Source organism: Xanthomonas cissicola, assembly GCF_008801575.1.
In the GTDB taxonomy this organism is placed as follows: Bacteria; Pseudomonadota; Gammaproteobacteria; order Xanthomonadales; family Xanthomonadaceae; genus Xanthomonas; species Xanthomonas cissicola.
Genome location: NZ_VZPL01000011.1, coordinates 1 through 57,671, shown reverse-complemented (window position 1 = coordinate 57,671; position 57,671 = coordinate 1). Strand labels below are relative to the sequence as shown.

Annotated in this window: 49 protein-coding genes, 2 tRNA genes and 3 pseudogenes (1 of these 54 running past the window's edge); 18 read left to right on the top strand and 36 right to left on the bottom strand. The window is 64.7% G+C overall.

Going from position 1 to position 57,671, the window contains the following annotated elements:
- Both F7R02_RS26865 and fis read left to right on the top strand, forming a co-directional pair.
- On the top strand, positions 1–808 hold the 3' portion of the coding sequence (locus F7R02_RS26865; RefSeq protein ID WP_235857267.1) for a DUF3426 domain-containing protein. Its footprint begins 575 nt before the window's first position; the window shows 808 of its 1,383 coding nt (coding positions 576–1,383); its start codon lies beyond the left edge, outside the window; the stop codon is at positions 806–808.
- Between the two features lie 105 nt (positions 809–913).
- Entirely contained in the window at positions 914–1,186 is a 273-nt protein-coding gene (gene fis, locus F7R02_RS07075) for a DNA-binding transcriptional regulator Fis (RefSeq protein ID WP_002804983.1), read from the top strand.
- Between the two features lie 193 nt (positions 1,187–1,379).
- On the opposite strand, the gene F7R02_RS07070 is transcribed toward fis, so the two are convergent.
- The 8 genes and pseudogenes from F7R02_RS07070 to F7R02_RS07035 all read right to left on the bottom strand — a co-directional run bounded on the left by F7R02_RS07070 (position 1,380) and on the right by F7R02_RS07035 (position 9,359).
- Positions 1,380–2,354 carry a phosphatidate cytidylyltransferase gene (locus F7R02_RS07070; RefSeq protein WP_167520981.1) on the bottom strand — a complete coding sequence of 325 codons (975 nt, stop codon included), beginning with the start codon at positions 2,352–2,354 and terminating at the stop codon, positions 1,380–1,382.
- On the bottom strand, positions 2,351–2,983 hold the full coding sequence (locus F7R02_RS07065; protein WP_003483153.1) for a lysophospholipid acyltransferase family protein: 633 nt from the start codon (positions 2,981–2,983) through the stop codon (positions 2,351–2,353). The genes F7R02_RS07070 and F7R02_RS07065 overlap by 4 nt, the downstream gene beginning before the upstream one ends.
- Positions 2,980–3,618 carry a CDP-alcohol phosphatidyltransferase family protein gene (locus F7R02_RS07060; protein ID WP_078588870.1) on the bottom strand — a complete coding sequence of 213 codons (639 nt, stop codon included), beginning with the start codon at positions 3,616–3,618 and terminating at the stop codon, positions 2,980–2,982. Before F7R02_RS07060 ends, F7R02_RS07065 begins: the two co-directional genes overlap by 4 nt.
- Positions 3,618–5,122, bottom strand: a pseudogene (locus F7R02_RS07055) (TIGR04222 domain-containing membrane protein). Before F7R02_RS07055 ends, F7R02_RS07060 begins: the two are co-directional and overlap by 1 nt.
- On the bottom strand, positions 5,119–5,565 hold the full coding sequence (locus F7R02_RS07050; protein ID WP_011050363.1) for a hypothetical protein: 447 nt from the start codon (positions 5,563–5,565) through the stop codon (positions 5,119–5,121). The pseudogene F7R02_RS07055 and the gene F7R02_RS07050 overlap by 4 nt, the downstream one beginning before the upstream one ends.
- Complete coding sequence (locus F7R02_RS07045; protein ID WP_078588871.1) at positions 5,562–6,899, bottom strand: phosphatase PAP2/dual specificity phosphatase family protein; 1,338 nt, start codon at positions 6,897–6,899, stop codon at positions 5,562–5,564. Before F7R02_RS07045 ends, F7R02_RS07050 begins: the two co-directional genes overlap by 4 nt.
- Positions 6,896–8,656, bottom strand: a complete 1,761-nt coding sequence (locus F7R02_RS07040) for a bifunctional alpha/beta hydrolase/class I SAM-dependent methyltransferase (RefSeq protein ID WP_078588872.1) — start codon at positions 8,654–8,656, stop codon at positions 6,896–6,898. Before F7R02_RS07040 ends, F7R02_RS07045 begins: the two co-directional genes overlap by 4 nt.
- 85 nt (positions 8,657–8,741) lie before the next feature.
- Positions 8,742–9,359: a CDP-alcohol phosphatidyltransferase family protein gene (locus F7R02_RS07035; protein WP_078588873.1), complete on the bottom strand. Its 618-nt coding sequence runs from the start codon at positions 9,357–9,359 to the stop codon at positions 8,742–8,744.
- A gap of 73 nt (positions 9,360–9,432) precedes the next feature.
- Between F7R02_RS07035 and purH the strand changes: the two genes are divergently transcribed.
- From purH to yccS, 5 genes and pseudogenes are all read left to right on the top strand, one after another.
- Positions 9,433–11,016: a bifunctional phosphoribosylaminoimidazolecarboxamide formyltransferase/IMP cyclohydrolase gene (gene purH / locus F7R02_RS07030; protein ID WP_078588874.1), complete on the top strand. Its 1,584-nt coding sequence runs from the start codon at positions 9,433–9,435 to the stop codon at positions 11,014–11,016.
- 24 nt (positions 11,017–11,040) lie between these two features.
- Positions 11,041–11,886 carry a hypothetical protein gene (locus F7R02_RS07025; protein ID WP_078588875.1) on the top strand — a complete coding sequence of 282 codons (846 nt, stop codon included), beginning with the start codon at positions 11,041–11,043 and terminating at the stop codon, positions 11,884–11,886.
- A gap of 33 nt (positions 11,887–11,919) precedes the next feature.
- Positions 11,920–13,215, top strand: coding sequence for a phosphoribosylamine--glycine ligase (gene purD / locus F7R02_RS07020; RefSeq protein WP_078518424.1), 1,296 nt, complete (start codon positions 11,920–11,922; stop codon positions 13,213–13,215).
- A gap of 592 nt (positions 13,216–13,807) precedes the next feature.
- Positions 13,808–14,017, top strand: a pseudogene (locus F7R02_RS07015) (hypothetical protein).
- A gap of 66 nt (positions 14,018–14,083) precedes the next feature.
- Complete coding sequence (yccS, locus tag F7R02_RS07010; protein ID WP_005914173.1) at positions 14,084–16,297, top strand: YccS family putative transporter; 2,214 nt, start codon at positions 14,084–14,086, stop codon at positions 16,295–16,297.
- A gap of 192 nt (positions 16,298–16,489) precedes the next feature.
- Here the strand turns inward: yccS and F7R02_RS07005 are convergent, their stop codons facing one another.
- A complete protein-coding gene (locus F7R02_RS07005) occupies positions 16,490–17,680 on the bottom strand; it encodes an MFS transporter (protein ID WP_005927904.1) in 1,191 nt (396 codons plus the stop codon).
- 96 nt (positions 17,681–17,776) lie between these two features.
- Here F7R02_RS07005 and F7R02_RS07000 point away from each other — a divergent pair, with 96 nt between their 5' ends.
- From F7R02_RS07000 to F7R02_RS06985, 4 genes are all read left to right on the top strand, one after another.
- Positions 17,777–18,679: a LysR family transcriptional regulator gene (locus tag F7R02_RS07000; protein ID WP_005914176.1), complete on the top strand. Its 903-nt coding sequence runs from the start codon at positions 17,777–17,779 to the stop codon at positions 18,677–18,679.
- A gap of 68 nt (positions 18,680–18,747) precedes the next feature.
- A complete protein-coding gene (locus F7R02_RS06995; RefSeq protein WP_078591236.1) occupies positions 18,748–20,670 on the top strand; it encodes an MFS transporter in 1,923 nt (640 codons plus the stop codon).
- Positions 20,671–21,148: 478 nt separating this feature from the next.
- Positions 21,149–21,493, top strand: coding sequence for a CD225/dispanin family protein (locus tag F7R02_RS06990; protein ID WP_005920117.1), 345 nt, complete (start codon positions 21,149–21,151; stop codon positions 21,491–21,493).
- A complete protein-coding gene (locus tag F7R02_RS06985; RefSeq protein WP_078591237.1) occupies positions 21,493–21,903 on the top strand; it encodes a DUF2752 domain-containing protein in 411 nt (136 codons plus the stop codon). The genes F7R02_RS06990 and F7R02_RS06985 overlap by 1 nt, the downstream gene beginning before the upstream one ends.
- A gap of 79 nt (positions 21,904–21,982) precedes the next feature.
- On the opposite strand, the gene F7R02_RS06980 is transcribed toward F7R02_RS06985, so the two are convergent.
- The 6 genes from F7R02_RS06980 to F7R02_RS06950 form a co-directional block, all read right to left on the bottom strand.
- Complete coding sequence (locus tag F7R02_RS06980; RefSeq protein ID WP_078567979.1) at positions 21,983–22,873, bottom strand: cobalamin biosynthesis protein; 891 nt, start codon at positions 22,871–22,873, stop codon at positions 21,983–21,985.
- A 73-nt stretch (positions 22,874–22,946) separates the two neighbouring features.
- Entirely contained in the window at positions 22,947–23,837 is an 891-nt protein-coding gene (gene nudC / locus F7R02_RS06975) for an NAD(+) diphosphatase (protein ID WP_005914180.1), read from the bottom strand.
- 307 nt (positions 23,838–24,144) lie between these two features.
- Positions 24,145–25,407: a lipase family protein gene (locus tag F7R02_RS06970; RefSeq protein WP_078591238.1), complete on the bottom strand. Its 1,263-nt coding sequence runs from the start codon at positions 25,405–25,407 to the stop codon at positions 24,145–24,147.
- Between the two features lie 839 nt (positions 25,408–26,246).
- A complete protein-coding gene (erpA, locus tag F7R02_RS06960; RefSeq protein WP_002808218.1) occupies positions 26,247–26,633 on the bottom strand; it encodes an iron-sulfur cluster insertion protein ErpA in 387 nt (128 codons plus the stop codon).
- An 83-nt stretch (positions 26,634–26,716) separates the two neighbouring features.
- Entirely contained in the window at positions 26,717–27,166 is a 450-nt protein-coding gene (locus tag F7R02_RS06955) for a bactofilin family protein (RefSeq protein WP_016849919.1), read from the bottom strand.
- 3 nt (positions 27,167–27,169) lie between these two features.
- On the bottom strand, positions 27,170–27,907 hold the full coding sequence (locus F7R02_RS06950) for a DUF6776 family protein (protein ID WP_005914188.1): 738 nt from the start codon (positions 27,905–27,907) through the stop codon (positions 27,170–27,172).
- A 140-nt stretch (positions 27,908–28,047) separates the two neighbouring features.
- Here F7R02_RS06950 and F7R02_RS06945 point away from each other — a divergent pair, with 140 nt between their 5' ends.
- From F7R02_RS06945 to F7R02_RS06935, 3 genes are read left to right on the top strand one after another with little or no spacing between them, the layout of a single operon-like run.
- Positions 28,048–28,674 (top strand): DUF4126 domain-containing protein, encoded by a 627-nt coding sequence (locus F7R02_RS06945; RefSeq protein WP_029827935.1) that lies wholly within the window; start codon positions 28,048–28,050, stop codon positions 28,672–28,674.
- A gap of 38 nt (positions 28,675–28,712) precedes the next feature.
- Entirely contained in the window at positions 28,713–30,689 is a 1,977-nt protein-coding gene (locus tag F7R02_RS06940) for an EAL domain-containing protein (RefSeq protein WP_005914191.1), read from the top strand.
- Positions 30,690–30,728: 39 nt separating this feature from the next.
- Complete coding sequence (locus F7R02_RS06935; RefSeq protein WP_139371103.1) at positions 30,729–32,999, top strand: ATP-binding protein; 2,271 nt, start codon at positions 30,729–30,731, stop codon at positions 32,997–32,999.
- Positions 33,000–33,336: 337 nt separating this feature from the next.
- On the opposite strand, the gene bfr is transcribed toward F7R02_RS06935, so the two are convergent.
- The 3 genes from bfr to F7R02_RS06920 form a co-directional block, all read right to left on the bottom strand.
- Positions 33,337–33,807: a bacterioferritin gene (gene bfr / locus F7R02_RS06930; protein WP_003483093.1), complete on the bottom strand. Its 471-nt coding sequence runs from the start codon at positions 33,805–33,807 to the stop codon at positions 33,337–33,339.
- Positions 33,808–34,129: 322 nt separating this feature from the next.
- Positions 34,130–34,339: a (2Fe-2S)-binding protein gene (locus tag F7R02_RS06925; RefSeq protein ID WP_003483089.1), complete on the bottom strand. Its 210-nt coding sequence runs from the start codon at positions 34,337–34,339 to the stop codon at positions 34,130–34,132.
- An 80-nt stretch (positions 34,340–34,419) separates the two neighbouring features.
- The gene (locus tag F7R02_RS06920; RefSeq protein WP_078591240.1) at positions 34,420–35,037 is read right to left on the bottom strand and encodes an RNA pyrophosphohydrolase; all 618 of its coding nucleotides are present in this window, start codon (positions 35,035–35,037) and stop codon (positions 34,420–34,422) included.
- A gap of 118 nt (positions 35,038–35,155) precedes the next feature.
- Here F7R02_RS06920 and F7R02_RS06915 point away from each other — a divergent pair.
- Together F7R02_RS06915 and F7R02_RS06910 are read left to right on the top strand one after the other, a co-directional pair.
- A tRNA-Met gene (locus F7R02_RS06915) sits at positions 35,156–35,232 on the top strand.
- Between the two features lie 52 nt (positions 35,233–35,284).
- Positions 35,285–35,359: transfer RNA gene (locus F7R02_RS06910), tRNA-Gln, on the top strand.
- A 226-nt stretch (positions 35,360–35,585) separates the two neighbouring features.
- On the opposite strand, the gene rpsI is transcribed toward F7R02_RS06910, so the two are convergent.
- Complete coding sequence (gene rpsI / locus F7R02_RS06905) at positions 35,586–35,978, bottom strand: 30S ribosomal protein S9 (protein WP_003483085.1); 393 nt, start codon at positions 35,976–35,978, stop codon at positions 35,586–35,588.
- A gap of 2 nt (positions 35,979–35,980) precedes the next feature.
- On the bottom strand, positions 35,981–36,409 hold the full coding sequence (gene rplM / locus F7R02_RS06900) for a 50S ribosomal protein L13 (RefSeq protein ID WP_003483082.1): 429 nt from the start codon (positions 36,407–36,409) through the stop codon (positions 35,981–35,983).
- Positions 36,410–36,591: 182 nt separating this feature from the next.
- Between rplM and coq7 the strand changes: the two genes are divergently transcribed.
- On the top strand, positions 36,592–37,245 hold the full coding sequence (gene coq7, locus F7R02_RS06895) for a 2-polyprenyl-3-methyl-6-methoxy-1,4-benzoquinone monooxygenase (RefSeq protein ID WP_003483072.1): 654 nt from the start codon (positions 36,592–36,594) through the stop codon (positions 37,243–37,245).
- 317 nt (positions 37,246–37,562) lie between these two features.
- Here the strand turns inward: coq7 and F7R02_RS06890 are convergent.
- A pseudogene (locus tag F7R02_RS06890) lies at positions 37,563–37,876 on the bottom strand (DMT family transporter).
- Between the two features lie 136 nt (positions 37,877–38,012).
- Positions 38,013–38,807, bottom strand: a complete 795-nt coding sequence (gene speD, locus F7R02_RS06885; RefSeq protein WP_007967854.1) for an adenosylmethionine decarboxylase — start codon at positions 38,805–38,807, stop codon at positions 38,013–38,015.
- Between the two features lie 137 nt (positions 38,808–38,944).
- On the opposite strand from speD, the gene crp reads away from it, so the two are divergent.
- Positions 38,945–39,637, top strand: a complete 693-nt coding sequence (gene crp, locus F7R02_RS06880; protein WP_005914205.1) for a cAMP-activated global transcriptional regulator CRP — start codon at positions 38,945–38,947, stop codon at positions 39,635–39,637.
- A gap of 321 nt (positions 39,638–39,958) precedes the next feature.
- Here crp and F7R02_RS06875 read toward each other — a convergent pair whose 3' ends face one another.
- The 14 genes from F7R02_RS06875 to yegS form a co-directional block, all read right to left on the bottom strand.
- A complete protein-coding gene (locus F7R02_RS06875) occupies positions 39,959–40,675 on the bottom strand; it encodes a haloacid dehalogenase-like hydrolase (RefSeq protein ID WP_078586082.1) in 717 nt (238 codons plus the stop codon).
- The gene (gene trpC / locus F7R02_RS06870) at positions 40,668–41,543 is read right to left on the bottom strand and encodes an indole-3-glycerol phosphate synthase TrpC (protein WP_170912781.1); all 876 of its coding nucleotides are present in this window, start codon (positions 41,541–41,543) and stop codon (positions 40,668–40,670) included. The genes F7R02_RS06875 and trpC overlap by 8 nt, the downstream gene beginning before the upstream one ends.
- A gap of 62 nt (positions 41,544–41,605) precedes the next feature.
- Positions 41,606–42,643 carry an anthranilate phosphoribosyltransferase gene (trpD, locus tag F7R02_RS06865; RefSeq protein ID WP_005914206.1) on the bottom strand — a complete coding sequence of 346 codons (1,038 nt, stop codon included), beginning with the start codon at positions 42,641–42,643 and terminating at the stop codon, positions 41,606–41,608.
- A 113-nt stretch (positions 42,644–42,756) separates the two neighbouring features.
- Positions 42,757–43,389 carry a flavin reductase family protein gene (locus tag F7R02_RS06860; protein ID WP_078591241.1) on the bottom strand — a complete coding sequence of 211 codons (633 nt, stop codon included), beginning with the start codon at positions 43,387–43,389 and terminating at the stop codon, positions 42,757–42,759.
- A 151-nt stretch (positions 43,390–43,540) separates the two neighbouring features.
- Entirely contained in the window at positions 43,541–44,119 is a 579-nt protein-coding gene (locus F7R02_RS06855; protein WP_003483050.1) for an anthranilate synthase component II, read from the bottom strand.
- Positions 44,120–44,261: 142 nt separating this feature from the next.
- Positions 44,262–45,878: a type I restriction-modification system subunit M gene (locus tag F7R02_RS06850; RefSeq protein WP_078591242.1), complete on the bottom strand. Its 1,617-nt coding sequence runs from the start codon at positions 45,876–45,878 to the stop codon at positions 44,262–44,264.
- The gene (locus F7R02_RS06845) at positions 45,875–46,885 is read right to left on the bottom strand and encodes a virulence RhuM family protein (RefSeq protein WP_078591243.1); all 1,011 of its coding nucleotides are present in this window, start codon (positions 46,883–46,885) and stop codon (positions 45,875–45,877) included. The genes F7R02_RS06850 and F7R02_RS06845 overlap by 4 nt, the downstream gene beginning before the upstream one ends.
- 3 nt (positions 46,886–46,888) lie before the next feature.
- Positions 46,889–48,049 carry an AAA family ATPase gene (locus tag F7R02_RS06840; protein ID WP_078591244.1) on the bottom strand — a complete coding sequence of 387 codons (1,161 nt, stop codon included), beginning with the start codon at positions 48,047–48,049 and terminating at the stop codon, positions 46,889–46,891.
- A gap of 1 nt (position 48,050) precedes the next feature.
- Positions 48,051–49,310 (bottom strand): restriction endonuclease subunit S, encoded by a 1,260-nt coding sequence (locus F7R02_RS06835; RefSeq protein ID WP_078591245.1) that lies wholly within the window; start codon positions 49,308–49,310, stop codon positions 48,051–48,053.
- 2 nt (positions 49,311–49,312) lie between these two features.
- Positions 49,313–52,297, bottom strand: a complete 2,985-nt coding sequence (locus F7R02_RS06830) for a type I restriction endonuclease subunit R (protein ID WP_078591246.1) — start codon at positions 52,295–52,297, stop codon at positions 49,313–49,315.
- 62 nt (positions 52,298–52,359) lie between these two features.
- Entirely contained in the window at positions 52,360–52,569 is a 210-nt protein-coding gene (locus F7R02_RS06825) for a hypothetical protein (protein ID WP_033483977.1), read from the bottom strand.
- A gap of 13 nt (positions 52,570–52,582) precedes the next feature.
- Complete coding sequence (locus F7R02_RS06820; protein WP_078591247.1) at positions 52,583–53,683, bottom strand: threonine aldolase family protein; 1,101 nt, start codon at positions 53,681–53,683, stop codon at positions 52,583–52,585.
- Positions 53,683–55,158, bottom strand: coding sequence for an anthranilate synthase component I (trpE, locus tag F7R02_RS06815; protein WP_078591248.1), 1,476 nt, complete (start codon positions 55,156–55,158; stop codon positions 53,683–53,685). Before trpE ends, F7R02_RS06820 begins: the two co-directional genes overlap by 1 nt.
- A gap of 544 nt (positions 55,159–55,702) precedes the next feature.
- The gene (yegS, locus tag F7R02_RS06810; RefSeq protein WP_005927961.1) at positions 55,703–56,632 is read right to left on the bottom strand and encodes a lipid kinase YegS; all 930 of its coding nucleotides are present in this window, start codon (positions 56,630–56,632) and stop codon (positions 55,703–55,705) included.
- Positions 56,633–57,671: the final 1,039 nt, after the last annotated feature.

Genomic DNA, 57,671 nt, shown 5'->3' with positions numbered 1-57,671 from the left:
GGAAACGACCGCGCGGCAGGTTCCAACCGCAGCGGCAGCAGCGTCTGCAGTATCTGCAGCACCTGTTGCAACGGCGGCAGCCGCAACGCAGGCCGATACCATCGGCAGCGAGCGGACGGCGAGCACACCCGACGGCCAGTCGCACCCGGGCCGCCCCTCCAGCCATCCGGACCCGGCAACCACCGAGTTCAGCGCAGCCAGCGCATTGGCAGGCGAGGACGCGCAGTGCGATGCCGGCATCGCGCAGTCCCGCCCCTCCCCTGCGCAGTTGCAGCCCCTGCCCGCTCCCGCCTTGCCCGCGCCCGCCTTCGCGCGGCGTGGCGTCACCCGGCCGCAGCTACGCGCCAGCGGGCGCCAGTGGGCGCTGTTGGTCGGGCTGGTCGGCGTGCTCGGGTTGCAGATCGTCATCGCCGACCGCGCGCACCTGGCCACCAGCCCGCGCTGGCGGCCGCTGATCAGCGCGGCCTGCACGCTGGCGCGCTGCAGCGTGCCGGCCTGGCGCGAGCCGGAGGCGCTGACCCTGCTCAACCGCGACGTGCGCCCGCTGCCCGGCGTGGCCGGGGTGCTGCAGATCCAGGCCAGCTTCCGCAACGACGCGCGCTGGGCACAGGCTTGGCCGTGGCTGCAGCTGTCGCTGTCCGATGCCGACGGCCGGGTGATCGGCACCCGCATCTTGTCGCCGCAGGACTATCTGGGACAGTCGCCGGCTGCGCAGGACACGCTAGCGCCGGGTCAGGCGGTGCAGGTCGCGTTTCGGGTGCGCGAACCGGCCGCGAGCACCGCTGCCTTCAGTTTCGACTTCCGGTGAACGGGCGCGACCGCCACGTGGGCGTGGCGAGCGATGAGGTCACGCGCTAGACTCACTCCCCCTCGCCGGCCACGCGTCCCGGCTTCGTGACACTGGGAATCTCCTTTGAACGCAGCCCCCTCTCGTCCTGACACCAGTCGTGGCGCCCCGAAGTCGCCCCTGCGCGAACACGTGGCCCAGTCCGTTCGCCGTTATCTGCGCGACCTGGACGGCAGCGACGCGGACGACGTTTACGAAATCGTGCTGCGCGAGATGGAGATCCCGTTGTTCGTCGAAGTGCTCAACCACTGCGAAGGCAATCAGAGCCGCGCTGCGGCGATGCTGGGCATTCACCGGGCAACCTTGCGCAAGAAGCTCAAAGAGTACGGGCTGACGTAAGCCGGGAATCGGCAATCGTCACGGCGTGGTTCTGCCAGACGTGGCGCGCACGGGCTCCCGATCACAGCGTGGTGTCGTGCGGGTCAGCCTTCCGGTTGGCCAGACGCGGCGGTTGACCGACGCGCGCTGGGGATCCGGTGCTGCAGATCGCCAACGGCACGCGATGCACGTGTTGCGATTTCATGACAAGCGGTCACGCCCAGCCATAGCGAATCAGGTGGAAGAAGACCGGCGCGGCGAAGCACACCGAATCCAGGCGGTCGAGCACACCGCCGTGGCCTTCGATCATATGGCCCCAGTCCTTGATGCCGCGATCGCGCTTGATCGCCGACATCACCAGCCCGCCGAAAAATCCCATCAGGTTGGCCACCAATGCCAGGCCGAAGGCATGCCACGGCGCGAACGGGGTGATCCACCACAGCGCCATCCCGAGCAGGCTGGCCGACACCACGCCGCCGATGAATCCTTCCACCGTTTTGGACGGCGACAATTTCGGCGCGATCAGATGGCGGCCGGCCAGTTTGCCCCACACGTACTGCAGTACGTCCGAGGACTGCACCACGATCACCAGGAAGGCGATCAACAGCAGATTGCGCCCCGCATAGCCGGGAATGTCCAGGTTCAACAGCGCCGGCACATGCGAAATGCAGAACACGCAGATCATCAGGCCCCACTGCACTTTGGCGGTGCGTTCCAGATAACGCGTGGTGTCGCCGCCGATGGTGGCCAGGATCGGCAATACCAGGAGCGCGTAGACCGGAATCAGCAAGGTGTACAGGCCGTACCAGCCGGTCCACACCAGGCCGTATTGCCACGGTAACACGACGTAGAACGCGGCCAGTAACGCGTAGTAATCGCCGCGCCGGGTCGGGGTCAAGGTGATGAACTCGCGCAGCGCAAACAACGACACCAACGCGAACAAGCCGATGACGCCGGCGCGGCCAAACACGAACGCAAGGCCGACCACCGCGGCCATCACCCACCACGCGCGAATGCGGGCGACCAGGTTGTCCAGCACTGCGCTGGGGCGTTCGCGTGCGCGCCAACGCAGGGTTTCGGAAATCAGCGTGGCGATGATGAGCACCAGCGCGATACCGCTGAACAGCCACAGCGTCTGCTGATGCATTGAAGACTGCTGCAGCTGGCCGCTGTACGCAGACAGGCTCATGCGCGCGCCTCCAAGTGATCCGGCGACAACGCCAGCAACGCCGCACGTGCACGCGTCAGAAATACATCCTTGGTTTCGTCCGCGTCCAGGCGCAATGGCGCGCCAAAGGTGGTGGTGCACAGCAGCGGCAACGGCAACCACTTGCCCTTGGGCATCACGCGCTTGAGGTTGTCGATCCACACCGGCACGAACTCCAGTTCCGGGCGTTGCCGTGCCAGGTGATACAGCCCGCTCTTGAACGGCAGCACGCCATCGTCCGGGTTGCGCGTGCCTTCGGGAAACAGGATCAACGAATCGCCGGCGTCCACCGCATCGCACAGGCACTGGATCGGGTCGCGCGTGCGCTGCGCCGGGTCGCGCTCGATCAATACGCCGTTGAAGACCGCATGGATCAGATAGCGCCGCAGGGCGGTGCGCTGCCAGTAGTCGGCCGCCGCCACCGGGCGCACTTCATGCCGCAGGCCGGCCGGCAGCGATGACCAGATCAGCACGAAATCGCCGTGGCTTGCGTGGTTGCCGTAATACACGCGGCGTTCGTTGGAGGGCGCGCAACCGCGCCACAGCGCACGCGCGCCGGTCAAGGTACGAATGGCGCCGCTGCAGCCGCGCGCGATGAAACGGGCAATCATTTCTGCTCCAGGGTGCGCACGATCGTGCGCAGTCGTACCGCCACCGTCAGCAAGGCACCAGCGATCAACACCGCCAGTGCGCCGATCAGCAGCCAGGCCGCAAGACGCGGCTGGCCCATCCATTGCAGCGGCAAGGCCAGCGCGCCTGCCAGCGACAACCACTGCATGCGTTGCACGCGGCTCATCGGCCCCTGTCGCGGCTCTGGCATGCCGCAGGCCAGGCCCAGCATGCGCACATATGCGGTGGCCACGCAGCACAGCGCCGCCGCCCACCCCAGCTGCGCAGCCCACGGCAGGCCGGCCTGCAGTCCATAGCCCAGGCCCACGCAGACCAGCACATCGGACAACCGATCAGGCGCATCGTTGTAGACCTCACCGGCGCGCGAGACCATGCGCGCCTGGCGCGCCAGCACGCCATCCATGCGGTTGCACCACAGCCGCCCCTGCAGCCCGAGCACCGCCAGCAGCAGTGGCATGGCTCCTTCTCGCGCAGGCGCGCTCAATCCGATGTAGAACATCAGCCCGGCCAGCGCCGCAAACGCGATGCTTACCCACGACACGCCATTGGGCGTGGCGCCACGCCCGCGCAGCACGCGCGCCCATTGCAGCTGCCGCTGTTGCTGTCCGTGTTGCATCAGTCGCCTCCTCCACCGCAGCCGCCACAGCCGCCACAGCCACCGCCACCATCGCTGCTATCACCATCGCCGCCGCTGTCGCCGCCGCCCCCGCCGCAGCTGCTGCCACTGCCACCGGCGTGGCCATGCGGCGCACGCAGGCTGTGGTAGTCGGCCCAAGCGGTCCCGATCAGTGCCGCGGTGCCGTACAGCGCCACTGCCTCGCCTGGATCACCGCCGGTGCGCGCCGCATCGCGTCGCCGCGTGTGACGCAGTGTCGCAAGGCGGGCCTCGCCGCCGAGCGTGCGCCGCACGCGCACCAGCGCAAAGCCCAGCACCAGCAATGTGGTCAGCACCATCAGACACAGCAGATAGCCCACCGGATGGTTGCCCTGCACGCCGATGACCAGCTTGCACAGGCCAAGCCCCCATACCAGCGCCACCGGCACGGTACATGCCAGACGCACCGCGCGTGCCTGCGCCTGGCTCAGCCACAGGCCCTTGTCGATCAAGCGCTGCTCCAGCGGTGCGGCCAGCGCGCGCAACGCGCGCAAGGCCCACACCGGGTCTTCGGTGGTGCGCACCGCTTCCAGTGCCGGCTCCAGCGCAGGCGGAACCGCAATCTGCCGGTGGCAGCGCACCCAGTGGCGTGCCGGTTCGGTTGCGTCGCGCTCCAGATACACCGCATTGCGCACCAGTAACTCGGTGAACCACAGGTCGGCCACGCGATCGGCACCGCCGGCCAGATACGCAAGCTCGCTGGCATCCAGTGCTGCTGCGGTGCGACCGCGTCGCAGCACCCGTCGCAACCATGCCGCCATCGACCAGGCCAGACCGATCAGCGCGATGAACAGCGGCAGGAAATAGACACCGCGCCAGTACAGCGGCGACAGCCCCCGCCATTGGCCGCGCGACAGGCCATGCCCACCACCACCACGATGATCGCCCACGCGAAGACGGCATACGGCACACCGCGCTGCGGCCCAGACAACTGCGGCGCTCCACGCAAGGCCTGCAAGGTCTGTTCGGCAGTGTCCTCGTGCAGCGGATCCAGCGTCGATTGCTGCGGTCGCGCCGCAGGCCACCATTGCGCCGGCGGCTCGCCGAACTGCGTGCGGTAACGCTCCAGCGTCTGGCGGTACTGCGCCTGGAACCGCGCCTGTTCGCCGGCATCGCCGCGTCCGGGTTGATGATGCAGGGTGGTCTGCAGCACGTGCGGGCAGAACTGCTGCCAGTACTCGCGGGTGTCGGTCAGATGCGTATGCCAGACTTAGTCGACCAACGGGCTGGGGGTGACCTCGTGGGTGTCGGTGCAGGCAAGAAAACAGAACCGTCGGTACTCCTCCACCAACGCCTGCGCTTGCGCGGTGCTGCACTGTGCCTGCTTGGCCACGCGCCGAACGAAGGCCGCAAACGCCGCGTCGTCCTGGCCAAAGCGGTAGCCCTGCAGCCGCTGCCACAGCGCCCGCTGCGCTGGCGTGGCGTGTTGCGGTTCGCGCTGAGCGGAATCGGGTGCGTTGCTCATCTGAAGATCCCGAGAGCGAGCGCAGCAGCCACCAACAGCAGTTGCACCACCACGCTTGCCAGCTGCCAACGCAGCAGGCGGCGCATGCCGGCGCAGCGCGATGCCCAGTCGCGTGCGGGCGGCAGCTTCGCCACCAGGCCAATGGCATGCATTGCCGCATCGAGTTGGTGCGCGGCCTCTTGCTCGGTGCCGCCGCAGCGTTCGAGATGCGCGATGGAGGCCGCCAGCAGGTCGGCATCCAGGCCCACGCGAAACGCCCAATAGCGCTGCACCACGCCCGCAAGCACGCTGATGGCATAGCCCAACTGCATCAACGGCGGCGCCTCGGCTACGCCGAGCAAGCCAATGGCCGCTGCCAGCAGCAGGAGTGAGAAGCGGTCCAGTGCTGCACCTTGCCGCAGCACTGCGCGCATGGCCGGCAAGGTCAGCGGGGAGGTATTCATTGCGCTCTCCGTTCGGGGATGTCGTCGCCACCGTCATGACCGTCGCATGCCGCCACGATCGCCGCGCGATGCGCGTGCCCAAGCATGATCGACGGCCGCACGGCGCGTAACTGTGCGATGGCCGCATCCACGTCCCGGGCGCGGCCGCTGCGCACCAGCCAGGTGGCCATGCTGGCAGCACTGCGCGAATAGCCCAATGCGCAACACACCAGCACCGGGCCGTGCGCACGCGCCTGCGCGATCGCCTGCGCCGCCTCGCGTAGTTGCGCTGGCGACGGTGCGACCAGATCGAGCATCGGCACCACACGGTCCTGCGCCTGCGCGGCGTACAACGAGAGCTCTGCAGACACGTCCACCACCGCAGCACGCTCGTCGCGCTGGCCGGGCAGCGGAATCCGCCCCAGCCACACGCCATCGCATACCGCGCGCGGCGACGGGGCGCGCCGCGTCCAGAGGCGCGAGTTGCACCATGCTGCCATCAGATACGGCGCATACAACCAGCGCGCGGCAAGACTCAGGCGCCCATCGCTGCGCTTCTGGAATCCGCCCGGCCCGAGCAGCGCGTAATTCAACGCAACCAGCAGCAAAGCCAGGGCGATCCACAGCAACCACAGTCCTGCACCTCCGCTCCATAGCGCCAGCGCAGCGCTGACCAGCGCGCCGGCCAGATACATCACGGCCAAGCGCCAACGACGCAGGTCGCGTGCAAACCGTGCCCGCGCGAACGGTGCAGCGATACGCTCCGGCCACATCCACACGCATAGCCAGCCCACCGCGAGCCCGGTGGGAATATCCAGAAAGTGATGCTGATACGTGGTCAGCACCGACACACCGATCAATGCGAACCAGGCATGCAGCAGCCAGCGCCACACCCCGCAAAGATGCTGCGCATAGCGCACCCACAGCACAACCAACAGCACGATGTGCAGCGATGGCGCCTGATTGAAGGGTTTGTCAAAACCCAGCAGCACCGCGAACAGCCAGCCGAACACGCCCCCGGTCTCGGGCCGCACGAAGCTATAGCGCAGCGGCCACAGCAAAAAACACGCCACGCAGATCAGCTGTGCGCTGAGCAAGCGCAGTGCATGGGTGTCCAGCTCGCGGCGATTGCGGCAGACAAAAAACGAGACCGCGTAGCACGCATCGATCGACCAGTACGGCACGATGGTCCACGGCCAGAACGGCATGCCGTGTTCCCAGCCGAATACCACCGACGGCACCTGCGTCGCCCGCCCGGCCAGCGTGTTGGCCAGGCCGTAACTGAGGAAGAAAAACGGCCCCAGCAACGCCAGCCACATCGCGGCACGACCGACTGGCCGCGCAGCGCGGCTCATGCGTCGACCCGCTGCGCCATCGACACGGTGAAGATGCCAAACGCATCGATGCGTTGCGCCACCTTGCGAAAGCCCGCCGCTTCCACCAGGCCATCCATCTCCTGCTGGCTCCGCCGGCGCATCACCCAGGCCACGCCATCGCGGTGGCTGGTCAGCGCGCGCGCAATGAATTCCAGCTGCGGATGCCAGGGCTGACCGGTGTAAAGCAGATAACCGCCCGGCTGCACCGCCGCGGCCAGGCCGGCCAGCGAGCGCGCGACCTGGTCGTTATCGGCAAACAATTCGTACAGGCCCGAGACCACCGCCAGCGTCGGAGCCGGTTGCACGGACGCCAATGCTGCCGGGTCGAACGCATCGCCTTGTTCGAAACGGGCGATGTCGCCAGCGCCCAGCGCCTGGATCAGCGCAGTGCCCTGGGTCACGTTGGGCGGGCTGAAGTCGCGCAGCACGATTGCATCGGCACGCTGTGCGCCGCTGCCCAGCGCCTGGAGCACATAGCGGCCGTGTCCGGCAGCGATGTCCAGGACGCGTACCGGCTTGCCGGCGCCACGCAAGCGCGCCGCTGCCTCGCGTAGCAATTCGCCCAGATGGCTGCCGCGGATGCGGATGCCGCGCCAACCGATCGCGTTGAGATACGTGCGGTCGATCATGCGGCCCAGCGGCCCGCGACCATGCGCCTGATTGCGGTAGATGTAGTCCAATGTGCTGCCGGAATCGAAACCGGTCTGCAGACCAAGCGCGATGCCCTCGGAGAGCTTGCCACCCAGGCGCAGGCCGGCACGCACGCCCCGCCAGCGCAGGTCCTGCAGGCTGTTGCGCTGCGGTGGCCAGGCCAGCCGTTCGGCCTCTTCGAAACTGGGGCCGGCACGGTGGGCATTGCGCAGCGCGGCGCGCACCGGCGGTTGCGCAAACCGCGCTTGGACGAACTGGCGAATGTGCGCGATGGCAATCGCGCGATCGCGTTCGCCTAGGGTGTCGTGGAAAAACCCCGGTAGCCAGTGGCGCTGCTTGATCGGCGAGCGCAGGTTTTCGTAGAAGCGATCCTGCGGGCCGCGATGCACCACAACATCCGCGCCGGAGACCAGCAACTGGGTCGGCACGGTGATGGCCTGTGCATCGTCCACCACGCGATCGGCGGCCGCGTACAGACCGAGCAATACGCGCACCGAAATCGGGCGGGTGATCAACGGATCGGTGCGATAGCTTTCCACGCGCGCCGGATCATGCGTTAGCCATTGCGGCTTGACGTAGCTGTTGACGAAGAAGTTACCGCGCAGCGCATGCAGCAACGCCAACCCGGCGCGTGCGAACGGCACATGCAACTTCACCTTGAACGCCGGCGATGCCAGCACCAGCGCGCGCAGCGGCGGGGCGTAATTGTGTACCCAGGTGGCAGCCACCACCGCGCCCACACTCTGCGCAATCACCACGATGTCCTGCACGGCGATGCCGTGGGTGGCGCGAAGATGCGCGATGAAGCTGTCCAGATCGCGCACCAGCGCCTCGAAGCCCGGCGCATCGCCACGCACGCCGGGCGAGCGACCGTTGCCGCGTGCATCCCAGGCAAAGAACTGCGCATCGGGCATGTCGAGTTCTTCGGCAAGATGCATCACACGGCCGGAGTGCTCATGGCCACGATGCAGCAGCACCACCGCCCTGGGCGTGCCGGTCGCAACGGCATCGTGCAACGGCCAGTGCCGGTAGAACAGCGGCACACCATCGAAACTGACGAACTCGCGCTCTAGCACTGTGCGCATCGAAGCATCCTGAAAGTCGAAAGGTTGAATCGCAGAGATCACCGCACAGCAGCGCGGCCAGCGGCGTTGCTGCGGCGATGTATCGCTAGGTGCCTGCGGGCGCCTCGGCCAGGCCGGCGCGCACCCGCCGCCACACCGTGGCCATGCAGGCCAGACTCAAGGCGATGGCGACCCAGGTGACGCCGCGCGCACCGAGCAACCCGCAGGCCAGGCCCACGCCCAGCACGCCGATCACCAAGGCGCGGTCGCTCTTGCCCATCGGCCCGTCGTAACGGCGGCTGGCGCCGACCATCAGGCCGAGCACGCCGGCGTATTCGGTCAGCGCGGCCAGCAGCGCGAAGATCCATAGCCAGGGTGCGCTCACACCGGGCACGCCAAGCAGGCTCAAGTACAACGCCGCATCGGCCACCACATCGCACAGTTCGTTGAGGTAGGCGCCCAGCCGCGATTGCTGGCCGAACTCGCGCGCCAGCATGCCGTCCACCGCGTTGAGCGCCATGCGCACCAGCATCCACACCGGCAGCAGCAGATACAGCAGCGGCCGGCTGGGGCCGCCGCGCAACACCACCGCCACCACCATGAGCGACACCGCCGCTGCGATCAGCGTGACCTGATTGGCGGTAATGCCACCGCGATACAGCGCGCCCACCATCGGTCGCAGCAGCGCCTGGAAGCGTCCCTTCAATGCATAGATCGAGGCCATACGGAGTGTTGAGTCCATTCGAGCGCTGGCGCAGCCTACAATATCGGCTGCTCCGCAACGACATCCCCCACCGATGGCCTCTGATTTCCTGCCCGTGCGCCGGGCCCTGCTCTCCGTTTCCGACAAGACCGGCCTGATCGACCTGGCCCGCGCGCTGGTGGCGCGCAACGTCGAGCTGCTGTCCACCGGCGGCACCGCCAAGGCGATCCGCGAAGCCGGCCTGCCGGTGAAGGACGTCGCCGAGCTGACCGGTTTTCCGGAAATGATGGATGGCCGCGTCAAGACGCTGCACCCGCTGGTGCACGGCGGCCTGCTCGGACGCGCCGGTGTCGACGAAGCGGTGATGGCCGAGCACGGCATCGTGCCGATCGACCTGCTGGTGCTGAACCTGTATCCGTTCGAGTCGGTCACCGTGAAAGCCGATTGCACGCTGGCCGATGCGGTGGAAAACATCGACATCGGCGGCCCGGCGATGTTGCGCAGCGCGGCCAAGAATTTCGCGCGCGTGGCCGTGGCCACCGACCCGGCGCAGTACGCCGACCTGCTGGTCGAACTGGAGGCCAACGACGGCCAGCTGTCGGCGGCCAAGCGCTTTGCGCTGTCGGTGGCTGCGTTCAATCGCGTGGCGCAGTACGACGCGGCGATCAGCAACTATCTCTCGGCAGTGGCCGACAGCGCCGAGGCAGTGCCCACGCGCAGCCCGTTCCCGGCGCAGATCAATTCCAACTTCGTCAAGGTGATGGACCTGCGTTACGGCGAGAACCCGCACCAGTCCGGCGCGTTCTACCGCGACCTGTATCCGGTGCCGGGCACGCTGGCCACCTTCCAGCAGTTGCAGGGCAAGGAACTGAGCTACAACAACCTGGCCGATGCCGATGCGGCGTGGGAATGCGTGCGCCAGTTCGACGCGCCGGCCTGTGTGATCGTCAAGCACGCCAACCCCTGCGGCGTGGCGGTGGGCGCGGGCTGCGGCGATGCCTATGAGCTGGCCTATGCCACCGACCCCACCAGCGCGTTCGGCGGCATCCTGGCGTTCAACAAGACCCTTGACGCAGCGACGGCAAAAGCCATCCTCGATCGCCAGTTCGTCGAAGTGCTGATCGCGCCCGACTACGAGGCCGGCGCGCTGGAATACGCCACCAAGAAGGCCAACGTGCGCGTGCTCAAGATTCCGCACGGCAATGGCCTCAACAACTACGACACCAAGCGGATCGGCTCGGGCCTGTTGATGCAATCGGCCGACAACCGCGGCATGTCGCTGGGCGAGTTGAGCGTGGTCACCCAGCGTGCGCCCCACGAGGCGGAACTGGGCGACCTGCTGTTTGCCTGGCGCGTGGCCAAGTACGTCAAATCCAACGCGATCGTCTATGCCAAGGACAACCGCACCATTGGCGTGGGTGCCGGGCAGATGAGCCGCGTGGTCAGCGCCAAGATCGCTGCCCTCAAGGCCGAAGAAGCCAAGCTCACCGTGGCCGGTTCGGTGATGGCATCGGATGCGTTCTTCCCGTTCCGCGACGGCATCGATGCTGCGGCTGCGGCCGGCATCAAGGCAGTGATCCAGCCCGGCGGTTCGATGCGCGACGGCGAGGTGATCGCCGCCGCCGACGAACACGGCATCGCGATGGTGTTCACCGGCGTGCGCCACTTCCGGCATTGATGTCACCGGCACAGGGATAGGTCGATGCAGCGTTTGCGTTGTTTTGCCGCGTGTCTTGCGACCGTCGTGCTGTTGGGCGCGTGCAAGCAAGCGCCTGCGCCCGCTGCGGCGCCGGGTGCCGCGGCACCTGCCGCGCCCAGCGATGGCCCCCGTCTGAGCCGCACCGAGCGGCTGGATGGGTTCTTGCGCACGCGCTACGGCGCCAAGGCCGGCCTGGCCGCGCAGTGGAGCGGCGAAGCCGACGGCTTCAAGGCCGACAGCGAAGTCTGTGCCGAACAGCCGGTGGTGGTGGGCGATCAGGTACAGCAACTGCTGGCGGTCTGCCACAGCCTCAGCGATGCCGGCCACGGCAACCCGGGCCTGATCGATTTCTTCGTGCTGCGCGGCGATGGCGACGGGTTCAAGGTCGTGGTCGAACGGCTCGCCGACGGCTACGGCAGCGGCGGTCAGCCCGGCAGCGTGGACGTCCTGCGCCTGGGCAGCGATTTCTACGGCTTTGCCGTGCACAGTTTCTGGATGGGCCAGGGCCTGATGCTGGAATCGCAGGATCTGGTCGTGCCCGGCCCCAAGGGCTTGGTCAATGCCGGCTCGCTGCGGGCGCATATCGACAACAGCGGCGCACTGGCCTGCGACGACTACGCGCGCGAGCCGGACCAGACCCAGGCGCAATGTCTTGCCGACGCCTTCGACGTGGATTTCGCGCTGGAGGTGGACAACAGCGCGCCGCAGGCGCGCACCTGGCCGCTGCGCATCCACGAGCACGGCAGCGATTGCGGGGTTGCCCTGGACAAGACGCACGTCTTCGCGCTCGACACCAAGACCTGGACCTACCCGTTTCCCAACGCACTGCAGCGCGAAGGCTGCAGATAGCGCCCCCTTTCCCCGTACTAGCGAGCAACTGCCTTGAAAATCCTCGTCATCGGCTCCGGCGGCCGTGAACATGCCCTGGCCTGGAAGATCGCGCAGTCCGCGCGCGTGAGCGAAGTGCTGGTGGCACCGGGCAATGCCGGCACCGCCACCGAAGCCAAATGCCGCAACGTCGCGATCAAGGTCGACGACCTGGATGGCCTGCTCGCCCTGGCGCAGCGCGAAGCCGTCGCGCTCACCGTGGTCGGCCCGGAAGTGCCGCTGGTGCTGGGCGTGGTCGACCGCTTCCATGCCGCCGGCCTGCGCATCTTCGGCCCCACCGCCAAGGCCGCGCAGCTGGAAGGCAGCAAGGCCTTCGCCAAGGATTTCCTCGCCCGCCACGGCATTCCCACCGCGTATTACGCCGTGCACACCGAAGTGGACGCCGCGCTGGCCTACGTGCGCGAGAAAGGCGCGCCCATCGTGGTCAAGGCCGACGGCCTGGCTGCCGGCAAGGGCGTGATCGTGGCACTGACCCTGGCCGAGGCCGAAGATGCGGTGCGCGACATGCTCTCTGGCAATGCGTTCGGCGATGCCGGCGCACGCGTGGTCATCGAGGAATTCCTCGATGGGGAAGAGGCCAGCTTCATCTCGATGGTCGATGGTAAACACGCCTTGCCGATGGCCACCAGCCAGGACCACAAGCGTGTCGGCGACGGCGACACCGGCCCCAATACCGGCGGCATGGGCGCCTACTCACCTGCGCCGGTGGTCACGTCCGAGGTGCATGCGCGGGTCATGCGCGAGGTGGTCGAGCCGACCGTGCAGGGCATGATCGCCGATGGCGTGCCGTTCACCGGTTTTCTGTATGCCGGGCTGATGATCGACGCGCATGGCGCGCCGAAGGTGATCGAATTCAACGTGCGCTTCGGCGACCCGGAAACCCAGCCGGTGATGCTGCGCCTGCAGTCGGATCTGGTCGATCTGCTCGAGGCGGCCATCGACGGCAAGCTCGACGGCGCGCATGCGCAGTGGGATCCGCGCCCGTCTCTTGGCGTGGTCATCGCCGCCAGGCCTTACCCGGACACCCCGGTCACCGGTGAGGTCATCACCGGGCTGGACGCGGTGCCGGCCAGCGCCAAGGTCTTCCATGCCGGTACCGCGTTGAATGCCGCTGGCGAAGTGGTCAGCGCCGGTGGCCGCGTGCTGTGCGTCGCCGCCCTGGGCGACAGCGTGCAGGACGCCCAGCGCACCGCCTATGCCGGCCTCAAGCCGATCCACTGGGGCAGCGCCTTCCAGCGCAGCGACATCGGCTGGCGGGCCATCGCCCGCGAGCGGCAGGCGCAGGGCTGAGCCGCGTCCTTCCCCCGCCGTCGGGGAAGGTGCCCGAAGGGCGGATGGGGGCAAGTTCGGACATCCACTGATATCGGCCGAACAGAGCAACGGCGCGCTGGTACTCGACGACGCAGCGACATCGGCTGGCGGGCCATCGCCCGCGAGCGGCAGGCGCAGGGCTAAGCCGCGTCCTTCCCCGCCGGCGGGGGAAGGTGCCCGAAGGGCGGATGGGGGCAAGTTCGGACATCCACTGTTATCGGCCGAACAGAGCAACGGCGCGCTGGTACTCGACGACGCAGCGACATCGGCTGCCGGGCCATCGCCCGCGAGCGGCAGGCGCAGGGCTGAGCCGCGTCCTTCCCCCGCCGGCGGGGGAAGGTGCCCGAAGGGCGGATGGGGGCAAGTTCGGACATCCACTGTATCGGCCGAACGGAGCAACAGCGCGCTGGTACTCGACGACGCAGCGACATCGGCTGCCGGGCCATCGCCCGCAAGCGGCAGGCGCAGGGCTGAGCCGCGTCCTTCCCCCGCCGGCGGGGGAAGGTGCCCGAAGGGCGGATGGGGGCAAGTTCGGACATCCACCGTATCGGCCGAACAGAGCAACAGCGCGCTGGTACTCGACGACAAGGCGCTGTTCAAGCGCGCAGCCGCAGGTTGGGCGCGATAGACAGCCGTGCAGCTGGGCGGACGCGCAGTTCGCATGGCTGCGCGCAGGCGCGTGCAGCGGGGCTGCGGGCTGCGGGCTGCGGGCTGCGGGCTGCGGCGCAATCGTGCACTCCGCTCCAGTCCGCGCACATGCCGGCTACTGACAAAGAACTAGCCGCCGTCCACCCCGATGGCGCATGGCTGCGGCAATAATGCCCGGGCTCCCTGCCTTGTAGAGACTGTGGCCACTCCCTCCTTCGAAACCCGCCTCAGCCGTTTGTGGGCCCATGAAAAGGCCAGCTATGGCCTGCGTGTGTTCATCGCGCTGGCGGTGGCGATGGGCGTGTGCTGGCACTGGCAACAGCTCACTGCGGTGCCGGCGCTGTTTCTGGGCGCCATTGCCAGCGCCATTGCCGAAACCGACGACAACTGGCTGGGCCGCATCAAATCGGTGCTGCTCTCGCTGCTGTGTTTCGCCGCTGCCGCAGCCGCAGTGGTGGTGCTGTTTCCGTACCCGCTGCCGTTCGTGCTGGGCATGGCGTTGGCCACGTTCTCGTTGACCCTGCTCGGTGCGCTGGGCGAGCGCTATGCCTCGATCGCGCAGGCCACGGTGGCCTTGTCGATCTACGCCATGATCGGCATGGACCAGCATGGCAGCCGCGATCCGCTGATCGCCTGGCACGGCGCGGCGCTGCTGCTGATCGGCGCCACCTGGTACGGCGTGCTGTCGATCCTGTGGACCATCCTGTTCGCCAATCGCCCGGTGCGCGAGCGGCTGTCGCGGCTGTTTTTCGAATTGGGCCGCTACCTCAAGCTCAAGGCCGATCTGTTCGAACCGGTGCGCCAGAGCGACCTGCATGCACGCCGGCTGGCCTTGGCCGAACAGAACGCCAAGGTGGTCGGCGCGCTCAATGCGGCCAAGACCGCCATCATGAGCCGCTTCGGCCGCTCGGGGCGGCCGGGCGTGCAATCGGGCCTGTATTTCCGCCTGTATTACATGGCGCAGGACTTCCATGAGCGCGCCAGTTCCTCGCACTATCCCTACGAGGCGCTCACCGACGCGTTCTTCCACAGCGATGTGCTGTATCGCTGCCAGCGCCTGCTCGCCCTGCAAGGCAAGGCGTGCGCGGCGTTGGGCGAGGCGATTCGCCTGCGCCATCCGTTCGATTACGGCGACAGCAGCCGCCTGGCCACCGAAGACCTGCGCCAATCGCTGGATTATCTGCACGCGCGCGCCGACCCCGCACTGGCCCGCCTGCTCGGCGCGCTGGAACTGCTGGTGACCAACCTGCAGAGCATCGAACGCAGGTTGTCGGAAGCGGCGCAATCCGATTCCACCAGCGACAACCTCGACACCCGGCTGCGCGATTCCTCGCCGCACACCTTGCGCGAAATGGGCGCGCGGCTGGTGCAGCAACTCACGCCCGGCTCGGTGCTGTTCCGCCACGGCCTGCGCATGGCCATCGCGCTGCTGGTGGGCTACGCCATCATGCAATCCATCCATGCCGACAACGGGTACTGGATCCTGCTCACCACCGCATTCGTGTGCCGGCCCAACTACGGCGCCACGCGCCTGCGGCTGGTGCAGCGCATTGCCGGCACCTTGATCGGCCTGGTCGCCACCTGGGCGCTGATGCAGCTGTTCCCCGGCACCGAGGTGCAACTGCTGCTGGCGCTGGCCGGCGCGCTGGTGTTCTTCATCACCCGCACCGATCGCTACATGCTGGCCACCGCCGGCATCACGGTGATGGCGCTGTTCTGCTTCAACCTGCTGGGCGATGGTTTCGTGCTGATCTGGCCGCGCCTGATCGACACCCTGATCGGTTGCGCGATTGCTGCGGCCGCCTCGTTCCTGATCCTGCCGGACTGGCAGGGCCGCCGGCTGAACCAGGTAATGGCCACGGTGCTGGCCAGCTGCGCGCGTTATCTGGCCCAGGTGCTGGAGCAGTACGCCAGCGGCAAGCGCGACGACCTGCCCTACCGCATTGCGCGCCGCGACATGCACAACGCCGATGCCGCGTTGTCGGTGGCGTTATCCAACATGCTGCGCGAACCCGGCCGCTATCGGCGCAATCTGGATGCGGGCTTTCGCTTCCTGGCGCTGTCCAACACCTTGCTCGGCTATCTGTCGGCACTGGGCGCGCACCGCGCCGCGCTGGAGGGCGAACACGATGCCACCATCGCGCAGGCTGGTGAGTATCTGCAGCGCGCACTGAGCGAGATCGCCAGCGCACTTGGCCAACGCCAACCGCTGCCGACGCACGACGAAAGCGAAGAATTGGCCATCGCAGAAGCGCTGGAACACCATCCGGTGCAACTACCGCCCAAGCAACGCCTGGTGCGCGACCAACTGGCATTGACGCTGCGCCTGCTGCCCAAACTGCGCGCTGCAGCACTGGCGGTGACCACGGCGCCGGCAGAGAACGCGCCGCGTCTGGCGACGACCAAGGCCTAGAGCGTGTGATGCACTTTGACAGGACGCTTCGCACTCACCTCAAAGTACACAACACGCTCTAGCCGCCAGTGATCGACAGGCGTGGGCGCCGCGGCCCATGCAGCCTCGATGCGGTAAGCGATGTCGAACACGGCGATGCCGCGCAATCGCCACTTTCATGCGTTCGCTGCGTCCTCGCCCCACCGGCCGCGCTCACTTCCACTGCTTGCGCGCCACGCTCAGCCCCACCCAGCCCAGCGCCGCCGCAGCAAGCACCGCGCCACCGATCACCACACCCATCCAGCCGGCCTGCGCATATGCCGCCGTGCCCAGGGTCGAGCCCACTGCACCGCCGATGAAATAGCAGGTGATGTAGGCCGAGGTGATGCGATTGCGCGCCGCCGGGTTGCGCTGATAGATCACGCTCTGGTTGGCGATATGCACGCCCTGCACCGCGATATCCAGCAGCAGCACGCCGACGATCAGCAGCACGATCGACTGCGGCGCAAACGCCAGCAAGCCCCACGACAGCAGCAACATCGCCAGCCCGCCCCAGCTCACGCGGTCGCCATGGCCGTGATCGGACCAGTGCCCGGAGCGATTGGCGGCCAGTGCACCGGCCGCACCGATCAGGCCGAACAAGCCGATCACCGCCGTGCCGTAGCCATAACTCGGCCCGGACAACAAAAACGCCAGCGTGGTCCAGAACATGCTGAAGCCGGCAAAGATCAGCCCGCCCAGCACCGCGCGCGAACGCAGCACCGCATCGTCGCGCAGCAGCGTCAGCACCGAGCCCACCAACCGCGGGTATGCCAGCTGCGCATTGCCGGGATGGCGCGGCAGCCCGCGCCACAACAGCCCGGCGGTGAGCAGCAACGCGACCGAGGCGATCCAGTACACCGTATGCCAGCCGCCGACACCGGCGAGCACGCCGGCCGCGGTGCGCGCCAGCAAGATTCCCAGCAGCAACCCGCTCATCACCGTGCCGATCACCCGGCCACGCTCGTGGGGCGCAGCCAGCGTGGCGGCGAACGGCACCAGGATCTGCGCCGCCACCGAGCTGGCTCCGGTCACGATGGTGCCGGCCAGCAACATCGCAAAACTGTGCGAACTGGCGCTCACCAGCAGCCCAAGCGCGCTCAGTACGAACAGGCCCACGATCAGGCCGCGCCGCTCCAGCCGGTCGCCCAGCGGCACCAGCAACAGCAACCCCGCCGCGTACGCCAACTGCGCCGCGGTGACCACCGCACCGGCACTGCGCACCTGGATGCCGAATGCCTGCGCCAGCGTTTCCAGTAGCGGCTGGGCGTAGTAATTGCTCGCCACCGCCAACCCGGTGGCGGCGGCCATCAGCAGCACCAGGCGACGGGGCAAGGGCGGGTGGGAGGTGGGCTCGGTCTGCATGGCGGCTGTCTGGTCAGGAATGCGCACAGTGTGGGCAGCCGGCACGCATCTTTCCAATGTATTGTTTTCACCATCGCCATCTTTTTTCGAGATTGCATGCTGACCTTGCGCCAACTGGAATTTGCCGTGGCCGTGGCCGAAGAAGGCGGTTTCACCGCCGCTGCGCGCCGCTGCAACACCGTGCAGTCGGCGCTCAGCCACCAGGTCGCCAAGATCGAAGAGACCTTCGGTGCACGCCTGTTCGAACGCGGCACCCGCCGGGTGCGGCCCACCGCCGCCGGCGAGGTGTTCCTGCACAACGCCCGCCAGACCCTGCGCGCTGCCGAGCGCCTGCACGAGGAAATGGCGCAGGCCCTGGGCACCGTGCGCGGGCGGTTGGCGTTGGGGCAGATTTCCTCGCTCACCACCGTGCAACTACCGGCCTTGCTGCATCAGTTCCGCAGCGCGCATGCGCGGGTGGACGTGCATCTGCGCACTGCCATGAGCGAGGCGTTGCTGCACGATCTGGGCGAAGGCCGGCTGGATGTCGCCCTGGTCGGTGTCGGCCCGCAGCTTGCGGTGCCGGCGCAGCGCCTGCTGCTGCATGAAGAGGCGCTGGCCTTGATCGTGGCCCCCGGCCACCGCCTTGCCGCGCGCAAGCGGGTGGCGCTGGCCGAGCTGGACGACGAACCGATGGCCGGGCTGGTTCCCGGCGCCGGCGTGCGCGGCATCATCGATGCCGCCTTCGCCCAGTCCGGCCTGCGGCAGCGCCAGCAGTACGAAGTCACCCATGCCGATCTGGTGCGCGAACTGGTCGCTGCCAACCTGGGCGTAGGCATCGTCCCGCAGACCATGGCCGGCGCCATGCGCGGCGTGATCACGGTGGCCTTGAAGGAGCGCTACCGCTTTCTGACCTATGCGGTGTGGCGGCCCGACCCCAGCCCGGCCGCACGCGCCTTCGTGGCCTTGCTGCGCGCCCAACTCGCGCAACGCAGGCCACCGGCACAGAGAAGCCGCTGAGCGCAACCGCCATCCACCAGCACGCCATGGAAGCCTGCTAGGCTGCGCGCGTTCGCAAAGGAAACTGCATGTCCGGTCACAGCCAGTTCGCCCTGCTCAGGCAGCGCCGCTTCTTGCCGTTCTTCGCTGTCCAGGCGCTGGGCGCGTTCAACGACAACGTCTATCGGCAGGCCATCATCGGCCTGCTGTTCTATCTCGGCATCGATGCCGCCCAGCGCACGCTGTATACGAACCTGGCGCCGGCACTGTTCATCCTGCCGTACTTCCTGTTCTCCGCGCTGGCCGGGCAGATCGCCGAGAAGCTGGAAAAGCAGAAGCTCATCGTGATCACCACCACGATGGAGATTGCGATCATGTCGCTGGCCGCGGTGGGCTTCATCACCGAGAACATGGTGATCCTGCTGATTGCGCTGTTCTGCACCGGCCTGCAGTCCACGCTGTTCGGGCCAGTGAAATATTCGATCCTGCCCTCGGTGCTGAAGCCGGAAGAGCTCACCGGCGGTAACGGCCTGGTCGAAATGGGCACCTCGATTTCGATCCTGTGCGGCATGATCTTCGGCGGGCTGATCTTCCAGATCGCCGGCAGTCATGGGCCGGAGGCTGCCGCCACCGCGGTGATTGCGATTGCGGTGACCGGCAACCTGGTGGCGCGGCTGGTACCGCGCGTGGATGCCGGCGCGCCCGAGCTGAAGATCAACTGGAACCCCATTCCCGAATCGCGCGCCATCATGCGCCTGACCCGACGCACGTTGGCGGTGCGCAACGCGGTGCTGGGCGTGTCGTGGTTCTGGTTCATCGGCACCGTGCTGACCGCGCAGTTGCCCACCTATGCCCAACTCAACCTGGGCGTACAGCAGGATCTGTACGTATTCGCGCTTGCGCTGTTTTCGATCGGCACCGGCGCAGGCTCGCTGCTGTGCGAACGGCTGTCCGGCCGCACCGTGGAAATCGGCCTGGTGCCGCTGGGCGCGTTCGGCATCAGCGCCTTCCTGCTGGACCTGTACTTCGCCCGGCCTGGCGCAGCGCCGGTCACCGGCCTGTCGATCGGCCAGTTCGTGCAGCAGCCCGGCAGTGTGCGGCTGATCATCGATCTGGTCGGCATCGGCCTGTTCACCGGCCTGTTCGTGGTGCCGTTGTTTGCGCTGATCCAGAGCCGCACACCCAAGGCCGAGCTGTCGCGCGTGATCGCCGGGCTCAATATCCAGAACGCGTTGTTCATCGTGGCCGCGGCGGTGATCGGCATCGCGCTGCAGTTGCCGCACGTGGTGCTGTTCGGGGTACGGATTCCGCTGCCGGGCTTGAGCATTCCGCAAGTGTTCCTGGCACTGGCAATCGCCAACACGCTGGTGGCGCTGTGGATCTTCACCCTGGTGCCCGAGTTCCTGATGCGCTTTCTCAGCTGGGTGCTGGTGAGCGTGTTGTACCGCCTGCGCGCGCGCGCTATCGACACGCATGTGCCCGACGAGGGCGCCGCCCTGCTGGTGTGCAACCATGTCAGCTACATGGACGCGCTGATCCTGTCGGCGGTGATTCCGCGCCCGGTGCGCTTTGTCATGTACTACAAGATCTTCCGCATCCCGGTGATGCGCTGGATCTTCCGCACCGCCAAGGCCATCCCGATCGCCGGCGCGCGCGAAGACCCCGCATTGATGCAACAGGCCTTCGACCGCATCGATGCCGCATTGGCCGATGGCGAGCTGGTGTGCATCTTCCCCGAGGGCGCATTGACCAAGGATGGCCACATCGCACCCTTCAAGTCCGGCGTGGAAAAGATTCTGCAGCGCCGCAACGTGCCGGTCGTTCCGATGGCGCTGCGCGGCATGTGGTCGAGCATGTGGAGCCGGCGCGACACGCGCCTGGGCCGCATGCGGGTGCCGCGGCGGATGCGCGCGCAGATCGACGTGGTGGCAGGGGCAGCGGTCGCCGGCGATCAGGCCAGTGCCGCGCTGCTCGAACAACAAGTGCGCACGCTGCGGCAGGATCAGCCCTGAGCCCGGCGGATGCAGGCTTTGCGTCCATGGCGCGCCGCGAGTAGCCTGTGCGCCATTGCACGCTTTGCCGTCGCAGCCGCCAGGCGGACGCGGCCGGCCGTACCGGGGGACGTCGTTGTGCTCAACATCATCGCGCCTGAGGCGTCTGCCCTGATCGGCGGGTGTCGCGCATTGCAGCGGCTGGCTGTGCCGGCAGCGATGGGCATGCCGCTGCGTTCGCTCGCGGCGCAGGCGTGGAGCGCCAGGTCCGCTGGCGCGAGCAGATATCCGGCACCGCGCAGCGCCACTCGCCGCTACCGACACGCCGCTCGCCGCTCGCCGCTCGCCGCTCGCCGCTCGCCGCTCGCGCCAAACCTCGCATGAGGGCCATCCGGCCATCGTCAGCGCACACGGGCGCATCACCGCCGCGCATGGCGCCCGATAATCGACCCCACTCACCCATCAGTTCGCTGTTGTTTACCACCCAAGGAGCTTCACCATGAGTGCCATGCCACCGCCGATCCATCCCTCGTCCAGCGCCGCGCCCGGCCCGGTGCCGAATCACCTGATCTGGGCGATCGTTTCCACCGTGCTGGGCTTTTGCCTGTGCTGCCCGGCCCTGATCTCCGGCATCGTGGCGATCGTGTTTTCCAGCAAGGTCAACGGCCTGCTCAACCAGGGCGACATCGACGGCGCACGCCGCGCCTCCAACACCGCCAAGACCTGGTGCATCGTGACCAGCGTGCTGGCCGCGATCGGCCTGCTGATCAACATCGGCATGGTGGCCACCGGCGGCATGCAGGGCTACATGGACTACATGCAGCAGTTGCAGCACATGCAGTAATGGAACTGCGTCCACGCCATTGGCTTGGACTGGGGGCGGCCACCAGCGTGGCCGCCCTTGGCGTGTCGTTGCTGTATCGCTTCGATCCGAATGCGAGCAACAGCCCGTTCCCGCCTTGCGTCTTTCGGGCCGTCACCGGCTGCTACTGCCCCGGCTGCGGCATGACCCGCGCACTGTATGCGCTGGCGCACTTCGACCTGCCCGGTGCCTTCGCGATGAATCCGGCCGCCGTGCTCGGCCTGTTCATCCTGCCCGGCCTGATCGCCTGGAAAGCCGGCTGGCGCGCGCGCTGGTTCTCCCCGGTGGTGGCCGTGATGTCCGAACCGAAGTTCTGGTTGTGGGCCTTGCCGACGTACTGGATCGCAAGAAACCTGCCGTGGTACCCGTTTACCTTGCTGGCGCCGGGTTAGACCGCGAACAATCGCGAGGGGCCGACGTTTCCATAGGGCCCGGCGCTACACATCTTCTCGCCCGACATCACGCGCGGCGCTACCGCACCCAGCCCGCAATCACCAACAACGCCAGCACCACCAACCATAGCAGCAGCACGCGCCAGACCAGGCTCATCGCGTCGCGTACTTCCGGCAGGCGGCGCCAGACCGGCACCAGGCCCGAATCGGTGTAGTCGTGCGCTTCATCGCGCAGCTCGGCGCTGACGCTGGCACGTGCAACGGCGCCGAGAAAATGCGGTTCCAGCGACCAGCGGTTGCCATGCGCCTGCCGCCAGGCGCGGAACACGGTGTCGAAGTTACCCACCAGCGCCATCGACATCGTCATCAACTGCGCCACCGGCCATTCCAGCACCGCCAGCAGCCAGCGCGCGCCAGCCAGATTGCGGGGCGGCAGCAACACGGCCAGCGGGCTTTCCACCGCCAGGGCAGTGAGCCGATACAGCACCGCGCCGAACGGCCCCAGCAGCAGAAACCACCACAGCACCGCAAACCAACGTCGCAGGCCGTTGACCACCACCGCTTCCACCAGCGACGGCGCGTCTTCGTGCACGCTGCCGCCGGCGGCCTGCAGGTGCGAAATCGCTTCGCGCCGCGTGCGCGGCTCGTCGGCGTCGATGACCGCTTCCACATCGCGATCCAGATCGCGCGGACCCCAGGTCCAGGCCAGCACCGCCACGCCGAACAGCAAGCCCAGAAAACCGTGCCAGACATCGTCCAGCAGCCACTGCACCAGCAACACCAGCAGCGCCGGTAGCACGGCCAGCAGTACGCCATAGCGCCCTTGCCACGCACCGCGCCCGGCCGCGTAACTGTCCAACCGGCGCAGCCATTGGCCGAACCAGGCGAAATTGCGCAGCCTGGCCACCTGCGCCGGTACCAGATGGCCCAGCGTGAGCGCGACGACGACGGCAACCAGGGTGGTGAACATGGGCAGGCCTCCTCAGCCGAGTCTAGCCGAGCGGACGCGAGCGCCGCTGCAACACCGCAAAAGCCGGCCAGGCTCAGCCATGCGCACGATGCCAGTGCTCGATCAACGCACGCGCAATGGAAATGCGCGGCGGCAACCCGATATCGCCCTCGCCGGCCAGCGCGGCGCTGACCTGCGCATGGCTGACCCAGCGCGCGTCTTCCAGCTCACCGGTGACCTGCGGCACCTCGGTCGCAGCGGCGCGCGCGGTGAACCCCAGCATCAGCGCCCCCGGGAACGGCCACGGCTGCGCGCCCAGGTAGCGGCAGTCCTGCACATGCACGCGGGTTTCTTCGTACACCTCGCGCACTACGGTCTGCTCCAGCGACTCGCCCGGTTCGACGAACCCGGCAATCACCGAATAACGTCCTGGCGCCCAACTGGCCTGACGGCCGAGCAGCAAACGCGCGCCATCGCTGACCGCCACGATGATGGCCGGGTCCACGCGTGGGTAATGCTCGGTCTGGCATTGCGTGCAGTGCGCGATGAAGCCGGCGCGCCGGAACGCGATCGCACCGCCGCACACGCCGCAAAAGCGCGTGCGCGATTGCCAGTGCAACATCGCCCGTGCATAGGCGAAGGCGGTGGCGATCTCGGCAGGCCAGTCGGCAGCGGCCTGGCGCAGATCGATCCGCTGCGGCGCCTGCACCGCGACAATGTCGGCCGGCACACAAAACCAGCCCACCGCATCGCGCAGACCCAGGAAGATCGCAGCCTCCGGCCCGTCGCCCAGTTCGGCGCCATCCAGCAACAACGGCTGGCCATCGGCATCGGCCAGCGCCGCGCCTTTAGCGTCGATCAACAGCACACGGCCCTGCGGCCACAGACGCGCCAGGGCGTCGGGATCGTCACGCAACATATCGCAGCGATCGAGCGGCGCGTGGGTGAAGGCAAAACCGGAAGATGAAAAAAGGGACTCTGACATCGGCGCAAGCCTGCCGATAATCGGCAGCGCCTGCAACCATCGTACGCACTCGACCGAGCGCGCCTGCGGTGCGTGTTCAGACGCGGACGCCGCTCGCGCTGGCCACTGGCGTGGGATGCGGTTCACGCCAAGTGGCACGCGGCCCTATCACTGGACAGCGCGCGGGTGCGGCCCTGTCAGGACACGCACGTGAGCCAGTGGTCATGGCAGTGCATTGCAATGGCTGCAGTGAAGCGCCATGCAGGTGCGGGCTTCGAGACGCCCGCACCTGCAAACCCTTCGGCAGCGTCGAGCAACGACCGCGGCGTCAGCGCTGCTTGTCCAACAGCTGATGCCGCACTGCCACGATGCACGGCTCGTTCGTCAACAGATGGGCGAGGGCCGAGTTGTCGCTGGAGTTGCCGGTGCCGATATCCACCAACGCCACCTTGTTGCTGCCACGCCGCTTGAAGCTGGCGATGGCGGTCTGCGCGTTCTTGAGCGGAACGGTGGCATCGTTGGACGAACCGCACAGCAAGGTCGGGGTTTGCGGCGCCCACGCCAGCAGATCGTTGCGCGCCAGATCCTGGCGGAACGGGTTGGCGGGGTTGCTGGCAAAGTCGCGGTAGAAGCCAGGCTGGAAATACGCCTTGATTTGATCGATGCCTGGCAAGGTGTCGCCGAGAAACAGATCGGTCAGGCTTTGCTTGCCCGGGAACAAGGGCTCCACTTTGGCAGTCCACGGCTCCTGAAACACCTGTCCGGGCTCCAGATAGATGTTCTTGTAGGTGTGCTGCATCGCGACGATGGCATAGCTGCCCAGAATGATGCCGAAGCTGCTTTCGCCTACCGCATTGCTGCCGCTCCAGCTGTCCAAAAATGTCTGCTGCAGCGCGTAAGGCCCGGAGATCGGCGCACTGGCCACCAGATGGAATTCCTTGGACAGATGCGTCTCTATCTCGCGCTGGGTAGCCATCGCCGTGTGGCCGCCCTGCGAATAACCCGACAGCATCACCTTGCCGGACAGCGGCGTGTTCAAGCGCTGCAACACATTGCGCGCCGCACGCATCGCATCAATGGTCGCACTCGCCTCGGTCGCGCTGTGCAAATAAGGGTGATAACCGTAGTTGGACTTCCCGAGCCCCAGATAATCACTGCTGACCACGACATACCCCTGGCTGGCCAAGCGCGTGACCAGTGGGTCGTTGCCCTTGGCATCGCGGATGTCCTTGGCCTGCTCCTCAGTGCGAACCGTTTCGGTCGGACGTCCCCAGCCTAGCAACGGATACGGCCCTACGCACCGCTCGCCATCCGGAACCAGCAGCACGCCAGATGCGGTTGCAGGTTCGCCTTCGACACCGACGGTTGCATAGGTGAATTCGGCGACACGGACATTGCATTTGGGCTGCTCGGCCTGCGGCTCGGAGGCCAGCATCGCGCCGATCGCATCACGGGTGTAGCTGGTCAGGAAATTGCTGGTAAGCAAGGTGCCGCGCGCGGGCGCGGCCTGCGCGCCGGGTGCAAGCACTGCGCTGGCGATGCCCAACATGGCCGCCAGGCCAAACGCCGAACGGGAGTTGATCTGCAACATGAAGTGATGCTCTCTTGGGGAAGGACGGAAGACGCGCAGCAATCACCCAACGCCAGATCGGTCTCGGTGCGATCGAGGTGCGGAAGAAGCGTGAGTGGTCACTGCGCAACGGCTTGGAATCGACACATGGCACGCACGCAGTATGGTCATCTGGATCCATGCACCATCGCGCACGCACGAAGCTGGCGCGCGCGCCGCGAAACCTGCAGCGCAGAAAGCGTCGTGGCGCGTCACGCGCGCGTGCAGGTCGCCGGCCTTGCGGGCGCAACCCAAGCAATCAGATGCGTGCCTGGCCATCGACAGCCAGCAACGCGCTGCATTCCTGTCGTCGCGCTGCAAATCGCTGCAACGCCGCGCGCGGTACAGGCTCTTTCAACGCGGCGCGTGGATCGCTGTTCACGTGTCACTACGTGGCGCGCAGCGCTGTCACCTTACTGAAGGATTGCCGCAGAATTGCTCAGCGTGGAAGCACTCACACGCCTGCCTGACCAGTCGCCGCCATTCGCGCACTGCGCTGCTCGCGTTGGCAGCCTCATCGTGATGGCGGTCGGCAGTCGCCCGACGAGCTGCAGCGGCGAAGCAAGCGATGCGCCTTCCTCATCACAGCGCGCACCGCGAGGTAAGCCAGGCATACGAGCCAGTCCCGCCACCCGCAATGCGCCCACCTCATCGCCAGCTGGTCAACATCGAGCGAGACCAGCGCGCCACTCAGCCGCGATCGATCTCACGTTCGGCAGTCACCCTGTCACCAACGCAGATGCACTGCAGAAGCACGCGCTACGCGCCGCAATCCGCGTTCACCCAGATGCGTCGCACAATCCGCATCTACCCAGATGCAATCAGACGCTGAAGCTGCTCCCGCACCCGCAGGTGGTTTTTGCGTTCGGATTGCGGATCACGAACTGCGCGCCGGTCAGGCTTTCGGTGTAATCCACCTCGGCGCCCATCAGGTATTGCAGGCTCAGCGGATCCACCAGCAGCGTGACGCCATCGGTGGCCACGGCCAGGTCGTCCTCGGCACGGTTCTCGTCGAACTCGAAGCCGTACTGGAAGCCGGAACACCCTCCGCCCTGGATGTACACGCGCAATGCCAGGTCGGCATTGCCTTCTTCCTGGATCAGCTCTCGCACCTTGGCGGCAGCGGCCACGGAAAAGTTCAGTGGCCGGTCGATGGACTGGTAGTCCGGCGCCGGGGCGGCAGTAGGAAGCGAAACGAGCGTACTCATGGCGCCAGCATGGGGGCCAGAGGGCCCCACTTCAAGCCATGCCGCCTTATCGGCTGCCGCGGCATTCACTGCGCATGCCGCGCTCAGGCGTCGGCGGTTTCGGCCTGCAACGCCGTGACCGGTTCGGCACGGCTGGGTTCCGGCGCCGGCAGCGCCGCGGTTGCGCCGGCCGTGGCGGCATGGATCAGCCGCCCGGTAAGCTGGGCGCCCGCGCTCATTTCCACCACCTGGTAGTGCACGTTGCCCTGCACGCGCGCATTGGCGGCCAGTTCGACCCGCTCGGCCGCATGCACATCGCCGGTCAGCTGGCCGTTGATGATCACCACCGGCGCACGCACTTCGCCTTCGATGCTGCCCTGCTCGGCCACCGTCAGGGTGGCGCTGGCGCCGTCTTCGGCAATCACCTTGCCCAGGATGCGGCCTTCCACATACAGCCCGCCGCTGAACGTCAGGTCGCCGCGGATGACCACCTGCGGCCCGATCAAGGTATCGACCACGGTCTGCGCACCACGGTTGGACTTGTTTCCGAACATGAGCTATTCCCCCGCGCCATTGCCGGCGACTTTCCAATCGAATGTCTGACTGACCGGCGCCCCATCGCCGCTCAGGGAGATTTTGACACGTTGCGGGGTGAAATCCTTCGGCAGGATCACGCTACCGTCCAGCTGCTGGAAATACCGGAACGAGTACGGTTGCCCGGCGGCGTCGGGCTTCTGGTGCAACTCGTTCCAGCTCACCGTCACCAGCTTGCCGGCGCGCACGCCTTCCACCGCAAAGCGCAGCTGGCCCTGGCTGATTGCGCCGCGGTTGAGGTTCTGGGTCAGCACCACGCTGTAGTTCCAGGTGCCGCCGGCTTCGGCGGTGAATTGCACCGAATGCGCGTTGAGCCCCTTGCGCTGTGCGGTGGAGCCCACCAGCCGCTCGTAGAAGGCCACATCGGCGCGCAGCGCGGCGATCTGCTCGTCGCGCTCGGCCAGCGAGGCCTGCACTTCGGTGTTGGCCGCGCGGCTGATCTTGTCGGACATCGCCAGATTGACCTGGCGCTGCTGCAACTGCTCGATCTGCCGACGTTGCTGGACCTGGCTGCGTTGCGCCTGCTGCAGCGCTGCCTCGGCCTTCACCAGCCGCGGGGCAGCCGTGCGCGTGGCCATCCACCACATCCCGCCCAGCGAAGCCAGCCATACGATGGCAACCAGCAGCCACCACCAGCGGCCACCGGAACGGCCATGCCCGGAGGCACGTTGGACGATCTGCACGCGTGCGGCTGGTCTCATGGGCATCGGGTCCGGACGGGCCGGCGCAATCATGGGCGGCGTAGTGTGCCAGAGCCCAGACGATCGTCGCGCTGGCGCTGGATCGGCGGTTATTCCAAAGTTCTGCGATAGTTCTGCAATTGTTTGCAGGGAACCACGCCATGAGCGAAGCGCATCTGTTCGTGATCGGCATCCTGCTGGCCTGGCTGGCCGGCATCCGGGTCTATCTCACCGTGTTCGGCGTCGGCCTGGCCGGCCTGCTGGGCTGGATCGATTTGCCGCCGGCGCTGCATCCGGCGCAGTCGTGGTGGGTCCTGGGCACCTCCGGCGCGCTGGCAGTGGCCGAATTCTTCGCCGACAAGATTCCGGGCGTGGATTCGGGCTGGGACCTGCTGCAGACGCTGGCCCGCGTGCCAGCCGGCGCCTTCCTGGCCGCGGCGACGCTCTCGCCCGATGGCGACCTGGGCGCGGGCGCCCTGGCGGCCGGTGCCGGCGTGGCGCTGACCAGCCACACGCTCAAGGCCGGCACCCGCGCATTGCTCAACACCTCGCCCGAACCGGCCAGCAACTGGATCGCCTCGCTGGCCGAAGACACCATCGCCACCACCGCCTTGGCACTGGCACTGGCGCACCCCTGGCTGGCACTGGGTCTTGCGGTGGGCTCCAGCCTGATGGCGGGGCTGGTGGTGTGGTGGGTCTGGCGATTGCTGTGGCGGGGCATGCGTCGGCTGGTTGCGCCGATACGCCCTGCCGCCACGCCGACTGCACGCAGCTCCCCGCTACCGTGAAGTTCATCGCATAATCACAGCGACTGTAGGGAGTATCGATGGCCGCCCGAGATCCGGTTTCTTCCACCACACGTGACGACACCGCCACGCGTAATCGTCCACTTCGCGCCGAGACCCCGCCGGCCGACCACTGGCGTCGCTGGGCCGATGAGGTTGCGTCGCCGGCCGACACCGCTGTGCCGGTGAGCGCGGCGATCATTCCTGCGCCTGCCACTGCAGCGGCGGCCAGCCCGGCCGCGGCCGTGGCGACGCCGCGCGCGGTGGCGGCCAGCAGCAGCGCACGTGTTGCCGCAGCACCGGCGCCCACGGCGTCACCCACATCGGCAGCGCCCGCCGCGCCGCACGATGGCGAGGACAATGTCGCCGCCGATGCGCCGTACCGCGTCCTCATCGTCGAAGACGACCGCTCGCAGGCCTTGTTCGCGCAGAGCGTGCTGCACGGCGCCGGGATGCATGCGCAGGTCGAGATGACCGCCGCCAGCGTGCCGCAGGCGATCCAGGACTATCACCCGGATCTGATCCTGATGGATCTGCACATGCCCGAGCTGGACGGCATCCGCCTGACCACGCTGATCCGCCAGCAGCCCGGTCAGCAGTTGCTGCCGATCGTGTTCCTGACCGGCGACCCGGACCCGGAGCGCCAGTTCGAAGTGCTCGACAGCGGCGCCGACGACTTCCTCACCAAGCCGATCCGCCCGCGCCACCTGATCGCTGCGGTGTCCAACCGCATCCGCCGCGCACGCCAACAGGCGCTGCAGCAAGCCGGCGAACAGGTCAGCGTGCGCAGCAATCCGGAAACCGGCCTGCCCACCCGCGGCCACGTGATGGACCTGCTCGCCGACGCGCTGGAGCGCAAGCAGTCCGGCGGCCTGTTCTTCATCGAGATCGCCAGCGCGCTCGGCCTGCGCGAGCGTTACGGCTATGCCGCCTACGAGCGCCTGATGACCCAGGCCGGGCACCGCCTGGCCAGCGCCGCCCAGCCCTACCCGCTGGCGCGCCTGAACGACAACAGCTTCCTGCTGCTGGCCGTCGACATGCCCGAAGCCAGCCTGGAACAGCAGGCGCTGGAGATCCGCCAGCGGCTGTCCGCCAACGCCTTCCCGGTGCGCGAAGAAGAATCCGTGCATGTGCGCTGCGCCATCGGCGTCGCACCGCTGGGCCTGGGCTTCGACGACACCGGCAGCGCGCTGGAAGCGGTCGAACGCACCGCGCTGCAGGCACGCCTGCGCAGCGACGGCGTGCAGACCTATCTGGCGCCCAGCCAGGCCGAACAGCAGGAACAACTGCGGCTGGTCGAAGGTCAACTGGAACTGGCCTATCAGCCGATCGTGGCCGTGGCCGGCGGCGACACCGCGCAGTACCAGGTGCTGCTGCGGCTGCGCCAGGCCGATGGCACCTTGCTCTCGGCAGGCCAGGTCATTCCTGCCGCAGAAGCCGCCGGGCGCATCGCCGATCTGGACCAGCAGGTCATGGACCACGCGCTGGGCCTGCTGCACCTGTACCAGCACGCCAGCCCGCCGCTGCGCCTGTTCGTCTCGCAATCGCCGCGCACGCTCGCCCGCGATGCCTTCGCCGACTGGCTGCTCAAGGCGCTGGTCGAGCGTGGCGTGGCCGGCCAGTCGCTGATCGTGGATCTGCGCCTGGACGATGCATTGATCCATGCCGTCACCGTGCAGCAGTTCTGCGCCAAGTTGATGCCGGCCGGCGTGCAGTTCTGCCTCAGCCAGTTCGAACCCGGCGATGAAGCCAACGCACTGCTGGCCCAGTTGCCGCTGAGCTTCGTACGCATGGCCAACCGCTTCGCCGATGCGCACGGCAACGCGGCGGTGCGCGACGAACTGCGCGGCGTGATCGACATCGCCCACCAGCGCGGTTTGCTGATCATCGGCCAACGCATCGAAGATCCGCAGGCAGCCGCTGCAATGTGGATGAGCGGCGTGGATTTCATCCAGGGCAACCTGGTGCAGACCGTCGGCAAGGAACTGGACTTCGACTTCACAAGCGCGGTGCTCTGAGTGAGAGAGCGGGCAGCAGGTCTTCGCGCCTGGAGCATCTTGGCAGTGCTGGCCGCGCTGGCAACCGCACTCGGCGCAGGCCTGCAGTGGTCTTCGCTGCAAGGCCCCTGGCGCGCCGTCAGCGCGGTGTCGGCAGCGCTGGCGGTGGTCTGCGGGCTGTGTGCCGCGTTTGCCGCTCACCGTGTCGCTCATGCGCAGCACGCGTTGGCGCAGCGCCTTGAAGAAGCCGACCTGGCCCGCGAACGCTTGCAGCAGGAACTGCGGCGCCACGGCGAACTCGAACAGGAACTGTTGCGCGCCAAGCAGGCCGCCGAGGCCGCTACTCTGGCCAAGGGCGAATTCCTGGCCACCATGAGCCACGAGATCCGCACCCCGCTCAACGGCATCATTCCGATGCTGGAGCTGATCTCCAGCGGCCAGCTCAGCCTTGATCAGCGCGACATGCTGCAGACCGCCACCGGCAGCTCGCTGCAACTGCTGCGCATCGTCGACGACATCCTCGATTACTCCAAGCTCGAGGCCAACAAGCTCGAACTGGAAATCACCACCTTCAATCTGCGCGAACTGCTCGACGGCGTCATCCAGTTGCTGCAGCGCACCGCCGAAGGCCGCCAGCTGCGCCTGAGCCTGGATATCGAACCGTCGGTACGGCTGCTGGTGCGCGGCGACCCGATCCGCCTGCGCCAGGTGCTGGGCAATCTGATCGGCAACGCCATCAAGTTCACCGAACGCGGCAGCGTCGACATCCAGCTGCGCCGCCTGGGCGAAACGCGCGCCCAGCATCTGCTGCGCTTCCAGGTGCGCGACACCGGGATCGGCATCGCCCCGGACCAGCAGGCACGCCTGTTCCGCTCCTTCGCACAAGCCGACGCCTCCACCACGCGGCTGTACGGCGGCACCGGCTTGGGCCTGGCGATCTGCAAACGCATCATCGACCTGATGGGCGGCCGCATCGGAGTGGAATCCGAACCCGGGCGCGGCTCCACGTTCTGGTTCGAAATCCCGCTGCTCAAGGTCATCGGCGACCTCCAGCAGGCCACCGGCGCCGACGCCGCACGGGTGATGGTGATCAGCTCCGATGCGCGCCTGTCGCAACGCCTCAAGCGCCTGCTCGACAGCTGGGGCGTGTCGCACGTGCTCATGGAAACCACCCAGGAAGCGCTCGAACGCGTGCGCCGGCACAGCGACGGCGAAGGCTTCCGCTGCGTCATCGCCGACCACGACACGCTGCGCTACAGCGCGCGCGCAGTGCACCGCGCGCTCGCGCGCCCGGAAAATGCCAGCAGCGCGCGGCTGATCTGGCTGTACGGCGAAGAACCGGTACCGGCCGAACTGCAGGATCACGCCACCCTGGTGCCACGCCTGAGCCCGGACGAAACCCTGCGCGCCCTGGTACTGCCGCCCGAACCCAAGCCCGCCCACGCCACCACGCTGGCCTCGGCGATGATCCCCGAGCCGTTGCCGCCGCCGATGGCCAACGCCCGCGAGGTGCGCATCCTGCTGGTCGAAGACAACCCGGTGAACTTGCTGGTCGCGCAGAAGCTGCTGGCGGTGCTTGGCTTCGAGGCCGACACCGCCACCGACGGCGAAGCCGCACTGGCCCGTATGGAATCCACCCGCTACGACATGGTCTTCATGGATTGCCAGATGCCCGTGCTGGATGGCTATGCCGCCACTCGCCGCTGGCGCGCCATGGAAACAGAAAGCGGCGGCCGCCCAGTGCCGATCGTGGCCATGACCGCCAACGCCATGGCCGGCGACCGCGAACGCTGCCTGGCCGCCGGCATGGACGACTATCTGTCCAAGCCGGTCGCACGCGAACAGCTGGACGCCTGCCTGCAACGCTGGCTGCCGCGTCAGGCGCTGCTGCCCGGCCCAAGCCCTGCCGGGCAGGCCACCCATGACCCCGAAAGCGCCAGCGCCGCCGCGCAGGCACGCGCACTACCGATCCTGGACAACAGCGTCATCGACGAGCTGTACGAGGTGGCGGGCGCGGACACAATCGCCATCCTACAGCTGTTCCTGGAAGACGCACCGCTCATCATCGAACAACTGGAAGCGGCCGCCACCAACCGCGACAGCATGCAGCTGCGCGATCTGTCCCATACGCTGAAGTCCTCCAGCGCCAACGTCGGCGCGCAGGCCGTGTCCAACGCGGCACGGCGGATCGAACTGGCCGCCCGCACCGGCACCATCGAACGCCCCTCGGTCATGGTCGCCCTGGTCATCGCCGAATACGCCCGCGCCCGCCTCGCCCTGCTGGGCCAGGTTGCACGCCTGCAAGCCGACGCCAGCACGACAAATCAGTAATCGCATCAGTGCTGTCGAAGCGGTGGCAGACGCCTGGGACCGTCACCTGCATCCGTTAACGCGAGGCTCACATCGCTCTGATGTCCAACGCCTTCTCACCCGAAAGGACGCTCGAGCCTCCCTGCTCCCGGAAGGACACCAAAGCCCCTCTCCTGCGGGAGAGGGGTTGGGGTGAGGGTACGGGCGAAGCCACGCGCTCTCACCGGCAAGAGAATCTGTAGAAGCAGATCATCAGCAAACAATCATCAGCAAACAATCGCCGAAAACACCGACCAGCAGAAGTGCCGCGCACCCGCAAATTCAGCGCCAGATAAAGACAACCCCGACCAGACGCGCGTCAGTCGTCCAGCTTGGTCAGCAGGTAATTCGGCTCGCCGATACGTGCCACCAGGTCCAGTTGGGTTTCCAGCCAGTCGATGTGCTCTTCTTCGGACTCCAGGATGTCCACCAGCAACTGGCGGCTCACGTAGTCCTTGACGGTCTCTGCATACGCCACCGCCTCGCGCAGCACGACAACCGCCTCGCGCTCCAGGGTCAGATCGCAGCGGAACATCTCGGTCGGGTTCTCGCCGATGCGCAGCTTGCCCAAGGCCTGGAAATTGGGCAGCCCTTCGAGAAACAGAATGCGGTCGGACAGCTTGTCCGCATGCTTCATCTCGTCGATGGATTCCTTGTACTCATGCTCGGCCAGTTCTTTCAGGCCCCAGTTCTTCAGCATCTTGGCATGCAGGAAGTACTGGTTGATCGCAGTGAGTTCGTTGTAGAGCACCTTGTTGAGGTACTCGATGACCTTGGTATCGCCCTTCATGCGATGTCTCCGAGAGAGTGAGCCGGCCGCACTCTAGCGCGTTGGCGCGGCGCATGAAGGAACGCGAATCGTGATCAGTTGGGGGACGCGCTGTGTGTCGCAGGAGCTGCCAGGCGCCTGGCAGCTGCAATGGCGAATCAGGCTGGTACCGGCTGGAGTCTTGTACCGGTCATTACCGAGCAACCACTTCGCTGCAGGTAGCTCCAGCGCTGCAGGGATGCCACGGGCATTCGCGGCGCGGGCCGGAAGATACCTCTGGCATCAGGTACCGCGTGGAAATCTCGAAGGCGTCGTCGGAACCCTCCGCCCCTGACGTCCTGCCTCAGGCAGCGCTAGCCAGCCCCAGGAGCGGCAACGGCAATGCGCGGTTGGCATGTGCCTGGCTCAACAGGTCGCCCGCCATCTCCAGGCACGAGCCGCAATTGGACCCACACCCGGTGCGCATGGTCAGTTCGGCAAGGCTTGCGCAGCCATTCTCGGCCGCTTCGCGGATCTGGTGGTCGGTGACCCCATTACAGATGCAGACGTACACAGTATCGGTCGGGTGTTGGCGATCCGGAAAGGACCGGCACTGATTGCACCGCAAACGAGAATAGGTGTCAATTCCATCCGTTAATCATTATTAATCCGCATCGCACGAGCCCCGTTGCGCTTGCGTGGCCGCTTGCGTGGGCTGTCGTGCCCTGCCGCGCTGCTGCCCGGCAACCACGCCTCCAGCGCACGCTCGGGCATCGCACCGACTGCCGCCGGACCGGCCAGGCTCTGCGCAAGCGGCGCCAGATGACGCAACGCGCGGGCATAGACGCCGCGCTTGAACATCACCACGTGCTCGACCGGATACCAGAAATTCACCCAGCGCCAGTGGTCGAACTCCGGGGTGTCGGTATGGTCGAGCTTGAGATGGGATTCGTCGCCGGTGAACTGCAGCAGGAACCAGACCTGCTTCTGCCCGATACACACCTGCCGCTCATTGCGGCGCACCGCCCGACTGGGCAGCCGATAGCGTAGCCAGCCAGGCGTGGCGCCGAGCAATTCCACATGCTCGGGCAACAACCCGGTTTCTTCGCGCAACTCGCGGTACATGGCTTCAACGGGCGTCTCATCGGTGTTCATGCCACCTTGCGGGAACTGCCAGCCGTCCCTGCGCACACGTCGCGCCCAGAACACCTGACCGTCCTGCCGCATCAGCACAATGCCGACGTTTGGCCGGAAACCGTCCGGATCGATCACGATGCGGACTCCTGAAAATCTACTGCCACCGACTCTGCCACGGCGACGCCCGGCTCACAAGCTGAAAACGAAATGCTTGACAACAGCACGGCGCATCGTGAGAATTGCCGGCTCCCTAGGCTATGTAGCTCAGCCGGTTAGAGCACAGCACTCATAATGCTGGGGTCGGTGGTTCGAGTCCACCCATAGCCACCAAGGTATTCACGCCCTCGCGGGCATGCAATAATCTTGGACCAACACGTTTTATTGCCCCGTCGCCAAGCGGTAAGGCACCTGACTCTGACTCAGGCATTCGGTGGTTCGAATCCATCCGGGGCAGCCAAACACAAAAGGTCCGATCGAAAGATCGGGCCTTTTTTGTTGCCCGGCGTCCGGTGGTAACGCGTCGCGCACCTGCGTTCATGCTGATCGCACTCAGTCTCCAGGGCCATCTTCGCCACGCGCTCGCACACGCCACTCACCACAATTCCAAAACGACAAGAGCCCGGCATGGCCGGGCTCTTGAAGCAGGCATCCCGGCGACCCGGGACGCGGCCAAACGCGATGGATCAGCGCTTGGAGAACTGGGTGGCGCGACGGGCCTTGTGCAGACCGACCTTCTTACGCTCGACTTCGCGAGCGTCGCGGGTCATGAAGCCAGCCTTGCGCAGCTCGGACTTCAGGGTTTCGTCGTACTCGACCAGCGCACGGGCAATGCCCAGACGGATCGCACCGGCCTGGCCGGTGGTGCCGCCGCCGGAGGCGGTGACCATGATGTCGAAGCTTTCGGTGTTCTTGGTCAGTTCCAGCGGCTGGCGCACGATCATGCGCGCAGTCTCACGACCAAAGAATTCGTCCAGCGGACGGTCGTTGACGGTGATGTTGCCGGTGCCCTTGCGCAGGAACACGCGAGCGGTGGAGGACTTGCGGCGGCCAGTGCCGTAGTTTTGCGTGATAGCCATGATTAGATATCCAGAACTTGCGGCTGCTGGGCGGCGTGCGGATGCTCGGCACCCGAATAGACCTTGAGCTTGCGGTACATGGTGCGGCCCAGTGGACCCTTCGGCAGCATGCCCTTAACGGCGATTTCGATCACGCGCTCCGGGTGGCGCTGCAGCGCCTGCTCCAGGCTCTCGGTCTTCAAGTTACCGATGTAGCCGGTGAAGCGGTGATACTTCTTGTCTTTCAGCTTGTTGCCCGTGACGACGATCTTCTCGGCGTTGATCACCACCAAGTAATCGCCAGTATCGACGTGAGGGGTGTAAACCGGCTTGTGCTTGCCGCGCAGGCGGCGGGCCAGTTCGGTGGACAGACGGCCGAGCGTCTTGCCGGCGGCGTCAACGAGATACCAGTCGCGCTGGACGGTCTCGGACTTGGCGGTGAACGTAGTCATGAGAAAACTCTTGAGTGGTCGGGCGGATTGCAGCGGCCGATGACCACTGGAACTTTGCCACGCGTTGTGAAGGCGAAACAGAAGAGGCGGGATTGTACGGGACGCTCGGCGGCGACGCAAGTTGCAGCGACACCTGCGCCATGGCGGTTGGCAGCACGGCGGAGCGGGGCCAGAATCGCCGTATGACCCAGATCTCCCCCACCCGCCTGCATAGCCCGCTCGACCGGCTGCTGGTCGAAGCCCAGCGCGCGCTGGACACCGTCTTCGGCAATCCGCCGGCCGAACGCCCCAATCCCGCTGCCGACACGCCCGACGTCGTCCTGGACCCGGAGCAGCGTCGCCATGCCGCCGGCCTGATGCGCATCAACCATGTTGGCGAGGTGTGCGCGCAAGGCCTGTATTTCGGCCAAGCCGCGGTCGCCCGCGACGCGCACACCCGGCACCACCTGCTGGAAGCTGCCCAGGAAGAGACAGACCACCTGGCTTGGTGCGCCGACCGCCTGCACGAGCTGGACAGCCGCCCCAGCCTGTTCAACCCCGTGTGGTACGCCGGCAGCTACGCGCTCGGCGCGCTGGCCGGGCTGCGCGGCGACGACTGGAGTCTGGGATTCGTGGTCGAGACCGAACGTCAGGTCGAAGCCCACCTGGATGAGCACCTGGAGACCCTGCCCCAGAGCGACCAACGCAGCCGCGCCATCCTGCGCGTGATGAAGATCGACGAGGCCCGCCACGCCGATCAGGCCGAGCAGGCCGGCGCCCGCCCGCTCCCGGCTCCGATCCCCAGCGCAATGGCCCTGGCCTCCAAGCTGATGAAGACGGTGGCCTACCGCCTCTAGTTGGGAATTGGGAATCGGGAATTGGGAATCGACGACCAGCGGCCGGCGGCCGGCGGCCGCCAGAATCTAGCCCGCACCCGAGTACACCCGACACGGCAATCAACTGCTTGCCGGCACGCCACTGAAGCACAGCCTCCTTGTTGAAGGGGCGCGCCAAAGGCGTGGGGATAGGCAGCCTCTGAGTCAGGGTTCCAATGTTTGCGCAGCAAACGTTGGGGCTGTGCACGCATTACGGGTGCGGCTACGGCCAAAGGCGTGGCGATAGGCAGCCTCCAAGTCGGAGCCCGGGATTTGAACAGCAAACGCTGGGGGACTGATTACCCGACCAGCTTCAGCCCGATCACCCCGGCCACGATCAGACCGATGCACGCCAATCGCGACCACGAGGCGCTATCGCCGAATAGCGCGATACCGGCAATAGTCACGCCCAAGGCACCGATGCCGGTCCAGATCGCATAGCCGGTGCCGACCGGAATGGTCTTCAGCGCCTGCGTCAGAAACCACAGGCTGATGCCGGCAAGCCGATTGTCAGCACGGTCGGCCACAGGCGAGTGAAACCGTCGCTGTATTTCAGTCCCATGGCAAAGCCGATCTCGAACAGGCCGGCCAGCAACAGATAGATCCAGGGCATTGCAGTACTCCTCACAGAAAAAATGGGCAAAAAAAAAGCGACCCAGTGTTTGCACACTGGGCCGCCGTCGGCTGTGGAACGCGAGGCCATCGCGTGGCGGGCCGTCCCGCCTTGTGGCGTTTTGATGCTCCTGCGCTTATTCGCTCAGGTTGCGTCCGTGAAACAGTTCTTCGATTTCGCGCTTGAGCAGCGTTTCGATCTTCATGCGCTCCTTGAACGAGAGGTTCTTGGCGCGCTCTTCGAACAGGTACTGATCCAGGTCGAAGTCCTTCAGGTGCATCTTCGTGTGGAAGATATTTTCCTGGTAGACGTTGACGTCGAACATCTCGTAGCGCGACTTCACGTTCTTGGCGAGAAATTGCTGAATCGAGTTGATCTTGTGATCGATGTAATGCTTCTTGCCCTTCACATCGCGCGTGAAGCCACGCACGCGGTAATCCATGATCACAATGTCCGATTCCAGACTCTCGATCAGGTAGTTGAGCGCCTTCAACGGCGAAATCACGCCGCAGGTCGCGACGTCGATGTCGGCGCGGAACGTGGCGATACCTTCCTGCGGATGCGTCTCCGGATATGTATGGACAGTGATATGACTCTTATCCATATGAGCAACCACGGCATCGGAGATCAATTCCTTGCCGGCCTGCTTCTTGTCGATCACCGGCTCTTCGGAGATCAGGATCGTCACCGATGCACCCTGCGGATCGTAGTCCTGACGTGCGATATTGAGGATGTTGGCGCCAATGATCTCGGCCACATCGGTCAGGATCTGCGTCAGACGATCGGCGTCGTATTGCTCATCGATATACTCGATGTAGCGCTGACGCTCCTCTTCGGTACGCGCATAACAGACGTCGTAGATGTTGAAGCTCAACGCCTTGGTGAGGTTGTTGAACCCCTGTAGCCTCAGACGAGGCAACGGCTTGACCACGTCGGTCTGTCCTTATGGAAAGCGGGAAAGGAGTCAATTATGAGCCAAAGATCCCAGCAACGAAATGCCGATGTTAAGAGTGGTTTACCTTGCATGACTCATGCCGTTAAGCTTCAGGAATCACACGCGGAACTACCATGAGCCCAGGAAATACGACGGTTGTCACTACGACGGTACGTAACGCTACCCCCTCCCTGGCGCTGGACGCGGGCACCATCGAGCGTTTCCTGGCGCACAGCCACCGAAGACGCTATCCGACCCGGACCGATGTGTTCCGGCCAGGAGACCCGGCCGGCACCCTCTACTACGTGATCAGCGGCTCGGTAAGCATCATCGCCGAGGAAGATGACGACCGTGAGTTGGTGCTGGGCTACTTCGGTAGCGGCGAATTCGTCGGTGAGATGGGGCTATTCATCGAATCCGACACCCGCGAGGTGATCCTGCGCACCCGCACCCAGTGCGAGTTGGCCGAGATCAGCTACGAGCGGCTGCAGCAGCTGTTCCAGACCAGCCTGTCGCCGGATGCGCCGAAGATTCTGTATGCGATCGGTGTTCAGCTTTCAAAACGGCTGCTCGATACCACAAGGAAAGCCAGCCGCCTGGCCTTCCTCGACGTGACCGACCGCATCGTGCGCACGCTGCACGACCTGGCCAAAGAGCCCGAAGCGATGAGCCATCCGCAGGGCACCCAGCTGCGTGTCTCGCGCCAGGAACTTGCACGCCTGGTGGGGTGCTCACGCGAAATGGCTGGCCGCGTGCTCAAGAAATTGCAGGCCGACGGCCTGCTGCACGCACGCGGCAAGACCGTCGTGCTGTACGGCACCCGCTGACGGCGCTGTGCCGCCAGTGCCTTGTGCACTGGCTGCATGCCGGGTTCGGCACCGGTCGATTCGATTGCGACGGTGCCGACATCGGCAGTTTCATGACCTCTGCAGCGGCACTTTTGCGCGATACCTCTTATAAGAGCGTCTTCGAGCCGTCGAACCGCACGATCTGCATCGCGACTGCGTCACGATCCTGAAGATTCGTTGCGCTACAGCTCGCATCGGTCTGCCCGTGCGATCCGCTGCACAGATGCGCCGTCGCAAGCTGGACCGCGCAATCGTGTCGCTCCGCGCGAAACGATCTAGCCGCCTGGATGTTTCGCTCCCCTACGGGGCTTTGCCGCCACGGTCGCGGCAACCCCAGTTGAGGATGGGCGTGCCTGTCGGCAACACCTGGCGGAACAGCGCTTCGCGATTGGCCTTGGGATTGACCACCACCGGCGCGCGCGCGGCCTTCAAGAGCGGCAGATCTGCGGTGCTGTCCGAATAGGCGATGGCGATATCGGCGTAGCCGCGCTCGCGCAGCATGCGCATCTTTTCTTCGTTATGGCAGTGACGTCGCGCGGTGACGGCGCCCAGGCGCGGGCCGACCAGGCTACCGATGACCGGCACGTCCTGGTGGGCCACAAAGCCGAGAATGGCGCGCGCCAACTCCGGCGGTGCGCCGGTGGCGACCACCACACGGTCGCCGGCAGCGCGGTGTTGGGTGAAGACCTGCAAGGCATGCGGAAGCAGGCGCTGGCGGATCTGCGCTTCATGCTTGAGCACGTATGCGTCGATGAAACGGTTGAACTCGCGCGCGCGGTGCAGGCCGAACGTGGCGATCCACACATAGCCGGACACGCCGCGCCGCCGGGTTGGCAGCATCGCCACCATCGGGCCGAGAATGGGCGAGGCCAACAGCGCAACCAGCAAGCGCAACGGGTTGCGCTTGATCAGCCAGGCAAACAGATGACTGCCGGAATCGCCGTCGTACAAGGTGTGGTCGAAGTCGAAGACTACCAGCGGTGCGTCCTCGCGCGGGACGGGATACGACTCAGTCATGCGCGAAGAATAGCTGACGCAGCGACTCGCCGGGTTCTGCCGCGCGCATGAAGGTCTCGCCGACCAGAAACGCGTTCACATCGTGACTGCGCATCCGTTGCACATCGGCCTGGGTGACGATGCCGCTCTCGGTGACCAGCACGCGATCGCGCGGCACCGCGGAGCGCATGTCCAACGTGGTCTGCAGCGTCACTTCGAAGGTGCGCAGGTTGCGGTTGTTGATGCCGATCAACGGCACCGGCACCTGCACCGCACGCTCGAGCTCGTCGATATCGTGCACTTCCACCAGCACGTCCAGGCCCAGCTGCATGGCAAGACCCGATAGATCGGCCAGTTGGGCGTCTTCCAGCGCGGAGACGATCAACAGGATGCAGTCGGCGCCGAGCACGCGGGCTTCGTAGACCTGATACGGGTCGACGGTGAAATCCTTGCGCAGCACCGGCAGCGTGCAGGCGTCGCGCGCCTGGCGCAGATAGGCATCGGATCCCTGGAAGAAATCCACATCGGTGAGCACGGACAGGCACGTCGCGCCACCGAATTCGTAGCTGACCGCGATATCGGCCGGCTGGAAGTCCGGCCGGATGACACCCTTGGACGGGCTGGCCTTCTTCACTTCGGCAATCACGGCCGGGTCGCCTGCGGCGATGCTGGCCTGCATGGCAGCTGCAAATCCGCGCGTGAGCGGCAGGTCGGCGCTGCGCGCAATCAACTCGGCCAGCGGCACGCGCGCACTGCGCTCGGCGACTTCGTCGGCCTTGCGGGCAAGAATGGTGTTGAGGATGTCGCTCATCGTATCGGGTCCTGGCGGGCGGGCATTATCGGTCAAGACGGCCGCACTGGAGCGCGGCTGCGCGCCAGCACGCAGCATGCCAGCGCGACTGTGAGGATGCCGGCGGGTAATGGCTGCTGCGTGGGGGTTGCCGGCATGGCTCAGGGCTGCACGGCGAGCTGGCGGGTGTAGGCCACATAGGCGTCCAGGCGCGCGCGCGCCGAGCCGTCGGCGATGACCGCGCGTGCCCGAAGTACGCCATCGGCAATGCTGTCGGCGACGCCGGCCACGTACAACGCAGCACCGGCGTTGAGCGCCACGATATCCAGCGCGGGGCCAGGCACGTTGTCCAATACCTGCAGCAACATCGCGCGCGATTGCGCAGCATCGGCCACCTTGAGGTTACGGCTGGCCGACATGGCGATGCCGAAATCTTCCGGGTGCACTTCGTATTCGCGTACCTGGCCGTCGCGCAGTTCGCCGACCAGGGTGCCGGCGCCAAGCGAGAGTTCATCCATGCCGTCGCGCCCCCACACCACCAGCGCGCGCTCGGCGCCAAGCTCCTGCAGCACACGCGCCTGGATGCCGACCAGATCCGGATGGAACACACCCATCAGGATGTTCGGCGAGCCTGCCGGGTTTGTCAGCGGGCCAAGAATGTTGAAGATGGTGCGCACACCCATTTCGCGTCGCACCGGCGCCACCACCTTCATGGCCGGGTGATGCACTGGCGCATACATAAAGCCGATGCCGGTGTGCGCCAACGCGCTGGCAACCTGCTCGGGCTGCAGCTCGATCACCGCGCCCAATGCTTCCAGTGCGTCGGCACTGCCGGATTTGGACGAGACGCTGCGATTGCCATGCTTGGCCACCTTGGCACCGCCGGCTGCGGCGACGAACATGGCGCAGGTGGAGATGTTGAAGGTATGCGAACCATCGCCGCCGGTGCCGACGATGTCGACCATGTGCTGGCGATCGGCCACGTCCACGCGGCGCGAGAACTCGCGCATCACCGTGGCGGCGCCGGCAATTTCGCCGATGGTTTCCTTCTTGACCCGTAGCCCGGTGAGGATGGCCGCGACCATCATGTCGGAGACCTCGCCGCGCATGATCTGCCGCATCAACTCGACCATTTCGTCGTGGAAGATTTCGCGGTGTTCGATGGTGCGTTGCAGGGCTTCTTGCGGAGTGATGGGCATGGGAACAACCGTGGCAGAACGTGATGGATGAAGACGCAGGCAGCTTGCAGCGCGCGATCAGCGCAGGAAGGCGCAAGCACCAAGCGGCGCGGCTGCCGTTGCAGCTGCGGCGATCATTGGCCCGGACGCGTCATGCGAAAACGCGCCTGCGCCTGCACTTCGTAGTAATCGGCCGGCCCGCCCGCGCGCAGAATCGTCTGCACCGCAGCCGGGTCGTAGATGCCCTCGTGCAGCGCCGACCTGGCCAGGTGCACGCCGACGACTTCGCCCAGCACCAACCAGGTCTCGATGGCGTGCCCGGCAGCGGTTTGCAGTGGCAACAGCTGGCTGAGCCGGCGTTCGAAACTGACCGGACTGGCAGCGACCCGTGGCGCACCGATCAGGCGCGATGGCGCCACCTGCAGGCCGGCCAGATCGAATTCATCGACTTCCGCCGGTACCATCGCCGCGCTGGCGTTCATTGCTTCCGCCAGTGGCCGGGTGGCCAGATTCCAGGTGAATTCGCCGGTGGCTTCGATGTTGCGCACGCTGTCCTTGCGACCGATGCTGGCAAAGCCGACGATCGGCGGAATGTAGTTGAATGCATTGAAAAAGCTGTACGGCGCCAGATTGGCAATGCCCTCGACGCTGCGCGAGCCGATCCAGCCGATGGGACGCGGGCCGACGATGGCATTGAACGGATCGTGCGGCAGCCCGTGACCCTGCCTCGGCTCGTAGAAGTGAATGCTGTCGTCGGGTGTGCTCATCGTGATCCGGATGCGATGGAAGGCGGTGCAGCGGTAACGTTACGTTGCGCGATACGGTGCGCACGTTGAGTGCCACTGCACTTCTGCGTTGGCGTTGTAGCGACGCAGCGCGATACGGTGGTCACGCCGAGGCGCAGACGACGCATCGCTATCAACGCTGCAAAAAGTTTTTCAGCAAGGCATGTCCGTGCTGGGTCAGGATCGATTCGGGATGGAACTGCACGCCTTCGACCGGAAACTGGCGATGGCGCAAGCCCATGACCTCTTCCATCGAACCATCCGGATTTTCGGTCCAGGCGGTGACCTCCAGTGCGTCCGGCAAAGTGGTCTTGTCCACCACCAGCGAGTGATAGCGCGTGGCCTCGTAGCTGTCCGGCAGACCGGCGAACACGCCCTTGCCCTGATGACGAATCGGCGAGGTCTTGCCGTGCATGATGTTGCCGGCGCGGATCACATCGCCACCGTAGACCTGGCCGATGCTTTGATGGCCCAGGCACACGCCCAGGATCGGTGTGGTCTGACCCAGCTGCTCGATCAATTGCAGCGAGATGCCTGCCTCGTTGGGCGTACACGGACCGGGCGAGATGACGATGCGCTCGGGCCTGAGCGCGGCGATCTGGTCGACGCTCATGGCGTCGTTGCGCACCACCGTGACCTCGGCGCCCAGCGCCTGCAGGTACTGCACGAGGTTGTAGGTGAAGCTGTCGTAGTTGTCTAACATCAAGAGCACGTTTCTTCACCCAATTGATTTCACGAGACACTTAAGGATTCAACATGCCGATCCAGCCCTGACTTCACGCCTCGGCACCGTCAACGAACGTGAGCCGACATTATCCGATGAGCCAGGATGTTTCGACAGTACGGCTACAATTTCACGGCAGGGGTTTGAGCCCCAACTCGATCAAGAAAGCATTGTGGCGCCTCTTCGCTTTTTCGAGCTCCGATTCGATCGCCTTCAAATCGACATGCACAGCTTCGAGATCGATCTCCTTGTCTGCTTTTGCAGTACTAACGTAACGAGATATGTTGAGGTTGTAGCCTTCTTCGGCGATCCTCTTCATCGAAATTCGCTTTGAATAGCGCTCCTGCTCATCGCGATTCTTGTATGTGTCAACAATCCGCTTGATGTGCTCAGCAGTAAGCTGATTTTGTCGCTTGCCTCTTGTGAATTGCTCGGACGCGTTGATGAACAGCACGTCGTCTGGCTTCTTGCACTTCTTAAGCACCAGAATGCACACTGGAATGCCGGTGGAGTAGAACAGGTTGGCCGGTAGGCCGATCACCGTATCGATGTGGCCGTCGTCCAGTAGCTTGCGGCGGATGTCGGCCTCTTTGCCACCGCGAAATAACACACCGTGCGGCAGGATGATCGCCATCACGCCGTCGTCCTTCAGATACTGCAAGCCATGAAGCAGGAAGGCGAAATCTGCTGCGCTCTTGGGAGCCACGCCGTAGTTCTTGAAGCGCGGGTCTTGCGCCATCGCCTCACCCGGCTCCCAGCGGTAGCTGAAAGGCGGATTGGCGACCACGGCGTCGAAACGGGGCTTCTTTGCCGGATTGGTTTCGCGCAGCCAGTCCCAGTCGTTCTTCAGCGTGTCACCGTGATAGATCTCGAACTCGGTGTCCTTTACCCCGTGCAACAGCATGTTCATGCGCGCAAGGTTATAGGTGGTGACGTTGTATTCCTGCCCGTAGATCTTACCGATGCTGCCGCCACTCTTCGCCATGCGATGGCGGATATTGAGCAGCAGCGAGCCTGAGCCGCAGGCGAAATCGAACACGCTGTCCAACTTGCCGCGCGGGCCGGTTTTCGGCTCCTGGCTGTCGAGGGTGACGATGGCGGACAGGATGTTGGAGATCTCTTGCGGCGTGTAGAACTCGCCAGCCTTCTTGCCGGAGCCGGCGGCGAACTGACCGATCAGGTACTCATAAGCATCGCCCAGCGAATCGGTCTTGGTAGACAGCGCCATGCCGCGCGCAATTTCGCTGATGATCGAACACAGCTTGGCATTGCGGTCGTCGTATTTTCTGCCAAGCTTGTCCGACGCCAGGCTGATCTCCGAGAACAAGCCCTGAAATTCGCTCTCGAACGAATCTTCCTCAATGTGTTTGAAGCCTTGCTGCAGGGTGTCGAGCAGATCGTGGCTTTGTGTCTTCGCCAGATTGACGATGTTGCCCCACAGGTACTTAGGCTTGATGACGTAATGCGCCTTGCGCCGCATCTGTTGCTCGAATGCGGCTATGTCGTCCGGATTGGCCGCGTACCAGACCGACAGCGGCGTCTTTTCGCTATTATCGAGGGCCTTCGCGTCGGGATAGTCCGAGCCAAGCTCCTTCTTTGCCGCCGCTTCGTAGTTATCCGACAGGTAGCGCAAAAACAGAAAGGACAACATGTAGTCGCGAAAGTCGTCGGCATTCATGCTTCCGCGCAACTGGTCGGCAATCGCCCACAAGGTTTTACCAAGTTCTTTTTGATCGTCTTTTGTCATGGTTTCAAGCGTCGTTTGATCTTGTTTTCGATTGCGGCAAGTTCGGCGGCGTCAACGGCATCGGCTGTCTGCGCTTCCTGCTGCTTGCGCTGTTCGTCGAAGGCGAAATAGCGTGCGTTGGTTTCCGTCTCCATCCGTGCGTGGCTGACGGAACCGGCATTGGCCAGCAAGGGGAAGTCGTTGGAACTGATGATCTGCCCCACGTTTTCCCTCCAGAAGCGCATGGGGATCTCCTGGCGATTTTTGGCGCGCAACTCTGCAGTTTCCAAGAAGATGGTCACCAGACGGTTGAGGGTGTCCATCTCGTCCTCACTGAGGTAGTTCTTGGCGATCAGAATGTCCTGCTTGCGCACGCGCCCACCACTCCAGGCACGCAGCCCGAAATGCGGGTCGTCGGGATTGGCGCGGGCCATGATGAGTTCGGCAGCGGTCTGCCCTGTCACCGCGTAAAGCAATTGGTTCTGCACAGTGGCGAAGAAGACCTGCGTGGCGCGGTCGGTCTTGTCGTAGTCCACGCTCAGGGCAAACAGTTCGCGTACTTTTTGATAGAAGCGCTTTTCCGAGGCGCGGATGTCGCGGATGCGGGCCAGCATCTCGTCGAAGTGATCCGGACGGCCATCCGGGTTCTTCAGGCGCTCATCGTCCATGACGAAGCCCTTGAACAGATATTCCTTGAGCGCGGTGCTGGCCCAACGGCGGAACTGTACCCCGCGCTTTGATCGCACGCGGTAACCGACCGCCAGGATGGCATCGAGGTTGTAGAGCGTGACCGGCCGGCGCACTTCGCGCGCGCCCTCCCGCTGAACCACCGAGGATTCCTCGGTAGTTCGTTCAGGCTCCAACTCGTTGTCTGAAAAGATATTTTTCAGGTGCAGGCTGATGGTGTCGGTGCTGACGTTGAACAGCTCCGCCATCTGCGCCTGCGTCAGCCAGACGGTCTGGCCTTCGGCGCGCAGTTGGATGCGGCTCTTGCCGTCTTCGCTGGTGTAGAGGATCAGCTCGCTCATGGATCACCTACCCCCCTGTTCCATGCGTGGGAACAGGGCAGGATTGAACGGATGGCCAGTGACGAACCGGCGAAAAACGGTACGGAAGTGCGCCTTGTTCTCTTCCATCATTTCCCGTGGTTCATAGATCGAGTAATCGCCGTGGCTCATAAGATCGATCATCCGGGTGAACAAGGTTCGATCGGGGTCGACGTCGGCGACCTTGATGCAGTTTTTCCAGTCCTCCAATCCCAAGAAATTGGCGGTCTGCTCCATCACCCGACGCAGCATGTTGAAATGATGGGTGTAGAGCTCTCCGGATGCCTGTACCTCATGCAACTCCACCAATGTCGAAAGATGGTGAAGGAATGGCTTGGACGTGGTATCCAGCAAGGCATAGCGGCCGGGCTCCACCCCATTCTTTAGGAAGTGCCGGAACGCCTTATTCTTGAGTTCGTTGCACAGCACATTGAAGAACAAAACATGATGCGTCGAGACAACGACACGCGGGCCATTCTCCACGCTCGTCAGAAGCTGGGCGAGATGGTTGGCAACGGAGATGGCGTTGTGTTCGTCGAGCGATGAGATCGGATCATCGATGTAGACGTACTTCACCCAACGGTAAGCCTCAATCTCGGGGTCCATCGCCAGCTCGACGATGGCCAGAAAGAAGCACCAGATGAAGATGTTTTCCTCACCGCGAGACGCCTTGATCGGCCGAGGATCGCCATCCTCCTCGCGCTCGCGAAAGAAGGTTACGGCAGGAGGAAGCAGCATGCCGGGTTCGCTGGAAGACTCCGTCGATTGGCGACGTTCGTAATCGATATAGAAGTTGAGATCGGTATAGCGTGCCAGCAGCCGCCCGATCTTCACTTCCATCTCCAGTTCGCTCAAGCCGGCGAAGAACTTAGAATCCGCATTGAGTTCCAGAACGCGCTTTCTCTCGAACGCTATATCGTTGTCCCAGGTGAACAGATCTTCGGTGTAGGCGTTGAAATAGAGCGTATCGCGCTGCGTGGTTTGCCCGTCAGCGTCCACCACACGCCCCAGATCGCGGAAGGCACCAGACAGGCGTGTCTTTCCGACACCGTTGTAAGCGTAGAGCAATACGAATTTCTTGCGTTCCAACTCGTCGCGTAGATGCTGGGCCAGGGCCGGAAGATCGGGAAGCGCCACATCGGCCATTTCAGCCCGCCCTCTGCGCAGGGAAAAGTTGCTGCATCAGGCCCTGCTTGTGGGTCTTGAGGACGGTGAGTTGGGCGGATTCTGCGGTTATCGCGGTGTCCACAGAGAACAGACAATCAGCTATGCGTTGTTGCTCAACCTGCTGCGGGAGACGTGCACCGTAAGCAGCTAATGCCTCCCTGTTGATCTTGGGGATCTTTCCACGCTCGGAATGCTTCGTTGCGTACTCTACGAACGAGGCGGAACGGAGTAAGTAGACTAGAAATTGACGTGTGATATCACTGCTTGATGGCCGTATCGGATAGATGTCCGCACTACAGATGCCGTTGAAATCCGGCACTGCGACTTTATTTAAAATGGGACGAATCTTCGAGTAGAGGACATCCTTCTCATCAAAAAGATATTTGCCACTCGTTACACCATCTTCACGGGCGGATTTTAGGCCAACCAGGCTACCGGTCTCCGATTCAATATTTTCACCGCCGACGTGTGGAAAGTCGCAATATGGCGCTTCTGTCGGATCAACCTGCCCGGAGGCAACTTCAATCACTTGGCAAAGAGGCCTTTCCGCCCACTCCGGCGCATCGCGAAATTCGGGAAAACGGAGGCGGGGAAGAGCTTCGCCTTCGAGGGGGAAGAGTTGCTGCATCAGGCCGCGTTTATGGACTTTCAACGCCTCCACCTTCCGCCCCTGCGCGGCGATCACTTCCTCCAGCGACGTCAGGCAGTCGGCGATTTTTTGTTGCTCCTCGCGCGACGGCGATGGAACAGGCATACGCATAAAAGCGCCGGCCGTAATACTCATGCGATCGTGTCTGGCACCAGTACTTGCCGCACTCCGCAGATATGAATGCCAGCCAGGCGATTTAAAATAATGCTCGTAGAAATCCGTTTTTTCTTCAGAAAAGCAAAAAACAGTATAGAGAGGCGACATCACGCCTTCTCCAAGATTGTTCCGCGAGATCGGACCAACAGGAGCAATGGCTGACGTTCGCGGATTGTAAACGTAGTCGCCCTTACTGACGACGTAATAGCCATCGACCTTTCCGGCCGTCGCGATGTCTTTGTCGAAATAGTCTCTCTGATCTAGGACACCGAACTCTGCCGAATTCGTAAGAACGCGTGTCAATTGACCGTCGCTATTCTTGGTGAAAATACGTTCAGCTATTTCCTCAAGCGGCACTATCGGCCACGAAGCCATCTTTCGAAACTCCGGGAAGCGCAATCTCGGCAGCGTCGTCGTCACTCCTTGCTCTGCCATATTCACTCCTCGTACGCCTTCAACCCGGCGATTTCACGCCCACCGGCACGTTTGTGCAGCAGTGGCAGCAGATCACGCATCAATGCCAGCTCTGCCTGGGTGCGTGCCTTCCAGCCCAGGTCCAGGGGGGCCAGCAGTTCGGTGAGACGTTCGCCGTCGAAGATGCGACGGGCCAGGATTGCGTCGACGAATGCCTGCAGGTCGGCAACCGGCAAGCCGTGCCTGCCGGAGAGCGCGGCCATTTCCTGCGCGGCTTTTTCTGCCTTGAACGCCTCATAGCCGGCGCGGATGGCCTCCTCGCTCAGTCCTTCGCCAGCTCTGAGCCCGCGCACGTACGCGCTGATGTCTTCACGCTCGTCGATGAACTTGGCATCGCTGGCAATCAGGCCGATCAACTGCTCGCGACTCATGCTGGCCTTGCCTGGCGCCTTGCCCGAGTAATCGGCGATCAACTTCATGATGTAGTCGTAATCGATAGTGCTGGAAGCGAATAGCACGAACTCGAAATCGAGCTGCTCGACGTCGTTGCGTGTTACATCATCCAGCCCGCCGGCTTTCTTCTGGTCGGCGCGCAGTTCCTCGGCTTTCTGCAGGTACTGGCCGCGAAAGCTGCGCAGTTCGTCCTTGGGCAGGATGGCCTCGACCTGCGCCTGTTGCTCGGCGGTCAGATCGGTGTACTGGTCCAGCTGGGTCTGCAGCTTCTGCACGTCCTTGAAGTACTTGATGAAGGCGACCTTGGCTGCCGTGCCCTTGAGGTTGGCGATGTCTTCGGGTTTGCCGCCCAGCCCTTGCGAGGCGAGAAAACTGTCGAGGCTGGCGCGCGCTTCCTTCAGCTTGTCGATGACCACCGGTGCGGTATCCACCAGCCAGATTTCGCGGGCCTTGTCCGCCTTCACACCGGAAAACAGCGCAATGGCGGCATCCACTTCTTTCTGCTGGCCGCGAAAGTCGAGGATGTTGCCATACGGTTTCGTGTCGTTGAGCACGCGATTGGTGCGACTGAACGCCTGGATCAGGCCGTGGTATTTGAGGTTCTTGTCCACGTACAGGGTATTGAGGTACTTGCTGTCAAAGCCCGTGAGCAGCATGTCCACCACGATCACGATGTCCAGCTTCTCGCGACCCTTGCCCGGCAGGTCGGCATTGGGGAACTCCTGATCCTTGATGCGCTGCTGCACGTCCTGGTAGTAGGCGTCGAATTCCTCGATGCGATGGTTGGTGCCGAAGCGCGTGTTGTAGTCGCCGATGATCGCCTTGAGTGCGGCCTTCTTGGCGTCCGGATCCTTCCTGTTGTCTTCCTGCTCTTGCGGCAGGTCTTCCTGCAACTGGCGCACATCGGCGCTGACGTCGCTGGGCGGCGAGAACACCGCAGCAATGTTGAGAGGCACGTAGCCGGACTCGGCTTGTTGCTTTTCGGCCTGCGCGGTCTTGAATAGCCCGAAGTACTCGATGGCGTCGTTGATGGACGCGGTGGCGAGGATGGCGTTGAAGCGCCGCCCGCCGGTGGCGGCGTCGTGCTTACTGAGGATGGCATCGACCACCGCGCGCTTGGCCAGCGTTTCGCCGGGCTTTGGCGCACCTTTTCCATCGGGCTTGTAGTAGTCCACATGGAACCGCAGGACGTTCCTGTCCTCAATGGCGTGGGTGATGGTGTATTCGTGCAGTGATTGCTGAAACAGGTCTTCGGTGGTCTTCAGCGTCTGTTCGTCGCCTTCGATACGCTTGTAGCTGGCATTGTCCTCGAAGATCGGCGTACCGGTGAAGCCGAATAGCTGGGCATTGGCAAAGAATTCCTTGATGGCTTGGTGGTTCTCGCCAAACTGGGATCGGTGGCATTCATCGAAGATGAACACAATACGTTGACCGCGCAAGGGCTCTAGCCGCTGCCGGTAGTCGGCACGGGCCGGATCCAATGCGCGGCCCAGCTTCTGGATGGTGGTGACGATGACCTTGTCTGCCGCCTCGTCGGAGACCAGGCGGCGCACCATTGATTCGGTATTGGTATTTTCCTCGACGCAGCCTTCCTGGAAGCGGCTGAACTCCTCGCGAGTCTGGCGATCCAGGTCCTTGCGATCCACCACGAACAGGCATTTCTCGATGGCGGGGTTGGCCTTGAGCAGCGTCGATGCCTTGAAGCTGGTGAGCGTCTTGCCACTGCCGGTGGTGTGCCAGATGTAGCCGTTGCCGAGGTTCCTGTCGATGCACTCGACAATGTTCTTCACCGCGTAAATCTGGTACGGCCGCATCATCAATAGCTTCTGCTCGCTGGCCACCAACACCATGTAGCGGCTGATCATCTGCCCCAGCGTGCATTTGGGCAGGAAGGCGTCAGCAAAGGCATTCAGGCCGCTGATCTTGCCATTGTCCGGCGCAGCGTATTGGTAGATGGGCAGAAAGCGCTCATCCGCATTGAAGGCGAAATGGCGCGCATTGTTATTGGCAAAATAGTAGGTCGCGTCACGATTGCTCACGATGAACAGCTGGATGAAGCACAGCAGTGTGCGCGTGTAACCGTTGCCGACATCGTGCTTGTACTCGACGATCTGCTCGATGGCCCTGCGAGGGTTGATACCTAGCGTTTTCAGCTCGATCTGCACCGCCGGCACGCCATTGATGAGCAAGATGACGTCGTAACGATGGTGGCTGTCGTCGGTATTGATGCGCAGCTGGCTGGCAACCTCGAAGGTGTTCTTGCACCAGTCGTTGATGTTGACCAAGGTGTAGTTGAGCGGCGTGCCGTCGTCGCGCGTAAAGGCGCTACGGTGGCGCAAGGTGTGCGCGGCTTTGAATACGTCCGCGGTAACGACATCTTCCAGCAGGCGCTGAAACTCAGCGTTGGTCAAGGCGACCCGGTTCAGCTCTTCGAAATGCTTGCGGAAATTGGCTTCGAGCGCAGCCCGGCTGCGAATGTCAGATCGCAGCGTGTACTTGAGTCCACCAAGCTTTTCGATAAGCTCCTGCTCGATGGTGCTCTCCCTGACGCGCATATGAAACCTCAATCTCGGATGGTTGCCGCACTATCAGTACGCTCGGCAAGTGATGAACAATTTTACCGGATGCGTTGCCTGAGGAGGCTGCTGCCGAATCCTATGAACCGAGCGATCACTGATGGATTAAGGCTTGCCGTTGGCAGCTGCACGATCTTCATAATGCGATCGACTTGAAAACGGCTGCCCTTCACCATCAAATGCGGTTGCGATGGCAAGGTATTGATCGGCGCTGCGACCACCGGCGGCAGCACTAGGGAAACGACGAGCATCCAGGCAGTGAATCTATTCACTCGTAGTCCTTGATGTATACTGATGACCCTCCGCCTCAGGGTCGTGCGTAAGGGCCGCAACATCCGCACACAGCCGATCGACCGACGCGGCTGTGGTCGCCCACGAGGTCACGAAGCGGATTACCTGACTGCCATCGGTGCGCACTTCCCAGCGCTCGAAGTCGTAGCGTTGCACGAGCTGCGCAGCGTGTTGCGCGCTGACGGCGATGAACTGCTGGTTGGTCGGCGAGTCGCTGGTGAAGTGCGCGCCGGCCGCAAGCAGGCCGGCGCGCAAGCGTTGCGCCATGGCATTGGCATGCGCGGCCAGTTCGAAGAACAGACTGTCTTCGAACAACTCCGCAAATTGCGCACCAACCACCATGCCCTTGGCCAGTAGCGCGCCGCGCTGCTTGATCAGATAACGCAAATCCGCCTGCAGGGCGGGATTGACGATGACCAGCGCTTCGCCGAGCAGCGCACCATTCTTGGTGCCACCGATATAGAACGCGTCGGTCAGCGTGGCAATGGCCGGCAGATCCAGATCGTTGCCGTCGGCGGTCAGCGCCGCACCCAGACGCGCGCCATCCAGGTACAGCAGCAAATCGTTCGCGCGACAAAACCGCGACAACGCATCGAGTTCGGCGCGCGTATAGATGGTGCCGCTTTCGGTGCTGTTGGAAATGTAGACCAGACGGGGCTGCACCATGTGTTCGTTGCTGTGCACAGCCAGCACCGGCTGAATCAGCGCAGGCGTCAGCTTGTCGTGCAGCGCCGGCACGGTGAGCACCTTGTGGCCGGTCGCTTCGATGGCGCCGGTCTCGTGCGTAGCGATATGCGCCGCGTCCACCGCGATGACTGCCTGATGCGGGCGCAAGAACGCGCTGATAGCAATCAGATTGGTCTGCGTGCCGCCGACCAGCAGATGCACGTCGGCCTGCGGCTGCGCGACTGCATTGCGGATCAACGCAACCGCACGCGCTGTGTGCCGATCGGTGCCATAGCCGGCATGCTGCCCGGCGCTGGCCTGCGCCAACGCCTGCAACAGCCGCGGATGCGCGCCTTCGCTGTAGTCGTTGCGAAAGCTGATGCGCATAGCGCTACCCTGCCCGTCCATCACAGGCCTTTCGCCGCCTGGGCAACTGCGCGAAACAGCGCACGCCCCTTGTTCATGGTTTCCTGCCACTCCAGGTCGGGGTCGGAGTCGTAGACCACGCCGCCGCCGGCCTGCACATACAGGTAACCGTCCTGGATGACGGCGGTGCGGATGGCGATGGCGGTATCGGCATCGCCATGCCAGCCGATATAGCCGACCGCGCCGGAATACACGTTGCGTTTGACCGGCTCCAGCTCGCGGATGATTTCCAGCGCGCGGATCTTCGGCGCGCCGCTGACAGTGCCGGCCGGGAAGGTGGCGCGCAGCACGTCGCTATAATTCAGGCAGGCTTTCAGGGTGCCGGTCACCTCGCTGACGATGTGCATGACATGGCTATAGCGTTCGATCACGAACTGCTCGCCGACCTTGACCGTGCCCGGTTCGGCCACGCGGCCGACATCGTTGCGACCCAGATCGATCAGCATCACGTGCTCGGCGCGTTCCTTCGGGTCGGCCAGCAGTTCGGCTTCCAGTGCCTTGTCCAGTTCGGGCGTGGCGCCGCGCGGGCGGGTGCCGGCGATCGGGCGCACAGTGACCACGCCATCGCGCAGGCGCGCCAGAATTTCTGGCGACGAACCAACCACCTGGGTACCGCCGACATCGAGAAAATACATGTACGGCGACGGATTCAGTGCACGCAACGCGCGATACACATCCACCGGGCGCGCGCGGAACGGCACGCGCAAGCGTTGCGATGGCACTACCTGGAAGATATCGCCGGCACGCACGTATTCCTGCGCCTTGCGCACCACGGCGTGATATTCCTCGCGGGTAAACGAAGAATGGAAGTCCGCTTCGTCGATCGCATCGGAAATCTGCGCCTGCGGGTAACCGGCGCCGCCCTGACGCAGGCGATGCGCCAGCTCGTCCAGGCGCCGATTGGCGCGCACATAGGCCTGCGGCTGCCGCGGGTCGGCATGCACGATCAGGTACAGACGGCCCTTGAGATTGTCGAACACCGCCAGCTCTTCGGAGAGCATCAGCAGGATGTCCGGCGTGCCGAGTTCGTCGGGCTTGTCGCCACTCCCCAGGCGCGGCTCGATGTATTGGATGCACTCGAAACCGAACCAGCCGACCAGCCCGCCGGTGAAGCCGGGCAGCCCATCCAGCTGCGGCACCGAATGTTCGGCCCGCAACGCATCGACTTCGGCCAGCGGGTCGGCGACCTCCCGGGTCTCGACGACTTCGCCGTGTTCGCTGACCTCCAGCGTGTGGCCCCGAAAGCTGTACACGCGCCGCGCCGGCAGGCCGATGATGGAGTAGCGCCCGAAGCGCTCCCCGCCTTCGACCGATTCGAACAGATAGGTATAGGCGCCGTCGGCGAGCTTCAGGTAGACCGAGAGCGGCGTGTCCAGGTCGGACAACACTTCGCGGACAACGGGAATACGGGTGTGACCTTCAGCGGCCTGGCGCTGGAACTGCTCTGCAGTGATCAAGACGACTTTCCTTCCGGGACTCTGTGGCGGGGCGGACGACGGCAACGGGCCACCATCGCCACCAGCGGCGAGCGGAAGAGAAGGAGCGTGGAGTCGTCAGGCGGGACACGCGGCTACTGTAGCGCAACTGCTGGCCCAGGGCAGCAGGCGCGGGCGAACGCCGTTCAACAACGGCGAAGGTGGGCTGGTGTTGCTGGAGTGTTTTTCGGGATGGCGGTCAGCTGAGGCCACGCAGGCGAGCGGGTTGATGTCGTCAGGCCGGTGGGCGCCGGATCTCAGTGCGCACGCTTTAGAGTCCGCGCGGCGCGCTCCGTGCAGACGCTTGCGGCGCCTGCTTTCCGGAGCAAGGTGGCTGATGGCGGCAGGCGAGCCGGCGCAGGAACCCTCACCTCACCCCCGCTCCGCGCCAGCAGCGCGGGCGCTCCAGGGCACGCGCCAATAGCGCGCAAGCAGTGCCTTATCGTCGTGGACATAAAGGAGCGTAAAGCGAGGCGATTGCCTTGCTCACCCGAAATGCCTGCCACGCTTTTCCGATTCCCGATTCTCACCCACCAAGCAAAGGGCACTCACCCGGCAAATGCATCCGCAGCCGCGCCGGGACGCATTCGATGCGGAAGTGCCGGGAGGTTTCCGGTTCGCCGTCCAGGTTCAAGGTCAGCGGTTGCTGGGAGACGATGTCCAGCCACGGCACGCGCGCGCGCACGGCCACCCGTTCGAGCGCGGCCTGTTTGCCGCCGGTGACCAGGGTGCCGAGCGTGGCGGCCACTTCGCCGTCAAGGTCGGGGACGATGGTGACATCCAGCAGGCCGTCGTCGATCAATGCCTCCGGGCACAGCGCCTGGCCGCCACCGGCCTGGCGCCCGTTCCCCAGCCCGAGCGCGATGAATTCGCCTTCCCAGCTGAACTCCGGGCCGCTGAAGCGGGCGCTGATCGGGTCGATGCGGCCCAGCCGCGACATGCCGGTGATGAGATAGGCCAGACCGCCGAGCATCTTCTTCAGGCCTTCGTCGGTTTCCACGGTGACCTGGGTGCCGAAGCCGCCGCTGGCCACATTGGCGCACCAGTGCGGGCCGTGGTCGGCGTCGATCCGCAGCAAGTCGACCGGCTGCGCGACGCGCTCGGCGATCAAGGTCAACGCCTCCAGCGGGGCGATCGGCAGAGTGGCGGCGGTGGCGAAGTCGTTGGCGGTGCCCAGCGGCACCAGGCCCAGCGACGGCAGCGTGGCCGCATCGCCCTCGTGGTGCGCCAGGGCAGCCGCCACTTCGCTCAGAGTGCCGTCGCCACCGGCGGCCACCACCGTATGCACGCCATCGGCCACTGCCTCGCCCACGTAGCGCTCGGCATCGCCGTCTTCCCAGGTGACCCGCACATCGAGCTGGATGCCGCGCTTGCGCAGCGTTCCCACTGCCTCACGCAGGTCCAGATTATCGGTGGACTTGCCGTTGAGGATCAGACGCCAGTGGGACGGGGCCATGCGCGCTGCCGATGCTGTGAAGGTAATGGCCGCAGGCTAGCAGCGGGCCAATGGGCAGATCGTGAATAGGCGCCGCCGGCACACTGTCATTGCGGTGTCATCGATAACCCGGAGAGTGGAAGGCCATAGCAGGGACGACGGGCGGAGACAGGATCAGCCTCCATTAAATTAAGGTAAACAGCTGTTTTTAATAGTTTTTATGAAAAACAGCTGTTTCAAATACCCCCAGATATACCCCTAAAGTCACTGCTACGGCTGCGTGGCAGGGGGATCTGCCATCACGTAGGCTCGGGAATTGATCGGAGTTCGATCGAGCGGCTGAGGGGTGGTATCGAGGCATGGCGGCCCAGAGCCTCCCCCATCCGCAGCTTACGCGCCGGCCGCCTCTATACGATCTGCGCGCGCAATCGTCGCCCCGCCACGCCTGCGCACTTCATAGATAGCTTTTTCCGCATGCCTGCGTGTCGCAGCAAAGCAAATCCGACAAGGCCAAGATCAGTCACCAGGGGCCGCTGCCTTCCCTGCAGATCCCTGCACCAAGACCGGCCCCAAATGCCGCTACACAGACCGGATGCCAGCTCTAGGCGTAGCCATTTGCTGTGTTGTACCGCCGCCATGTCCAATGCCGTCCATGAGAAGACGCTCCCCAATCAGAAGTGTTTAGGAATCGCTATGGCTTGGCCTAACGTATCACCTGCTGGGTAACGCGCCCACTTGCGGAACAGGCCGCCGATGACTTAGATACCTCTGCACGCCCGTAGTTTCGAGGCACCAGCGCGGCCCTTGTCAGCAAATCTTTCTCAGGCTCACCTTTCCTCCGAGTAACACATGTAACCTGCGTAACAACCCAGGTACGTCCCTTATAGCTCAAAGCCTTCGGAGCGGCATCGCAGTTAGGAAAGCCGGTAACTGCTTAGACTCAACTTCCAAGCGCAACACCCTCTCAGCAAGTAGGGTGTATGCATGTCAAAGAGCTACGTTCACCTCAGCGCAGAAGAACGCGCAGTTCTCCAGATTGAAACGCGACGAGGCCAGAGCT

Coding starts and splice junctions, on each gene's coding strand:
- nudC (WP_005914180.1), bottom strand. CDS start 23,837: ATGTCAGAGTCCCTTTTTTCATCTTCCGGTTTTGCCTTCACCCACGCG.
- F7R02_RS07045 (WP_078588871.1), bottom strand. CDS start 6,899: ATGAGCCGCGCTGCGCGGCCAGTCGGTCGTGCCGCGATGTGGCTGGCG.
- F7R02_RS06835 (WP_078591245.1), bottom strand. CDS start 49,310: ATGGCAGAGCAAGGAGTGACGACGACGCTGCCGAGATTGCGCTTCCCG.
- F7R02_RS06940 (WP_005914191.1), top strand. CDS start 28,713: ATGGCCGCCCGAGATCCGGTTTCTTCCACCACACGTGACGACACCGCC.
- F7R02_RS07070 (WP_167520981.1), bottom strand. CDS start 2,354: ATGAGCCTGTCTGCGTACAGCGGCCAGCTGCAGCAGTCTTCAATGCAT.
- F7R02_RS06820 (WP_078591247.1), bottom strand. CDS start 53,683: ATGGACGGGCAGGGTAGCGCTATGCGCATCAGCTTTCGCAACGACTAC.
- F7R02_RS06840 (WP_078591244.1), bottom strand. CDS start 48,049: ATGGCCGATGTGGCGCTTCCCGATCTTCCGGCCCTGGCCCAGCATCTA.
- F7R02_RS06985 (WP_078591237.1), top strand. CDS start 21,493: ATGGAACTGCGTCCACGCCATTGGCTTGGACTGGGGGCGGCCACCAGC.
- coq7 (WP_003483072.1), top strand. CDS start 36,592: ATGACCCAGATCTCCCCCACCCGCCTGCATAGCCCGCTCGACCGGCTG.
- F7R02_RS07050 (WP_011050363.1), bottom strand. CDS start 5,565: ATGAATACCTCCCCGCTGACCTTGCCGGCCATGCGCGCAGTGCTGCGG.
- F7R02_RS06950 (WP_005914188.1), bottom strand. CDS start 27,907: ATGAGACCAGCCGCACGCGTGCAGATCGTCCAACGTGCCTCCGGGCAT.
- F7R02_RS07065 (WP_003483153.1), bottom strand. CDS start 2,983: ATGATTGCCCGTTTCATCGCGCGCGGCTGCAGCGGCGCCATTCGTACC.
- F7R02_RS06995 (WP_078591236.1), top strand. CDS start 18,748: ATGTCCGGTCACAGCCAGTTCGCCCTGCTCAGGCAGCGCCGCTTCTTG.
- F7R02_RS07000 (WP_005914176.1), top strand. CDS start 17,777: ATGCTGACCTTGCGCCAACTGGAATTTGCCGTGGCCGTGGCCGAAGAA.
- F7R02_RS07060 (WP_078588870.1), bottom strand. CDS start 3,618: ATGCAACACGGACAGCAACAGCGGCAGCTGCAATGGGCGCGCGTGCTG.
- F7R02_RS06875 (WP_078586082.1), bottom strand. CDS start 40,675: ATGACTGAGTCGTATCCCGTCCCGCGCGAGGACGCACCGCTGGTAGTC.
- purH (WP_078588874.1), top strand. CDS start 9,433: ATGGCCTCTGATTTCCTGCCCGTGCGCCGGGCCCTGCTCTCCGTTTCC.
- trpC (WP_170912781.1), bottom strand. CDS start 41,543: ATGCTGCGTGCTGGCGCGCAGCCGCGCTCCAGTGCGGCCGTCTTGACC.
- F7R02_RS07040 (WP_078588872.1), bottom strand. CDS start 8,656: ATGCGCACAGTGCTAGAGCGCGAGTTCGTCAGTTTCGATGGTGTGCCG.
- F7R02_RS06990 (WP_005920117.1), top strand. CDS start 21,149: ATGAGTGCCATGCCACCGCCGATCCATCCCTCGTCCAGCGCCGCGCCC.
- rpsI (WP_003483085.1), bottom strand. CDS start 35,978: ATGGCTATCACGCAAAACTACGGCACTGGCCGCCGCAAGTCCTCCACC.
- crp (WP_005914205.1), top strand. CDS start 38,945: ATGAGCCCAGGAAATACGACGGTTGTCACTACGACGGTACGTAACGCT.
- F7R02_RS06860 (WP_078591241.1), bottom strand. CDS start 43,389: ATGAGCACACCCGACGACAGCATTCACTTCTACGAGCCGAGGCAGGGT.
- rplM (WP_003483082.1), bottom strand. CDS start 36,409: ATGACTACGTTCACCGCCAAGTCCGAGACCGTCCAGCGCGACTGGTAT.
- F7R02_RS07005 (WP_005927904.1), bottom strand. CDS start 17,680: ATGCAGACCGAGCCCACCTCCCACCCGCCCTTGCCCCGTCGCCTGGTG.
- erpA (WP_002808218.1), bottom strand. CDS start 26,633: ATGAGTACGCTCGTTTCGCTTCCTACTGCCGCCCCGGCGCCGGACTAC.
- yegS (WP_005927961.1), bottom strand. CDS start 56,632: ATGGCCCCGTCCCACTGGCGTCTGATCCTCAACGGCAAGTCCACCGAT.
- F7R02_RS07035 (WP_078588873.1), bottom strand. CDS start 9,359: ATGGCCTCGATCTATGCATTGAAGGGACGCTTCCAGGCGCTGCTGCGA.
- bfr (WP_003483093.1), bottom strand. CDS start 33,807: ATGAAGGGCGATACCAAGGTCATCGAGTACCTCAACAAGGTGCTCTAC.
- F7R02_RS06825 (WP_033483977.1), bottom strand. CDS start 52,569: ATGCTCGTCGTTTCCCTAGTGCTGCCGCCGGTGGTCGCAGCGCCGATC.
- F7R02_RS06850 (WP_078591242.1), bottom strand. CDS start 45,878: ATGACAAAAGACGATCAAAAAGAACTTGGTAAAACCTTGTGGGCGATT.
- F7R02_RS06845 (WP_078591243.1), bottom strand. CDS start 46,885: ATGAGCGAGCTGATCCTCTACACCAGCGAAGACGGCAAGAGCCGCATC.
- F7R02_RS06980 (WP_078567979.1), bottom strand. CDS start 22,873: ATGTTCACCACCCTGGTTGCCGTCGTCGTCGCGCTCACGCTGGGCCAT.
- F7R02_RS06830 (WP_078591246.1), bottom strand. CDS start 52,297: ATGCGCGTCAGGGAGAGCACCATCGAGCAGGAGCTTATCGAAAAGCTT.
- F7R02_RS06945 (WP_029827935.1), top strand. CDS start 28,048: ATGAGCGAAGCGCATCTGTTCGTGATCGGCATCCTGCTGGCCTGGCTG.
- F7R02_RS06955 (WP_016849919.1), bottom strand. CDS start 27,166: ATGTTCGGAAACAAGTCCAACCGTGGTGCGCAGACCGTGGTCGATACC.
- F7R02_RS07025 (WP_078588875.1), top strand. CDS start 11,041: ATGCAGCGTTTGCGTTGTTTTGCCGCGTGTCTTGCGACCGTCGTGCTG.
- F7R02_RS06970 (WP_078591238.1), bottom strand. CDS start 25,407: ATGTTGCAGATCAACTCCCGTTCGGCGTTTGGCCTGGCGGCCATGTTG.
- trpD (WP_005914206.1), bottom strand. CDS start 42,643: ATGCCCATCACTCCGCAAGAAGCCCTGCAACGCACCATCGAACACCGC.